Below are 56,801 nucleotides of genomic sequence, written 5' to 3'. Positions count from 1 at the left end.
AATTAAACCGGAATATGTAGATTCTTACGAAGCCAGTTATGTGCAATTCTGGAAATCCGGTTCACTTACCAATACCGTGTTTTTCCGCAACGTTCATAATTTAATTCAGCAGGTGCGTTACGTAGATACTACGCAGGAGTTGGTGGCTTACAACACGTATGTAAACCTGGACGATGCCAAATCTTACGGGCTGGAAATAAGTGGTTCGCAAAGCCTGGCGAAATGGTGGAAACTGAGCGGCAACGTTTCGGCTTTTAATTATAAGGTTTCGGGCAAGCCGCTGGGCGTGGAAGCGAACAGCGATAAATTCAGTTGGCTGGCGCGGCTTAATTCTAATTTTGTGTTGCCAAAAAATCTTTCGATGCAGATTTCGGTAAATTACCGCAGTCCGCAGGCCTTGGCGCAGGGAACCCGTGATGCTATTTACAACACAGATATTGCGCTGAAAAAAGAAATACTGAAGAAGAAAGGTTCGGTTACGTTGCGCGTAAGCGATGTGTTCAATACGCTACGCTATAATACCAGCGTTACCAGCCAGGATTTTACTTACGACCTTTTTGCGAAACGCCAGAGCCGGATCGCTTTCCTTGGGTTTGCTTACCGCTTCGGAAATGAACAAAATAAACAGCGCCGCCAGGATACCAGCGGCATGGAAGGCATGTTCTAAAAGCTGATTTCTGAACGCAAAAAACGCTATACTTTCTGACCTGAAAAGTATAGCGTTTTTTTTTATGATCGAAGGTTTATTATGCAGCGTATCAGATAATAATATCAGCTAAATATGGAATAGTTTACAGACAGGCGATTCGTACTTTTTGCTGTTAAAAACATAGCGTTTTATTTTCTGGCATTACGTTTGAAATAGAGGTTTCCGGAAGCGTTGAAAAAATGTTTTTGTTGGTTTTAAACCTTTTAAAACACTTTGTATCAAAGCTTCAGTTTTCGAAAACAACAGTATTACTAACAAACAGCATTAAAAAGAAACAAGCATATGAAAAAGGTAGCATTAGCCCTGGTATTTGGAATATTATCTGTGGCAGCAGTTTCTGCTCAAACCACGCAGAACACGAAAGTAAAAACTGAAAACGGCCGTAGCGCCAAACAGAAATACGAATTTAAAAAAGACGGTAAAAAAGACCATCAGAAACGGACGCCGGAGCAACGCGCTGAGATGCAGGCCAAACGTTTGCAAACGCAGTTTAACTTAACCGATGCGCAGGCCGCTAAGATCCGGGAATTGAGCCTGGACAAAGCCACCCAGATGCAAGCCATTAAAGTTAAATATGCCGAAGACCGCAAAGCAATGGGTGCAGAAATGAAAAACGTACGAAACAACTGGGATCATCAGTTAAAAAGTGTGCTGACACCGGCCCAATATGCGCAGTTTGAGAAAGAGCGCGCCGAAAAAATGGCTAAGCGAAAAGAGAATCACGGCAAACACAAAGGCCAGATGGGTGAGCACAAAGGCAAAATGAAAGGTAAGAACCTAGAAAACTAGGGTCGTGAAAAGAAGAAAACAGAAGTGAACGATTAAGTTCTTTTTGAGTAAAATGTTGTAGTAAAAAACCGGTCCCGTAAGACCGGTTTTTTTGTTTTTAATTTCGGCCAACTATTTCTTTTTGGTATTCCGTTTGGTTTTGGCTTTCTGTTTGGTGGTTTTGTTTTTCTTCGCTGTTTTCTGGGAAGCTTTTTTAATGTTATCGGTCAGCAGGCCTGAAATAATGCCGGATACCACGCCAAGGGCAATTTCCGAACCGTGTTTTTTTACAATTCTGCTAATTTGTTTGGTTAATTTCTTCCGGGTTTTTGGTTTTACTTTGGCCATGGTTTTAGGTGGTTAGTTCGGCTTTATTATACCCGATTGCGGGAAAAACGTTGAAGTGTTTAACCCGGGTTTTCAGGCCTGAAAGCATAGCGTTTTTTTTTTCATTCGTCCGAATTCCCTAATTTTGAGCTAATGTACACAAGAGAAGAAGCATCGCAACTGCGGCAGAAATTCTGGACCACTTTTGGCCAATATATGGCGCCGGTGCTTTCGGCGGAAGGCTGGCGGGTCAACTGGATCAATTACAACACCCGGCTGAAACACGTCTATTTCCGGATGCAGGCCGATAAAAAAGAAGCTTCTATTTCCATAGAAATTACCCACCCGGATCCGGAGCTGCAGGAATTATTCTTTGAGCAGTTCCTGATGCTGAAAACACTTTTGCACGAAACTCTTGGTGAAACCTGGGAATGGGAACTGCACGCTACCGATGAACTTGGTAAAACCATATCACGCATCTACAAAACGCTCCAGCCGGTAAATGTATTTAATAAAGAAGACTGGCCGCAACTCATTTCATTTTTAAAACCCCGGATCATTGCTTTAGATGCTTTCTGGAACGATGCGCAATATAGTTTCGATGAATTGCGATAGGCTGACAATCAACGTTTTAAAATAGTTTGTTTTGTGCAATATTTTCGGGGAATAACCCGGGTATTGCGTTTCGATTTGTTTGGATATTGTTAAATAATATCCGAACTTTGCATTCCTGTATTTTAGTTTTTTTTCCTGAATAGTGGAAACCCTTTTAAATCCGGCAACCCTGTTTACTTACAAAGTAAGGGGCGAGGTAATTCTGGCCAGCTGGCACAACGACCTTCGTGCAGAATCTGTAGAATTTTTCGATTCTATTAAGCACCTTATTCAATTTGCTACCGAACACAACCTGAAGAAAATCTTTATAGATTCGGGGAAACCGGCAGGAGGGATCCTGACGGAAGATGTGATGCTTTTGGTACAGAAATCGATCGTAAAGATCGAAGTGGATAAAATTGCGTTGCTTGAATCCAGCGATTTCCACTGGGATAATAATCTTTTCCAGTTCCTGCAATATCTTAAATCTTACCTGCAATTATATTTCGAAGTGCGGTTGTTTAACAGCAAAGATGCCGCATTGCAATGGCTTGGGGCAATTTAATTTAGTTTTTTCGCCCAAAAGTATAGCGTTTTACCAGGTCTGGTCTTCGTTATTTTCTGTGTGAGCGCCTGTGCCAAAACCAGTTCTTGAATTATAAGGAGTGCCGCGGCCTTCGAGGTGGTTTTGCATATCCTGGTAAAATTTAGCCTCATCAAGCCGCATAAATTCCAGCCATAATTCCTGGTCACGTTCCGTCATGCGGTCGGTGATCTGGCTGAGTTGTAAACCTTTGCGTTCCGAGATCAGGTCTTGTAGATACGGGTCCGATTCGAGCATAAGTTTTATCCTGATCCGGAAATATTCATTCAACTCGCGGTACCTGTCGGCGTTCCATTCCCAAAATTCCGGCTTCATCTTCATTTTCCTGCAGCTTTAAAGGTATTACGTTAAAACTGCCGGTTTGCGTTATGGGTCCCGGATTTTAATGGTTCCAGCAGGTAAGTGAGGCCATTCAGTTTTATTTCGTAGATCGTAGCCAGCTGCATGCCCAGTTTGCCCTCCGGAAAACCTTTCCTCCCAAACCATTCCAGGTAAGAAACCGGCAGATCGCATAGCAGCACATCTTTATATTTCCCGAAAGGCATGCGGTTTTTAACGAGTTGGAGCAAAATGTCAGATTCGGGTTGCAAGGCAGGAAAGGTAAAGTAGGTTCAGGAGCCGAAGATATTACGTACAGGCCGTTTTTCCTATTAATAAAGCCCGTTTTTACCCAAAATGCGGCTATTATTCTAGCGGTTTTTTCAGGCATAAAAAAAGGCAAACCGTTTTCAGATCTGCCCTTTTTATTGCTGGGTTGGGAAAATTAAGCTTCTATGCATGTTTGTTGGAACGTTTGATTCTGGAGGGCCAATTGGTAAAAGTCAGCTTTTTCGGAGTTGTAAAAAGCCTGGTATTCTTCTTCGGTTAGTTCTTCGCGCAGGGCAATGTGGAATTTTGCCAGTTCCGGGAAAAGATTGTTGCGTTCCAGGCGCTCCTGCAGGCTGCTAAGGTTAAACTCGTAGAAATTCTTTTGTACATTCATAAAGCATAAATGGGTTAAAGGTGAATACTAACGGGAAGGTAACATACTTATTTAAAGTGAATTAAGTTGTTTTGCTCACTAAATAAATAAGCCCCTTTTTCGAAATGCGGCTTAACACAATAGTTGTGCCGGAAAATAAATTTCCCTGAAATATAGCATTTGCCCTATGCATGTTACAATCCAGGGAGTTTAAACCATTTTGGCCGCTTTTCGTTTTTGCAACGTTAGCAGGCTTTTAAACGGTGGCCATTACCGAATATTGTTTTGCTTGTTTAAAAATTGTTGATATCCAGTCGTTTATCTTACCCTGAATACGCACCAGTTTCAATCTTTTCACTAACTATTCAAAACTATGATCCGGAATTTTAACTTCAAGACCACCTTGTTTGCCGGGGCTTTCGTCCTGATCTTTGCAGCTTGCGACCGGGCTCCGAAAGGCGATAATGCTACTATTTCTGAAGAAAAAACTACTGCAGAAGCTACCGGCCAGACTTTTGTAGTAGATACTGCCGATTCTCACGTACGTTTTACCGGCCACGGTGTGGGTAAAAACCATCCCGGCAAATTCCGGCTTTCTTCCGGCTCCGTGGCAGTGGCCAATAATCAGGTAACCGGCGGCGAATTCACGATCAATATTCATTCTATGGACCTGGAACAGGAAGGGGAGATGTTCGAAAAAAAGCTGCGTCCGCATTTAATGAGCGGCGATTTTTTTGATGCCGATAAATTCCGGACCGCTAAATTCGAGATAACCAAGGTAGAACCTTATAAGCCAAACGATAAAGATAAGTCGCTGGTGGAAGGGGCAAACTTTAACGTGAGTGGAAACCTTACTTTAAAGAACGAAACCAAAAATATTACCTTTCCGGCTCATATAGAGCTTGACGATAACAAAATAGAAGCCAAAGCCAACTTCGATATCGACCGCCGCCAGTGGCAGATGAATTACGGCAACGATAAAACCCTCGGCGACAAATTCATTTCTGAAACGGTAAATATTGAACTGGATCTGAAAGCGAAGAAATCATAAGTCCGAAATTTATATTTTAGGCTTCGAAGCTCCATTTTAGATTTCTGCATTAGTAGTTTTTAGCCTGAAAAGCCTACCGTTTTATTCAGCTTTCCGGGTTTATGAATTCAAGAAAAAAGCCACCTCATTGCAGGTGGCTTTTTGTTAGAAATCAAATGAAAACGCTATGGTTTGGAGCTTAAAAACTGGTTAGTTCTGCAGCATGTTGTACTTCATTCCAGAACAGAAAATGTTTATGCTTAGGCCTTTAGTTTGGCTTGTTTCGGATTCGGGTTTTTAGGGTTCAAACCATAGCGTTTTAAAAAGCTTTCCTTGAAAAAATAATGCTGTAACTGAATTGCTATAAAAACGGTAAGGGAATAAAAATTACGGCAATGCAATATTGTGGTGAAATGAACTACAAATGCTTTGTTTCTGAAGCTTAAACAAAACTGAAAATGCAGGAAAAAGAAAGAATGACCTCGATGGTGAACGTGCTGGAAAGCGTAAAAGCGAACGGCTACGTGGTTGATTTCCGGGTAACGGAGCAAGGTGAGCTGCGCGCCCTCGACCACTCTGAAACGTTTTTGCCAGCCGACGTGCAGATCGTGGATTTTTACCGGTTCGAACATGATACCAACCCCGGCGATATGGCAATTTTATACGTGCTTGAAACCAGCAATGGCTTAAAAGGCACTATTTCCGATGCGTACGGCACTTATTCCGATTCCATAACCGAAGATTTTATGAAGCAGGTGGAAGACCTGGGTAAGAATTTAGATAAACACACCCGGGATTAAAGCGCTGCAGCAGTTGGTTAAACGGTGAAATGCTTTGGGTTATTAAACGTATCTTTGCCGGGCGTAAGCACTTTTTATCTTCCAAACCCTACCGTTTTTCGCATGAATTTTTCTTTGCTTGGTTTAGCTGCTCCTTTACTGAAAGCTATTAAAGAACAAGGTTACGATCAGCCATTTCCGATCCAGGAACAGGCTATTCCGGCCATTTTAGCGGGTAACGACGTGCTGGGAATTGCACAAACCGGTTCGGGGAAAACCGCAGGATTTGCGTTGCCTATTTTGCAGCAATTGCAGTTCAAACAGGAAGCAAAGAATCGCTATATCCGGGTTTTGGTTTTGGTGCCTACGCGCGAACTGGCTTTGCAGGTGGCTAACGTTTTCCGGGGTTTCAGTATGTATCTAACGCGTCGGGTAAAAACGCTGGCGGTGTTTGGCGGCGTAAGCATTAACCCGCAAATGATGGCTATGAGCGGCACCGAAATTCTGGTTGCTACGCCCGGCCGTTTGCTCGATCTGCTGGAAAGCAATGCGCTGCATCTTTCGGAACTGAATACGCTGGTGCTGGACGAAGCCGATAAAATGCTTAGCCTTGGTTTTAAAGATGAGATGGAGCGCATTTTTGCTTTATTGCCGGCTAAACGCCAGAACCTGCTTTTCTCCGCCACTCTCGCCGACGATGTACAGACTATTAAAGCCAAAATGCTGCGTGATCCGTTGGTTATTTCGGCGGAAGAAAAAGAGGAGGAAGGCGATAAGCTGGAATTAATTAAACAGGTAGCCTACCGCGTAAGTCAGGAGCGGAAGGGGCCGTTTTTGCGCTACCTGATCAGGCACGAAAAGATGCAGCAGGTTTTGATTTTTGTGTCGAGCACGCGCAACGCCGATAACCTGGGGGTAAAGCTGAGAAAGAATGATATTGAGGCGATGGCTATGCACGGTGATAAAAGTCAGGGCGCTCGGGTAGAAGCATTGCGCCGGTTTAAAACGGGCCAGTTACAGGTTTTAGTAGCTACCGATCTGGCTTCGCGCGGCATCGATATTCAGTTTCTGCCTTTCGTGATCAATTACGATCTGCCGCGTTCACCTAAAGATTATGTGCACCGCATTGGCCGTACAGGCCGGGCTGGTGCTACCGGCGAAGCCATTTCCTTAATTACGCCGGAAGACGAACATCACTTCAAGATCATTCAGAAGAAAATGGGAAAAACCGTTGAAATGCGCGAGACCGGCGAAGTGAACCTTCACGGTTTTTAGTCCTCAAAGCATAGCGTTTTTGTTCGTTGTTCGTTGTTCGTTGTTCGTTGTTCGTTGTTCGTTGTTCGTTGTTCGTTGTTCGTTGTTCGTTGTTCGTTGTTCGTTGTTCGTTCAATTTTTAGCCGTACAAGTTACAGCACAATTTCCAACTATTCACTAATCATTATTCACTAATCACTATCTATAGACGGACCAGCATTTTAATTGCCAGGCCTACAAAAATGGAAAGGGCAATGCTGAGCAATGTTCCGAAGAGGAAATATTCTGACTTCTTTTTGTCGGATTCTTTGAAGCGGATAATGGTTTTTCCGGCGATCAGTAAACCAATGGCATCGTAGTGGTCGAAGAGCACGAAGGTTACAATCAGTAATCGCTCGATCATCCCAATCCAGCGGCCGGCTTCCTGCAGATCGTTCCATTCTGCGTCGGTAATCGTTTCATTTGAGTTGTGCTCAGAGTTCAGTAAACCGGTTGGTTTTCGCCAGCGTTGGGTGCAGACTTTTATTAAAATTCCGAACGGATAGGTTACCATAAAATAGCCCGTTAGTAAAACCATAACCGGATAATTATTCAACAGGATATTTGCATTGAGGCGACCATCAACAAAAAACAACCACGCAAACCCGATAATGGCCAGGTGCAGCAACTGATCGATCAGGAAATTGCTGGTAGTTGGTTTGGCGTAAGCTTTGCTGAGGTCGATGAGCAAATGGGTGATGAAAATTAGGGCCGTTAAATACCAGCTTTGCGTGAGCGTCTGCACTACCAAACCGGTTACAATAGCGTGGATGTACAAATATTTGGAGCGGTATTTTTTCTCGCTGCGTTCCACTACCCACGAGGCTGGCTGCAAAGCAAAATCTGAAATGCAATGCGCCAGCACCAGTTTCACGAGCAAAAGCAATTCTGTATTTTCGAATCCGGACATTTATAAAGCGGCGGTTTTTGTTTCGAACAAAGCTATGGTTTTTTCAATGGCCGGCCAGTGAGCCGTTTTAGCGCGCTGATTTACCGATGCCTGGCTGATGTTTAACTTATTGCCAATGGCGGTCTGGGTCTGGTTGTTCAGCAGTTCATAAATAACTTCCGATTGCTGCACCGACCAGTTACTGATCAGAATATCGAGCAAGGTAAAAGTAACTTCCAGAAAATCGTTTAGCTCCGGCGAAGGTGTGTCAATAATGATGCGCGAATTTCTGTGTTTCAGATCATCCAAAGCCCGGCCCGATAACCTGAACGCTTCGCCATCGGAAGTTCTGATCTGTTTGCTCTGGTAGCTTACCGAGCCAATGCCAATGGCTAATCTGGCATCTATTATTCCTCTTTTAGAAGAAGCCGTTTTATTATTTTTCGCGCTGGAAATTTGTTGTTTCCGAAGCCAGCAGCGAATCTGAATGGCTTTCTTTAAAGCTGTTTCCGGCTCCTGAAGCAAGATCTGGAAACTATCGCCGCGGAAAATTTCGAAATTGTTTTCACCGGCAACTTCTGTCAGGCCCAGGTGCAAAAGCTCGTCTAACTTTTTCCGTTCCGCAACTGCCAGTTTGGTAGAATCTATCACATCGCCGGTTATTACTGCTACTTTTTTCATTTTCAGAAGCGTAGAAATTAAAGTTTGAAAACCTTATAAGTTTATGGTATAGGTTTAAAAGCTTATAAATGTATATTATAAGGTTTTAAGCCTATAATGTTCTGCATTTAAAACCAGAATAGCAACCAGCAACGGTGAAAATACTTTTTTATCCGGAAACCATAGCATTCTAATTTCGGAAAAAGGATGAGCAGATTCGTTGTACCTTTACGCTAAAACGAAAATCCAACTTAATAAAAGCCCGCGGTTATGACTAGACAAGCAAAGATCATTTTATTAACCTTAGTAGCAGCTTTGCTGGTTTGGTTTACCTGGGATGCTTTTAACCAGCCGGGCGTAAACGATCTGCAGGGCGGTTTTAAGGAAGTAGCAACGTACCGGAACGAAAATAATACCGGCCCGGTAATTCGGGTGTATGCCGTAACGGTAGCCGATCCGGATAAGGCTGAAATGGAAGCGTACGGAAATTACATGCCGCACACCAAATACGGAAATACGAAGGTCTTCTTCTTTTCAAAAGATAAACTTTTTCCCAAAGCAGTATTTCCCGGCGAAGAAAATTTTCCGGCGGAATTTCAGCAAAAAGTAATTGGCCGCTACGAAAAAGATGCCATGGGCCAAGTTAGCTTCAAAAAGTTCTGAGCAGATGCATAAGTATTTTAAGAAAAGGGAAAGAAATAAACATACTTTTGGGAGCAAAAATCAAAGCGTTTTTCCGCGCAAAACTAAAAAGCCAGCCTGAAATTTCAGGTTGGCTTTTTTAGTTTTTAACAGGAATTCCGGTAAAAGTTACTGGAAAAACAACTACTTTTTGAGGTGAAAACGGTACCGTTTTAGGGTGAAAAAGTCAGCGATTTATTTTTGTTTCAGACCGTCTTTTTCCAGTTTCACTTTTTCTTTTTCCTGCTTTTTGAAATAGCCCCGGAACAGGAAATTACTTTGCAGGGCTTTCATGTTTTCATCCAAGGTAGCAGAGCTTTTATCGAGGTTGCTCATGGTGCTTTTAAGCTGTGAAGCAAATTCCGGATCGTTTATCAGAACCCCTAAAGCATTGTCTTTCTGTTCCAGTTTTTCGCTGGCCTGCTGCAGGTTCTTTGCCATTTCGGTAGCGGCCGCAGTAGTCTGGTTAAGTTGCAATGACGAAGCTTTTATGCGGTTGAATACGATGGTGTCGGTCAGTAATTTGTTGGCCAGGCCATCTTTGCGGTTCAGTTTGTTGCTGAATTGGGCAATTGCCTGGGACGCTTGGGTACTGGTTTCCGAAACTTTGTGCAGGTTATTTACAATGGCGTTGAATTTTTCGGCCATTAAAGAATCGCTTAATAATTTGCCGGCCGGGCCTTTGCCTTCCACCATCTGCCGGCTTAGGGTTTTAAAGTCGGAAGTAATGCTGAGCAGGTTCTGATTATTTTCCTGCAGCGTGGCCATAATGGCATCGGTATCGGTGGTGCTTTCTACCTGCAACTGGTCGTTGTTTTCTATGGCCGGAGCCTGCGCGGTGCCGCCAATTACTTCAATGATCTTGTTACCGATGAGGCTTTCGGAACCCAGGCGAACTTTGGCATCTTTCCGGATAAACTGTTGCGAAGCTTCTTCGATGTTCATGGTAACGCGCACCTGCTTGTTGCCGGTAAGTTGTATGTCTTTCACTGTACCGATCTTTACACCGGAAAACCAGATGTTATTACCCACTTTCAGCCCGGAAACATCTTTGAAAACGGCAACTGCCTGCACACTATCTACAAAGCGTTTCTGTTGCCCGCCCAGCATAAAAATACCCGCAATCAGTATAGCAATGGCCAGGGTTATAAAAATGCTGACGAGTACAAAACGTTTACTTTCTTCGGTTTTCATTTAATCAATAAAGTTGTAGTTATAAAAAGCCTGCACGCGCTCATCATCCGTACTGAAAACTTCGTCAAAAGTTCCCTGCCGCTGAAATTGTCCGTCGAGCAGCATTACCAAACGGTCGCCGACTTCGCGGGCGCAGGTAAGGTCATGGGTAATAATGATGGATGACGTGTTGAAGCGCTGTTGCACAGCATTTATCAAGTTGTTTATTTCCTGGCTGGTAATGGGGTCGAGGCCGGCAGTAGGTTCATCGTAGAGCATAATATCCGGCTTCAGAATTAAGGTGCGCGCAATGCCAATACGTTTACGCTGCCCGCCCGAAAGTTCTGAAGGCATCTGATCTGCGGTATGCGCCAGGCCTACGGCTTCGAGCACAATGCCTGTAAAGTTATTTATCTGTTTCTGGGTAAGGGTTGGTTCATGGCGTTTCAACGGGAATTCCAGGTTTTCCTGCACCGTCATGCTATCGTAAAGGGCGCTGTTCTGAAACGAAAACCCAACTTTTAACCGCAAGGCATTCATTTCTTTGCGGTTTATTTTATCAACTTCTTTTCCCAGCACATTTACGATACCGGCATCGGGTTTGAGCAAGCCTGAAATGATCTTGATGAGCACGGATTTTCCCGTTCCGGATTTACCTAAAACCACGAGATTTTCGCCCCGGTAAAGATCCAGATCCACGCCTTTCAGCACTTCAAAATCATCAAAAGCTTTGTATAAGCCCCGGATGGAAATTACTTTATCCTGATAATCTATTGCAAATCGTTCTTTCCGCATCGTTCTTCCCGCTTACATGTTCCGCAAAGCCCCAATGATCTGCAACGAGATCAACTCTTCCAGGAAAACCAAAATAATGGCCGTAACTACCGATGAGTTAGCAGCTTTGCCAACGCCTTCCGTGCCTTTGGAAGAATAATAGCCTTTGTAGCAACTGATCATACCAATGGTATAACCAAAAACCACCGATTTTATAATGGAAGAAAACAGATCGAGAAAAGAGATGGCGTCGAAAACCTTCACCATAAACGTAATAAAGCTGGTTTGTTCGTTCGCATTCACGTTCATATAAGAGCCCAGCAAACCAACCAGCACCGTATAAAGCATGAGCAGTGGCACCATAAGCGTAGTAGCCAGCACCCGCGTTACCACCAGGTATTTGAACGGGTTAATTGCCGAAACTTCCATGGCATCGATCTGTTCGGTTACTCGCATAGAGCCAAGTTCCGCGCCAATATTGGAACCCACGCGCGCCGCAGTAATAATAGAAGTTACCAAAGGCGCCAAGGCTCTTACAATTGCAATGGAAATAAGCGAAGGCAGCCAGGAAGTTGCGCCAAAAGTTGCCAGCGAAGGCCGCGATTGGTTGGTGAATACTACCCCGATTATAAAGCCGGTTAAGGTAATAAGTGGCAGCGAACGGACTCCGACCTCATAGAATTGGTTTAGCACTTCCCGGAATTCGAAAGGGCGCGAAAACATCTCCCGAAAAATGGAGGCGTTGAACATGTACACTTTATGAAGATCCAGGAAAACCTTGTCAGTTTTTCTGGAAATAAGGAATTTCCGGCGGGCCGGTTCGTTTGTTTGGTCCATGAACGGGTTTGTAAATTCAGGCCTGTATTTGCTGGCAGGTCAGGAAAATCTGGGAGCACTTTAAATGCCCTTTTGCCTACCGTTTTACCTGCCGGGTAAACAATGAAATGTAACGTTGACCTGTAACCTTACGGAATATTCGGGTTTAATGATACACGCAAAAATCGTTTGCTATCTTTCATTTTTCCAAATCTTGCCGGCACATTTTTCAAACGCCTGTATTTTGAATGCTGCTAGTTATGCATACAAAATTAAAGGCGCAAAGATATATAAAATATTTTTGGTTCTCTATTTGCAGAACTAAAAGAACCTTTCTAATTTTGCCCCGCCTTTACACAAAAGTAATAGTTCTTACTCTTAAAACTTTAACAAAATGTTAACCAATACCTTAGCACTCAGAAAGGAGATTGCCCACCTGATAAGCGCTAAAAAGAAAGTAAAAATATCGAAATTAAATCACAGTACCTTTAGTGCATTAGGTTTCGATGAATTGGATGTGGTTGAAATGATACTGGAAGTAGAAAAGAAGTATCACCTGGTAATTCCGGACGAACTGCCGCTAAAAACCATCGACGATTTTGTGCAGTTCGTAGGTTCGCCGGAATTAAAACAAGCCAGCTAATACTACCCTCCATTAGTTCTTGAAGCCAAAAGCATAGCGTTTTTCATTGGTTATACCGTTGGTTTTTTGTTAATATTTCTTAAAATTACAAATGCAATTCTGGAGGAAATAAACTTGGTTCTCTAAATTATGAACTAAAGAAACTAAATAGGGATTTGCTACGTTAAAGCTTCATAAAAGAAATAAAATGGTACTCAGAGAGAAACAAAAAATGCTGATCGAGAAGATTGGAGTGGCAACGGAAAAAGAAGGCATGCAGCCTGCCGCAGCCCGGATCATCGGCTTGCTTTACGTTTCGGATAAAACCGACCTTACTTTTGAAGAGATTCTGCAAGCACTGCGGGTCAGCAAAAGTGCCGCCAGTAATGCCCTGAACCTGCTTTTACAAACCAACCGGATAGAGTATACCACCTTTACCGGCGACCGCAAACGCTATTTCAGGATCAAGGTGGCCAACTGGCGCGAAGGTTTTACCAAAAAAATGGAAGACATGACCAGCTTCAGCCAGCTTTTAAAAGAAGTATTACATGAACGCACGCCTGAAACCAAAGAATTTAACCGTAGTCTGGAAGAACTGGCCGATTTTATGACCTTTATAAATAGCCAGTTACCAGGGTTGCTCGATAAATGGGAAAAAAGCCGGGAAAATTAATACGGCTTTTTTATTTCGATAATTGGTTCTTTTAATTCAGAACTGTGTGTTATGATACAAACAAAATAGTTAGATACAAACTTAAAACAATAGATCTTTCGTGAAAAAGAAATCTTTATTACTGGGCCTGATGCTCGCTTTTGTCAGTCCGGCATTTTCGCAAAGTCAGCCTTCTACCAGCCCGCTAACCCTGGAAGAATCGGTGAAATACGCATTGCAAAACAACGAAGCCGTTAAAAAAGCTTACCTCGACGAGAAAAGTGCAGCATATAGAATAAAAGAAGTAACCGGCTCAGGCTTGCCGCAATTAACCGGAACCGGAACGCTGACCATGAACCCGGCTCTGGCTACCCAGCTTTTGCCAGGCGAACTTGCCGGTGCTCCGGGTACTATGATTCCCGTACAATTCGGTACCAAATACGTGGCTTCAGCGGGCATTTCCTTGCAGCAGCTTATTTTCAATAAATCTTTTTTTGTAGGGCTGGAAGCCGCTAAAACCACCAAAGATCTGTACCGCCTGCGCACGCAGATGAGCGAGGAAGAGGTGATCTACAACGTGAGTTCGGCCTATCTGCAACTGTTGCAAACCAAAGAGCAGTTCAATACCATAGATGCCAACTTTAAAAGGTTAGAGCAGCTCGAGAAAATTGTAGACCTGCAGTATCGCAACGATATAGCTACCAAAGTAACGCTGAACCGGGTAACAGTAAATAAAACCAACCTCGAAAATCAGCGCCAAACACTGGAAGCGAATTATTTGCGCCAGCTGAATGCCCTTAAATTCTTTATGGGTATGCCGGTAGAGCAGGAAATTTCCATTGCCGAAGCTACCCCAAATCTGAACGTTGCAGTTTTAGCGAAAGATGATGCCAGCACCGTTTTGCATAACCGCGTAGATTACCAGTTGCTGAACAAACAAAAGCAATTGCTGAGCCTGAACGTAAAAAACTTCCAGGCTCGTTACTATCCATCGCTTTCAGGTTTCGGGAACGTGGGTGCTTCAGCCCAGCGCAATGAATTTAATTTTCTGGATACAAACCAGCCTTGGTTCAACAACGTGGCCATTGGCCTGCAGCTGAATGTACCGATTTTCGATGGTTTCCAACGCCGTAACCAGGTAAAACAAGCCAGAATTGAAGTTGAAAAAGTAGAGCAGGACATAGCGCAGGTAACCAACGCAACCAATCTGGCGCTTGAAAATGCTGCAACCCAGATGCAATCGAGCTTAAGTGCAGTGCAGGCCCAGGAACGCAACGTAACGTTGGCGCAGGAAGTGTACCGCAACACAAACGAACTTTACAAAGAAGGCCTGGCGCCGCTTACCGATCTGTTAGATACCGAGGTAAGCCTTCGCGAAGCCCAGACCAACCTGAATAACGAACGCCTGAAATACCAGCTTTCGCAGTTAACCTACATCCAGGCCAAAGGCGAACTAAAATCACTTGTTCAATAAAAACGCTATCAAAAACCGCATAAAAAGTAACGCAAATTTCAAAATGAAAAAACTGATCTATATTCTTCTAGCCGTTATCGTAGCCGGAGGCATTTATTATAAACTTACCACGAACAAGAAAGAGCTGGCTGCCAAAGCAGCGGTGTCAGAAATTAAAAGTACTGCCATTTCGGTAGCCATTACAGAACCAAAAGTGGGCCGTCTCGATAAATCGTTTACCGCGCAGGGAAATTTTGCGCCGCAGAACTCGCTTACCTTATTATCTGAAACCAGCGGCCAGGTGCTAAAAGTGTTGAAACGCAAAGGCGATAAAGTGCGCGCCGGCGAATTGCTGGTTCAGGTTGAAGCTAACACCATGTCTGCTGATCTGGCAACTGCCCAGGCCAACTTTGAAAAAGCCAAGCGCGATCTGGGCCGTTTCGAAAACCTGGCTTCCGGCGAAGCTATTACCAAACGCCAGCTGGAAGATGCCCGCCTGAACGTGAAAGTAACCGAAGCACAATTGGTAGCAGCCCGTCAGCGCCTGAACAAAACCCGCATTACCGCGCCAATTTCCGGCGAAATAAACGAGATCTATATTGAAGTTGGTTCGTTCCTGAACATGGGCACCAAGCTTTACGACATCGTGAACGTGGACAAACTGAAACTGAAAATTCAGGTGGATGAAAGCCAGGTTTTATTGATAAACGAAGGCCAGAAAGTAACCGTGAAAGCCGACGTTGACGCCACTAAAAACTACGAAGGTACCGTAACCGCCATTGCCGCGCAAGCCACCAACGCTCTGAAATACGACGTGGAAATTGAAGTGAAAAATCCGGAGAAAAACAGTCTGCGCGCCGGTATGTACGGCACCGCTAACTTCCAGATCGCCGAGCAACGCGATGCGCTTTTAATTCCGCGCGAAGCCATTGTAGGTGGTATTCAGGATCCGGCGGTTTTCGTGGTTGAGAACGGCGTTGCAAAACTTAAAAAAGTAAAAGCCGGCACCGTAACTCAGGACCAGGTGGAAATTGTGGAAGGTGTAAAACCCGGCGAGAAGATTGTACGCAGCGGGCAGATTAATTTAGTAGACGGCGCCAAAGTACAGGCCATCTAATTCCTGCGTTTTAATTCCATGACTTTCAAGGCCTGAAACCCTAGCGTTTTCAGATTAGGAAGCCGGAGGGAAAGTCTCCCTTTGGAGGGGGTAGGGGGAGGATTTTCAAATTATCTGATACTCTCCCCTTGAGGGGAGCCAGAGGGGTGTGATCGCATTTAGAAAAACACCCCTCTAACTCCCCTCAAGGGGAGAATCCTCCGCAGGAAAATCCTCAGAAATAAATCCTCTCTTTCAAAAGGACAAAAAAAAATAAGGTCAAAAATAAGACTACAATAAAATGAACATAACCAAAATATCCATCCAGCGGTCTACAATTGTAGTGGTGGTATTTACGGTGCTCACTTTGCTGGGTATTGTAAGCTACAACAGCCTGAATTACGAGTTGTTACCAAAGTTCAGCCCGCCGGTTCTTACCATTACCACGCTGTATCCGGGCGCTTCGCCTTCGGAAGTGGAGAACTCGGTAACGAAAGAAATTGAAGATGCGGTTTCTTCGCTGGAGAACGTAAAGAACATTAAAAGTACCTCGCAGGAAAGCTTTTCGATCATTGTAATTGAGCTGAACCAAGGCACCGATGTGGACCTGAGTTTGCAGGATGCGCAACGGAAAGTGAACGCCATTTTATCGCGTTTGCCCGATGATGCCGATCCACCTTCTTTGGGTAAATTCGACTTCGACGACCTGCCGATCATGAAAATGGGGGCCACCGCAAACATGCCGGCTACCGAATTCTACGATCTGATCGATAAGCAGATCAAACCGCAACTTTCGCGCGCTCAAGGGGTGGCTCAGATCAAAATTCTGGGTGGTCAGGAACGCGAAGTAAAAGTGAACATCGATGCGAACAAACTGGAAGCTTACGGCATTTCTATTTTGCAGGTAATGCAAACCATTCGCAGCTCGAACTTAGACTTTCCGACCGGCGAAATTAAAGACGCCGAAGGCCAGACCCAGATCCGTTTAGCCGGTAAATTCGTTTCCCTGGATCAGTTACGCGCTTTGGTAATCCGCGACGATGCCAGAGGAACCGTACGCTTAAGTGACCTTGCCGAAGTGCAGGATTCGCAGAAAGATACCGATGTGTTGAGCCGCATCAATTCCAAACCTTCCGTGGGTATTACCATCCAGAAACAGTCGGATGCGAACGCCGTGGAAGTGAGTGATCAAACCAAATTAACGCTCGCGCAACTCGAAAAAACCTACGCCGACATCGGTCTGAAATTCAATATCGCCAACGATACTTCGGTGTTTACCCTTGAAGCTGCTGATTCGGTAATTCACGATTTGGCTTTGGCGGTAATTCTGGTAGCGGTGGTAATGCTGTTATTCTTACACTCCCTGCGGAACGCGATCATTGTAATGATCTCCATTCCGGCCTCGTTGGTAGCTACTTTCATTGCTATGTACCTGTTCGGGTATTCGCTAAACTTAATGAGTTTGATGGCGATCTCGCTGGTAGTTGGTATTCTGGTGGATGATGCCATTGTGGTAATTGAAAACATTTACCGCCATATGGAAATGGGCAAAAAACCGGCGCAGGCTGCATATGATGGTATCCGGGAAATTGCTGCTACGGTAACTTCCATTACACTCGTAATTGTAGTGGTGTTCGTGCCGCTGGCGCTTTCTACCGGTTTGGTTTCGGATATTCTCCGTCAGTTTGCCGTTGTAGTTGCCGTTGCGACCATGATCTCTTTGTTCGTAGCCTTTACCCTGATTCCGCTTTTAGCCAGCCGTTTCTCGAAGTTAGAGCACCTCTCGGATAAGAATATTTTCGGTCGCTTTATCCTGGCTTTCGAACGATTCCTGGATCGCGTGATTGATGGTTTTACGAGCGTATTGCGCTGGGCTTTCGGTCATAAACTGATCGTGTTGGGCTTAACGTTAGCGGCCTTTATTGGGGCAGTTTCGTTGGTGCCGGGTGGTTTTATCGGGAGCGAATTTATTGGTGCCGGCGATAGAGGTGAAGTGAACTTCCAGCTGGAATTACCGAAAAATGCAACCGTAGAACAAACAAACCAGGCTACGGCCAAAGTTGAAAACTACCTGCAAAAGTACCCGGAAATTACCCGCGTGTTCACTACCGTAGGCGCCACTTCCGCTTCCCAGCAGGGACAAGGCGCGGCGTATGAATCGGAAATATTTGTGGCACTGGTTGATGTACGGAAACGTGATTTCAGTACCGATAAATTCAGCCGCATGGTGAAAGCCGAAGTGGAAGAACTGATTCCGGGTGTGAAAATTACGCCTGTTCCGGTGGGTATGGTGGGTAGCTCGCAAGCGCCGATCCAGATCCTGCTTTCTGGTCCGAACCTCGATACGCTCATGCATTTCTCGCAAAAAGTGATGGGCGAAGTGGTGCAGGTGCAGGGAACTTCTGATGTGGAAACTTCTGTAGAAGGCGGTAACCCGGAAATTAATGTGCAGGTAGATCGTACCAAAATGGCGAGCTTAGGTTTGACTTTAGAAAGCGTGGGTGCCGGTATGCAGGTGGCTTTCAGTGGCAACACTGATGCTGAATACCGCGATGGCAATAACAACTACGACATCAACATTCGCCTCGATGAATTTGACCGCAAAAACGTAACCGACATTGCCAACCTTTCCTTCGTGAACAACCAGGGGCAAGTGGTGCGACTAGGTCAGTTCGCGGATATTAAACAATCTTCCGGACCTTCTAAACTGGAGCGTACAAATCGGGTAACTTCCGTGAACGTGAACTCGCAGGTTGTTGGTCGCCCGACCGGTACCGTAGGTGCTGAAATTCAGGAACGTATGGCGAAAGTGAACGTGCCGAAAGGCGTAACCGTGAGCTACGAAGGTAACCTGAAAAACCAGAGCGAAGGTTTTGGTACCCTGGGAATTGCCTTGCTTTCTTCCATCATTTTCATGTACCTGATCATGGTGGCGCTTTACGATTCGTACGTGTATCCGTTCGTAGTACTGTTCTCCATTCCGCTGGCGATCATCGGAGCTTTATTAGCCTTGGCTTTGGCCGCCGAAACGCTGAGTATATTCTCGATCCTGGGTATTATCATGATGATCGGTCTGGTTGCGAAAAACGCCATTATGGTGGTCGATTTCACAAACAGCTTGAAAGCGGAAGGCGTGCCGGTAAAAGATGCCTTGGTTGAAGCGATCCGGATCCGTTTCCGTCCGATTTTGATGACCACTTTAGCAATGGTGATAGGTATGTTGCCGATCGCGTTGGCCGGTGGTGCGGTAGCTGCTTCCAAAAACGGTCTGGCATGGGCGCTGATCGGAGGTCTGACTTCCTCGATGTTCTTAACCCTGATAGTGGTACCAATTATCTACTACATCTTCGACCGGATTCTGGCGAAGTTTGGCCTGGACAAGTCTACGAAAATAGAGCTGGAAGATACCCCGTTGGAAAAACTGGAGCACGAAGATCATGTACACGGCGAGAAAAACCTGGCGCATGTACACTAAGAAAACAGCTCTTACATTTTGATGATGATGATAGCAAGCGGCAGGTTTCCTTTTGAGATCTGCCTCTTTTTTTGTCTGTATAGGAAGCTAAAGTATGACCTGTGATTTTTGGGATTATTAGGATTTATGTGATTTTGTCTGAACTGTGATTTGTAGGATTGATATGATTTCTGGTGAAGGCAAAACGCTATGCCTAAAGGCTCTGAAAGTCACGACAAGGAGAGCAGCAGGTCCCCTGTAAGATAGATGGGGTAGGGTGGTAGATTTACGCATATCTGATTTTGCAATTATCCTTTCACGATATAGCCAGCGCAGCGTTTCCTGAAACGCTACTATAGATAAAAAGCCTGCTACAAAGAGAAACGAAGCCGCCCGGCTCGAGGGAGAAAATTGCCTATAAAAATCGAAAGCTCGAAGTTTAGCAGAGAAGGGGTTTCAATAACACTAGGGTATAAGGCGAAAAACTCTGTAGCCAAATTTACTACCAACCCGATGAGATCTCAACTGACGTCGAGATGACGGGAAAAACGCTAGTGGGATAGGACGAAAAACTCTCAAATGCGGCTTTATAAGTCCCCTCAACTTCGTTCGGGATGTCGAAAAAATAAAAACGCTATACCCTTTAGCAAAAAAAACTGCTTGCCGCCGACAAGATCCTTCGCTAGCGCTCAGGATGACAGAATTTGAAAATCAAACCGCTAGGGGTATAAGCCGAAAAACTCAAATACAAAACCTCAGAAACTTGGAAATCATCCAAAAGAGGAAGTTAAAAAAATGAAAGAAAAGATATTAAATACCGCTTTTAACCTGTACTGCCGCTACGGCATAAAAAGCATTTCCATGGATACGGTGGCGCAGGAAATCGGGGCTTCTAAAAAAACGATTTACCAGTGGTTCGAGAATAAAGACCAATTGGTGGAAGCGGCGCTGAATGAATTTCTGGAGGAAGTAAAAATCAAACCGGAAGAGGAGGAAGAAAACAGCGTGCTTGACCTGGTAAAAACGCTACGGTTACACAACCAAAAAGTGGCCGGAATCAATGTTTCTTTTTTCTTCGATCTGCAGAAATACCACACCAAAGCCAACCAGCAACTCGAAGCTTACCTGAATAATGAGCTACGGCCGTACTTTATTAATAACCTGAAACGCGGCAAGGCGCAGGGCTTTTATTGGAAAGATATTAACCCGGAAATTGTGGCGAACCTGTGCATTGCCACTTTTTCGGTGGTGGTAGATCAGGAAGTTTTTCCCGTGCCGAAATACCAGCAAGCTGAAGTGCGGTATCAGGTTTTCCGGCTGTTTTTGCTGGGTATTTTAACCCCGGCCGGGAAAGCGTTTTTAACCCTGAATTCCGAAGAAAAAATAGCTGTAAATTAAACGATTTAGGGCCCGGTTTTTGTTATTCGTGTACGTACATGAATTGCCGGCCGGCTGCCAGAAAACCTGACAAAAGCGGCAGGCTTTAACATTATAAAATTATGAAAAAGATCGTAATTATTGGGGGTGGTTTTGCGGGCGTAAACCTGGCAAATAACCTGTCCGGCAACGCTGATTTTAAGGTGACGCTGGTCGATAAGAACAACTATAATTTCTTTCCGCCGCTGCTGTATCAGGTAGCTACCGGTTTCCTGGAGGTTTCCAATATTTCGTATCCGTTCCGGAAGTTGCTGCAGGGCAAAGAGAACGTAAATTTCCGCCTGGGCGAATTGCTGAAATTGGTTCCGGGCGAAAACAAAATTGTGCTGAATAACGGCGAACTAAGCTACGATTATCTGGTAATGGCCACCGGTACCGAAACGAATTATTTCGGCATCGAAAACATCCGGAAGAACGCGCAGCCCATGAAAACCCTGCACGACGCTATTAACCTGCGCAATTTCATGCTGCAAAAGTCCGAAGAAGCCACTCTTACCACAAACGAAGACGAAAGACGCAAACTGACTACCATTGTGGTAGCCGGTGGCGGTCCGACGGGCGTGGAAGTGGCCGGTATGTTAGCGGAAATGCGCAAAAATATTGGCCTGAAAGATTACCCGGAACTAACGGGCCTGGAAAGCAAAATCTATCTGGTAGATGGTGGACCGAGCGTGTTGGCACCCATGAGTAAAGCTTCTCAAAGATACACCCACGATTCTTTGGTAGAACTGGGCGTGGACGTGAAATACAACAAGCAGGTAATTAACTACGAAAACGACCTCGTAACTTTTGCCGACGGCGAAACCATTGAAACCAAAATTCTGATCTGGGCAGCGGGCGTTACCGGCAAAATGACGGATGGCATTCCGCTGGAAAGTTACGGTCGTGGTCGAAGACTTTTGGTAAATGCATTTAATAAAGTGGAAGGCACCGAAAACATTTTCGCCATCGGCGATATTGCCTTGCAGACTTCCGATCAGAATTTTCCGAACGGCCATCCGCAGGTGGCGCAGGTTGCTATTCAGCACGGAAAATTACTGGCGCAGAACTTAAAAGCAATGCAGAAAAACAAACCTTTGAAGCCTTTTGCTTACCACGATAAAGGTTCCATGGCAATCATCGGTCGGAAAAAAGCCGTAGCCGATCTGCCTAAACCGAAGCTGCATTTCAGCGGATTTATTGCCTGGTTTATGTGGCTGTTCGTGCATTTAGTTTCGTTAATTACCGTTCCGAACCGCGTAAAAACGCTGTATAACTGGATGATCGCCTACTTCACCAAAGACCAGGCCATGCGCATGATCATCAGGCCAACAGAAAACGCTAGGGTAGAAGCCGTTAAAACTCCTGAAGAACCGAAACTGATGAAAGTTGCTTAAAGGCATTCGTTTCATACTTTTCTAAAGCAATAAGCCTCCTTCTTGTGGAGGCTTATTGCTTTCAGCAGGTTTCAAACTGTTTCTATGCACTACGATGTAAAGGCAAATGACAATGCATTTAGCGATAGATAATCCATAAGCAACGCGGAAGATTTACTTTTGCTAAACATGAACCTGCAGAATTGAATTGCGTTCTTCACGCAAGAATCCTTACTGGAGAACGTTTCTCTTCCAGCAATTCAGTTCAGCCATATTTATTGTACTTTTGAACTCCGGTACCGGTTTGCCGCTAGTCTGGCTGCGAACTGGAATGGTGAAATTTTAAAGAAGCTTCTTGATGCGTCGATTTATAATGCTTTTTGGGGTTATAGCCCTCCTTTTCGATTTTTACGTTTACCAGGGAATTAAAAGAATTTCGGCCGGTTGGAAATCTGCAAAACTGCAGAAATCGGTGCGCTGGGGTTACTGGATCTTCTTCCTCGCTTTCAATATTTGTTTCACCATAGTTGTTTACCAGCGCTTTTCTACCGGCGAAGCCAGCGTTTTTATGAAATGGGTGATGAACCTGTTCCTGGCTTTTTTTGTAACCAAGCTGGTTTTTATACTGGTGCTTTTTGGCGAAGATTTGGTACGTACCGGCATAGCACTTTTCCGGTTAATTAAGCAATTGTTCAGCGAAACTGAATCGGAAGAAAAACTCATGCCGAGCCGCCGGAAATTTGTGAGCCAGTCTGCCTTGATCCTGGCTTCTATTCCGTTTGCTTCCTTTTTATATGGAATGGTGAAAGGCAAATATCAGTACACGGTGCACCGGCACACGCTTTTTTTCGAAGACCTGCCTGCCGCTTTCGATGGCTTTAAGATTACGCAGCTTTCCGATATTCACGCTGGTAGTTTTGATGATCCGGAAGCTGTGCAACGCGGCGTAGACCTGGCGAAAGCGCAAAATTCTGACCTTTTTGTATTTACCGGCGACCTAGTGAACGATCATGCGCCGGAAGTAGTACCTTATATCAATCATTTCAAACAATTAAAAGCGCCATTCGGACAGTTTTCAGTGTTGGGAAACCACGATTATGGTATGTATGTGCAATGGCCCAGCGAGGAAGCGAAAGCAAAGAATCTGCAGGAACTGAAGAACCATCACGCCGATATAGGTTATAAATTGCTGCTGGACGAAGCCGTTACAATTGAAAAAGGTGGTGATAAATTATCGCTGATCGGGGTGGAAAATTGGGGCAAAGGCTTTATTCAGATCGGTGATCTGGACGAAGCGCTGGCAAATGTAGCTCCGGATGCTTTTAAAATTCTGTTAAGCCACGACCCAACGCATTGGGAGGAAGTGGTAAAACACCATGACAAACACGTGCATTTAACCTTGAGCGGCCACACCCACGGCATGCAGTTTGGGGTTGAAACGCCGCTGTTTAAATGGAGTCCGGCACAGTTTCGCTATAAAACCTGGGCCGGGCTAACTGAAGAAGCCGGTAAAATGCTGTACGTGAACCGTGGTTTTGGTTTTATTGGTTTTTCAGGAAGAGTAGGAATATGGCCGGAAATTACCGTGCTGGAATTACGCAAAGGCAAAGCATCGTAAGAAACACTGTTCACATTTTTTATGACTTTTTAACCCGGAAATCCTACCGTTTTTTGGGGAATTATATCCGGAAAGTGCTGGAATTACTGGCTTAAATTCAGAAAATAAGCCGCAATATTAAATACGCCGGAAGGTAAATTCCGAGCGTAAAACCAAGTAATACGAAGAGCAAATAAAGTTTCGGATTCAGTTTGGTTTGCGGTTTTGCTCCGGACCCGAATACCATATTGATGTTTTCGGCGGGATCAGTGAACAAATACGTGATGAGTAAAACGGTCCAGCCAAACAAAACCTGGTACCAGAAAGCATTTTCGTGGAAACCCGTTTTCCAGATCATCCAGATAATAAGCGGCGGCAAGATCACGTGAAATAACGACAAAGCACGCAGGAAAAGTGATTTTGAGCTGTCGAACATATAATCGGTGAGACTTAAAATTCTTATGCCGGTCAAAAGCCGTACAAAATAACTTACATTCCAGACAATTTCCGGAATTAAAACGGCTACGCCCATCATACTGGCCAGCAAACTGCTTTCGAGCCAGACGGCAGCCAGCATTACAAACAAAGCCACATCCGAGAACCAAAGGAAATTTGCGACGCCCCATTTCTTCCAGTAAACCGGCACCAGAACCGCTACAAACAACGTGTAAGTAACTTTAAGCCAAAGCGGAATTTCGCTTGTTTCCACTTCTGTGAAATATGGCTGCAAAAACAGAAAAGCAATTCCGAAAACGGTAGGAAAAATGGCTCCTAAACTCATAGGTCATTAACTACTTTTAGCAACCGGTCAGGGAAATTGGTGATGATGCCGTAAGGTTCTGCTTTTAAGGCGAGCGTAATTTCCTGTTCCAGGTTTACTGTGTAAAAAAGAAGTTTGCGGTTTTGGGCTTTTACGGTTTCAACCAGATAAGAATTATGCGTTTCAATGGCCGTAACTACGTAATCTGGGTTTACTGTTTGCAGGTAATCTTCCAGAAAGGCCGGTACGCATTCGAACATGATCGCAGTTTGTAATTCCGGGTTTTGCCTTTTCAATTCCATGATCTGCTGGTGGTAAAAAGAGCCGATCATAAAGTCAGAATATGGCAGTTTCGATTCAAGGATTTCGAGCGTTTTTGCGAAAGCATTTTCGGCTTTTACTTCTACCAGCAATGGAATTTTATAAGGTTTTACCAGTTCAATTACAGCTTGTAGCGTTGGTATTTCAGCCCCGTTTTTCAAGGGTATGCTTTTCAGTTTTGCATAACTTAATTCTGAAATAAAGCCACTTGCATGGGTTAGCCGATCGAGGTAAGCATCATGAAAAACCACGATCTCGTGATCGGTGGTTTGCCAGACGTCAATTTCGATGGCAGCTACGCCCAAATCTATGGCTTTTTTTATGCTCGCAAGGGTATTTTCAAATTCCAGACCTGCTGCGCCGCGGTGCCCAAATATCTTCGGTTGGTCGTGTTTTTTTTGCATTTCAACTTCAGGAAAAAGGCTCAAATTGTATTTTCCAACTAAAAACAAACTACTATAAACGGTTAATGTTTAAGCGTAACATTTGGGAATAATGTATTCGCTTACAACGCACTTTTTACTGCTAAAACCATAGCGTTTTTCGCTTTGAAATGTGGTACTAAAACCAAACTTACTCAAAACCAAAGTTCAAATTTTTGCTTTGCGGGTGCGTTTTTGAAGTTGCTGGATCTTGTGTTCGAATTGCTGCCGAAGCTCATGGACAAAAGCAAGCGGCTCCGGATAGGTATGCAGTACATGGTAAAGCTCCGATGATTTTAATTCCTGTAAAGCTTTGAAAAGTTCTTCCTGTTTTTTGCGGAGGTAAATAAGTAAAGCTGCCGGATCGGTAATTGTTTCGGGTTGGTAAGGAACGTGCGACATAGCGTTCCCGCTGATAATATACTCGTAAAAGCCTTTCAGTTCTTCCAGATCGCCGCTTTCGTAATAATCATTCAGCTGCATGGTTATTTCCGTGGCGCGTTCGGTTTTGGAAGTGTCTTCGCCGGCAAATTTATCGGGGTGCACATGCCGGATCGCTTCTTTATACAACTTTTTCAATTCCTGTTGATCAGCGGGCTGCGGTTTCGAAGTTTGAGCAACGTTTTGATTCGTTTGTTTTAAACTAATGGGCTCTTTGTAATTTTTGCCTTTCTTTTTTTGCTCCAGGCGTTTGGCTTTTTTATCGGCTTTCAGTTTTTTGTAAATGGCCGTTAGTTCCTGAATACGCATTATTTGCGGAAGCAATTGCGAGCGAAGTTGCGCGGAGAAAATATTCAGTTCCGTTTCTGCTGTCGCCAGTTCTTTCTCCAGCTGAGCAATTTCCTTTTCCAGATTTTCGATCTGGCTTTGGTTCGGATCAGCGGCTTTTTGTAAAAAATCTGACATAAGAGAAACTTTTGGTAAAACACTTTTCCAAGCCAAAACCATAGCGTTTTTTAGACGTTTTTATAAAAAAGAAAAACCGCAGAAATCTCAGTTAAACCTGAATTTCTGCGGTTTGAATGTATGAACTACTTAGCAATTGCTGCCATCAATATCGCAGGCGTTTGCATTCGGATCGCCTTGAATAGGAGTGGGTTTCGGTTTTTCAGTTTCGTCCCAGGTGCGCTCTAAGGTTTGCAGGAAAAGTTCGGTTGGCTGCGCGCCGGAAATGGCATAGCGGTTATTGAACACGAAAAACGGCACGCCGCGGGCGCCAACCTGTTGCGCTTCGTAATTATCCTGCAACACCGCATCATTATACTGATCGGTTTGGAGCATGGCTTTTACTTTTTCCCCGTCTAAGCCTACCGTTTCTGCAATCTGCGCCAGCGATTCGGCATCGCCAATGCTTTTGCCTTCGGTATAATAAGCGGCAAACAATTTTTCTTTCAGCTCATTTTGTTTGCCGTATTCTTTGGCGAAATGTAAAACGCGGTGCGCATCCAGGGTATTGGCAATTTTCGCGTTGTTGAAATCGTAATTTAAACCAACTTCCTTCGCCATACCGGCCATGTAATCGTTCATGCGTTTGCCTTCTTCCACGCTCACGCCTTTGCGTTTCGCCAGATATTCGTGCACGCTGGTGCCCGGAGTCGGTTTACAATCCGGATCGAGCTGGAAACTGCGCCACTCAATTTCTACTTCATCTTTATGCGGAAAATCTTCTAAAGCCGCTTCGAATTTGCGTTTCCCGATATAACAAAACGGACAAACCACATCTGACCAGATCTCTACTTTCATTGTTGATATTTTAATTTTTAAAGGAATAACCGGCAACGTTTTTTTTAGCATTTCTGCAAACAAGCCTTGGTTATTTTGGTTAAAGATAGAACAATTTACTCAACGAATTCGTTTGCAGCCCGGCTGAGAATTTTAGCTGAATCTTATGAACAAGCTTTATTATTTATGGAGCATCTTCATTTTTACCTTGTTTTTGGGGCGAATAGGGTATGCGCAAACAAATTCGGAGAGCGAAGTGGATGGCGTATATATGTTGCAGGGCGTAATGGAAACTGCTGCCGGTTTCGAATTTAAAGCGGATAAAACGTTTGAATACATGTTCACGTACGGCGCTGCCGATAAATGGGGAAAAGGCACTTGGAAAACAGATGGTACCAGAATTTTGTTAAGCAGCCACCATTCGCAACCGCGCTCTGATTTTATTTTGATACAAAGCGATGCCCGGAATAGCCAGGGAATAAAGATCAAGATCAGTGATGCAGAAAACCGACCTTATGCTTACGTTACCTGCCGTTTGGGCAAAGAAAAAGTAACCACGAACGCGCAAGGCGAAGCTTATTTCAGAAGTATAGGCTCTGGTAATCTGGAATTATTTCACCCGATTTACAGCCTGCGCATTACGCAATTGCAGCTAAACAAAAAGCACAACAATTTCCTGATCTTTCCCGCTGCCGATCTTTCGGAAGTTTATTTTAAGGACTTTGAAATGGAAATTGGAGCCGAAGAAATAACTGCGAATCAATTACCGGGCATGCCGCCGGAAGATGCAGCAGGTAAGTTAAAACGCTATGTTTTTAAGCAGCAAAAGTAAAAGCCTTTACCAACGCAATAGCCGCAAATTATTTTATCGTCTGGTTCCTTTTCGCAGGTTTTTGCCGCCTACATTTATAATAATACCCAGGCTAGAAACAGAATTACCGGCCGTTAAATAATCGCGGTTCTTCAACCCAAAATTCCAGCCGCTGTTGTGTTGCAGTTGTACGGCGGGTGTAAGCAACACGCGGGTGAAGAAGATCGGCTCCAGGAAAATGTTGTCTTCGGTGGTTTGCTTCACGTCGTTGCGGATAAATTCGCCCATGTTCACGTAGCTGGCGCGCAAAGCGGTACCATAATTAAGCGGAAAAGTGCGGCCGAATAACCGAAACGATTCCGTTTTTTTCTTGCTGAAATTTACCTGCACAAAAACTTTATTCAGCGTAATTTCCTGGCGGTCGTAAGATTGGTAACCGGTTTCTGTTTTTTTGCGGTACGTTATATCGCTGTTGCCCCGGCCCAGACCGCCGTAAATTTCCAGCACGCGGTTGTTCTTTTCGCCGAAAGTGGTAAAATAGCCGCCGCCGGCCTCGAGAATATTGTGCCGGAAAGCCTTTTTATCGCGGTTCTGGTTCATGAAAGAGCCGTTAGCCATGATCCCGATATGTTCGGAAACGGCATATGCCGAAGTAAAACTGGCGTTGCCTTTCAGGTTGATATGTCCGCCGCTGTAAAGTTCGCCTTTGGCGCTTAGCATGGGCGTATTGGGCGTATTGGGCATGTAAACGGAAGAACAACTGCTTGCCAGAAAAAGGATACCCAGCATCAGGAACCTGAAATTTTTTTTCATAGGAAATCGCACAATAAATGAGAAATAGCGCTTCGGAATCCTCTGAATTGATGCTGGAAAAAGAGTGAGTTCAGTCTGAAAAAAACAGAAAATCCGAAGCAGTTTTAGCGTTTTCCTTTTCAGCAAAAAACAGACCACGAAGAAGTCTTCAAAAAACAGGCGAAATGTGTTTGATTGTAAAGTTCAGGAAACCAGTGCGCTATAGAAACTTATTTTTCTGGAATCAGTAGGAGTGCAGATCGATAAAATGCAAAAGCGGGCTCGAAATTTAAACCTGACCTCGTACCGGAAATTATTTTTGAATCTTTTCTGATTTATATATGTATATACATTAAATGTATGTACATTTGTATTGTCATTTCAACATTTGAGATTTCATAAATTAAAGAATCAATTCATTTAAACTTAAAAAATCAGATCATGGCAAACGTAAAATGGGTTTCCGACCCGATGCACAGCGAAATTCAGTTTAAAGTAAAACATCTGATGATTACCACGGTAACCGGGTATTTTCAGAAATTCAACATCGAAGCGGAGACCGAAGACGATGCGTTTAAAAGCGCGAAAAGTGTGGTGTTTACTGCCGATGTAGATTCGATCAGCACGAACAACGAGCAACGCGATACGCACTTGAAATCCGGCGATTTCTTCGACGCAGAAAAGCACGGCGAAGTGCGCTTCGTTTCCAGCAAATACGAAAACGTGGGCGGCAACGATTACAAACTGCACGGCGACCTGACCATAAAAGGCATCACCAAACCAGTAACTGTAGATGTGGAATTTGGCGGCATTGTGGTAGATCCGTATGGCCAGACCAAAGCCGGTTTTACCGTAACGGGTAAGATCAGTCGTAAAGAATTCGGGTTAACCTGGAACGCAGTAACCGAAGCTGGCAGCGTGGTGGTAAGCGATGAAATTAAATTGCAGGCCGAAGTGCAATTGATAAAACAAGGTTAAATTTAACCTGAAAAAAATGAGTAACGGCCGGCATATTTTAGTGCGCGGCTGTTACTCATTTTTATTTAAAACGGTATTGATTTAGCATTAAAAACTAACTACACATGGAAACGCGAATCTTAGGCCTGCATCACATGACGGCAATAGCCGGAATGGCCAAAAAGAATTTAGATTTTTATACCAAGGTCTTGGGTTTACGCCTGCTTAAAAAGACCGTGAATTTCGATGACCCGGGCACCTATCATTTTTATTACGGCGACGAAACCGGCAGTGCAGGCACTATTCTTACCTTTTTTCCCTGGGAAGGAATCCGGCAAGGAAGAAAAGGAACCGGTATGGCTACCGAAATTGGCTATGCCGTGCCCGAAGGAAGCTTTGATTTCTGGCTGAAACGCTTTGAGCAGTATAATGTAATTTATAATAAACCGTCTGAAAAATTCGGTGAGAAATACCTGACTTTTCTCGATCCGGATGGTTTAAAACTGGAATTAGTCATTCCGAAAACGGACGATCTGCGCAAACCATGGGAAACCAGTGAGGTAAAAGCAGATGTTGCCTTACGCGGTTTTCATAATATAACCCTAACGCTGAAAGATGTAAAACCAACGGCCGAGATCATGACAGAAATTTTCGGTTACAAACTGCTGGAGCAAAGCGGAAACCGCTACCGTTATGCCACCGATGCTGTAGAAAGCGCCAATCTTATTGATCTGGTAGAATTGCCGAACGAAGATAGGGGTAACGGGGCTGGCGGCACGGTGCATCACGTTGCGTTTCGGGTGAAAGATGAAGATACGCTCATGAAATTCCATGATAAAATTGCGAGCCGCGGCCTGAACATCACCAATAAAATAGACCGGAATTATTTCTATTCGTTGTATTTTCGGGAACCGGGCGGCGTACTTTTCGAGATCGCAACCGATAATCCGGGTTTTATGGTAGATGAAAAGTTAGAAGAATTAGGCACAAATTTAATGCTGCCACCGCAATACGAACCGCGCCGTTCCGAAATTGAAAACGTGTTGCCAAAATTGAATTAAGTTTCTTCAAACGTTAATATCCTAACTTTAACTACGCATGTACACGCACGCAAAAAATATTAAAATGCAGGGAAAGCCGCTTTCTGAAACGGGCAAAGCGCTTATTATGGTGCATGGGAGGGGAGCAACGGCAGCCAGTATTTTTTCGCTGGCTGCAGAACTGGACGTGGCAGATTTTACGCTTTACGCACCGCAGGCTACGCAAAACAGCTGGTATCCGTACAGTTTTATGGCGCCTTCCGAACATAACCAGCCGGCCCTGAATTCTGCTTTAGAGTTGCTATCAGAAACGGTAGAAAATATTAAAAGCCAGGGAATTGGCAGCGAGCATATTTATCTGTTAGGTTTTTCGCAGGGGGCCTGTTTAACGGCTGAATTTGCCACTAGAAATGCGCAGCGTTTTGGCGGACTTTGTATCTTAACCGGCGGATTGATCGGGCAGCAAATAGATTTAAGTAATTATCAGGGAAATTTTGTAGGCACGCCCGTTTTAATAACCACCGGCAATCCGGATCCGCATGTGCCGGTAAGCCGGGTAGAAGAAACGGTAGCCATTCTGACTGAAAAAGGCGCGCATGTTACTAAAAAGATCTACGTGGGACGACAGCATACCATCAGTTCAGAAGAAATAGCTCTGGCGAAGAAAATCCTGAAAGGCGAATTATAAAATTTCTGTTTTGCAGTTTTTTACGCTGAAACCATAGCGTTTTTACTTTCATTTTTGAAAGCGACAGCGGCCTCATAATGCTTCTGAAATTCCGTTTCCTGCTTTTCAATTTCGTCATTTCCCAGGTTTAGAATTTTTTGGAAGGCTGCTTTTACGGTTGGCAGAATGGCGGCAATAGTTTCACGCTCAAAGTACAGTTTGCCGGTTCTTCTTATCAGGAAATCACTCAGGTTGGTCACGCCTTCGTTTTGAATGGTGTAGCAGATTTCCGCCTGCAGTAAACGGTTTTCAGGTGCCAGGTTTTCAGCTTTCAAGCGGCAGGCTTCTTTTAAAATCGCTTTGGTATTGATGCCGTAAGTGCGCACCAGATAAGCCATGGTTTCCGGTACATATTTGTGTATATGTGCGATCTCCTGGCAGCTTTTTAAAAACGCTTTCACCGCATCTGCATTTTCAAAATCGCCGCCGGCTAATTTTATTTTTGCTGTTCTGGAAGTTTGCCGGTTTTCCGGGAAATGCATTTCCAACGTTTTATTTACTACCTGTTCAGCCAGTTTACGGTAACCAGTAAGTTTGCCGCCGGCCACCGTGATCAGGCCCGAAGCAGACGTGAAAATTTCATCTTTGCGGGAAATTTCGGATGGTTTTTTATTGGCTTCATAAAGTAAAACCCGCACTCCGGCCCAACTCGAAACCACATCGCTTGCTTTTAAATTTACTCCCGAAAACATGTTGTTTATTTCTGCCAGCAAATAGGTAACGTCTTCTTTTTCCACCGTCGGGTTTTCCAGATTTCCAGTAAAAGGCGTATCGGTAGTTCCTAAATAAGTGACGTCGTAGCGCGGAATAGCAAACAACATCCGGCCACCCGGAATATCGAAATAAACCGATTGCTTTAAAGGAAATTTCTGGAACGGCACAACCAGATGCACGCCTTTGGTATGTATCAATTCTGAAATCCTTTTCTGGTCATCTTGTTGCATGAGTTTCGCACTCCAGGGACCGGTTGCATTGATCACGCATTGCGCTTTTACCAGGTAATTATTGCCGGTAAGTTTATCCTGTAGTTCGGCTCCATTTAGCTGCTTTTCTTCGTCGTAGGTAAAACAATTCAGCTCGCAATAATTCAGACAGACAGCACCAGAATTCCGGGCGGTTTTGAGCACTTCCATCGTTAATCTGCCGTCGTCGGTACGGAATTCAACAAAGCAGCCGGCACCTTGTAGTTTTTCCGGATTTAGTAAAGGTTCTTGGTTCACGGTTGCTTTTTTATCAAGCATCCGGTGGCGTTCCGGGGCTTCCACGTTGCCCAGAAAATCGTAAAGAGTTAGCCCGGCTTTTGTGGCCCAGTAACCGTACGAAGCATTTTTCAGGATCGGAATCAGCATCGGTTCCGGCAAAACCAGGTGCGGTGCATTGCGGTGCAGCACTTTTCTTTCGCTGGCAACGGTTCGTACCAATCCAATTTCGAAATTCTTTAAATACCGCAAACCGCCGTGAATTAATTTGGTAGAACGGCTGCTGGTACCGGCCGCAAAATCCTGCTTTTCTACCAGCAAAACCTTTAGTCCGCGCGTGGCTGCATCAAGTGCAATTCCGGCGCCCATTATGCCGCCGCCAATTACCAATACATCGAAAGTTGTAGTCGTTACTGCTGAAAAATACTTATCCCGATCTAACGTCGAGATGCCGGCTAGAGCGTTCATAAAATTGGGTGAGATGAAGAGCTGAATATAAGAATTTTATGCGAACTTATTCTTGCCAACGCAAATCAATTCTTAAAGTTTCTCAATCAAAAAACGCTATGGTTTCCGGCCCAAAAAGTAACGCATTATTTTAGAAGGAACATTTCAAAATGTAGCATTAATCACCCAACCTGTTCGTTATAAAAACGCTATGCTTTAGCACTGAAAAACCGCTGCAGGTAAACCGCCGTTTTGCTGTCTTTCGCTTTGGCAACTTCCGCCGGCGTACCTTCGGCTACAATTTTACCGCCATCTGCACCAGCCCCCGGACCAATATCAATTACCCAATCGGAGTTAGCTACCACGCGCATATCGTGCTCTACCACAATTACGGTGTTGCCGGCTTCAACCAAATTATCGAGTTGTGCCATCAGTTTTTCTACGTCGGAAGGGTGCAGGCCGGTAGTTGGTTCATCCAGAATATACAGGGAATTTCCGCGTTGCTGCCGTTGCAGTTCCGTGGCCAGCTTTATGCGCTGTGCTTCGCCTCCGGAAAGCTCCGTAGCCGATTGACCCAAACGTAAATAACCCAGACCTACTTCGCGCAAAACAGTTAAAGCCCTTTGGATCTGCGGTACTTCGTCGAAAAATTCCCAGGCTTCATCTACGGTCATGTGCAGCACTTCGGCAATGTTTTTATCGCGGTAGTTTATTTCCAGGGTTTTGGCATTGTAGCGGGTTCCATGGCAGGTGGGGCAGGGCGAATAAACACTCGGCAGAAAAAGCAATTCCACCATTACAAAACCTTCTCCGAGACAATGTTCGCAGCGGCCTTTGGCAACGTTAAAAGAAAATCTTCCGGCATCGTAACGGCGCTTTTTGGCTTCTTTGGTTTCGGCGAAGATCTTGCGTACATGGTCGAAAAGGCCGGTATAGGTAGCCATATTCGAGCGCGGCGTGCGTCCGATCGGTTTCTGATCTACGCGCACCAGACGTTTTATATTTTCCATGCCACCGGTAATTTGTCCGCCGGTTTCCGGTAAAACGCTGCGTTCCAGTTCTTCGCCTTCTTCTTCCTCTACCAGTATTACATGGCCCAGATGTTCCGCCACCAATTCCACTAAAACCTGGCTAACCAAACTCGATTTTCCGGAACCTGAAACACCCGTAACCGTGGTAAAAACGCCCAAAGGAAACTGTACTTTCAGCTTGTGTATATTATTGCGCGAAACGTCTTTTAAAGTCAGCCAGCTGGTTGGTTCGCGTGGCGTTTCTTTCAGGTTGTTTTCGGTGCTGAAAAGGTATTTGCGTGTCTGCGAATGCTGAATATGCTTCAGGCCTTCAGTTGGTCCGCTATACAGAATTTCGCCGCCGTTCTCGCCGGCCGCCGGACCAACATCTACCAGCCAGTCGGCGTGGCGGATCACATCCAGATCATGCTCTACTATGAACAGCGAATTGCCGGAATTTTTCAAAACACCCAAAGCCGAAATTAACGCTTCCTTATCTGCAGGGTGCAACCCGGCAGATGGCTCATCGAGCACGTAAACCACTCCGAAAAGATTGGAATGCAATTGGGTTGCTAATCGTAAGCGCTGCAGTTCGCCGGGCGAAAGGGTAGGGGTGCTGCGTTCCAGATTCAGATAACCCAAACCCAGATCGAGCAACACTTCCAGGCGGCTGGCTAAGTCTTCTGCAATGAGTTTGGTAACCGTAGCTTTTTCAGGATGTTCCTTTTCCAGATTTTTCATGGCTTTGGCAGTGCCGGTGGCATAAGGTTGCAGAATTTCAGCTAAGCGTTTCAGCGGCAGCCGCGAAAATTCGGTAATATCCAGACTGGCAAATTTTACGGAAAGCGATTCGCGGCGCAGTCTTTTTCCTTCGCAAACCGGACATTCGGTACTGAGCATAAACTGTGCAACCCGCTTTTTCATGAGTGCGCTTTGCGTATGCGTAAACGTATGAAAAACGTGCCGCCGGGCGCTGGTAAACGTACCCATGTAGCTCGGTTCCATTTTCCGTTTCAGGGCGCGTTGCGTTTCTTCGGGCGTAAAACCGGCGTAAACCGGAACTACAGGCTGCTCTTCGGTAAACAGGATCCAGTCGCGGTCTATTTGCGGTAAATCGCGCCAGGGAATATCTACGTTGAAGCCCAGGGTAACCAGAATATCGCGTTGGTTTTGTCCGCCCCAGGCAGTTGGCCAGGCAGCAATGGCACGTTCCCGGATGGTTAAAGAATCATCCGGCACCATGGATCTTTCTGTTACATCATAGATCTTCCCCAAACCGTGGCATTTCGGGCAGGCGCCTTCGGGCGTATTCGGCGAAAAAGCTTCGGCATAAATTATGGACTGGTTAGAAGGATAATCGCCGGCACGGGAATAAAGCATGCGCAGCAAATTAGACAAAGTAGTAACGCTGCCCACTGAAGATCGGGTGGTTGGCGCGCCACGTTGTTGCTGTAATGCTACGGCCGGTGGCAAACCATCAATTTTATCTACTTCCGGCACGGCCATCTGGTTAAACAAACGGCGCGCATACGGCGAAACCGATTCCAGATACCGGCGTTGTGCTTCGGCGTAAAGCGTGCCAAAAGCCAGCGAAGATTTGCCCGAACCTGAAACGCCCGTAAAAACTACTAATGCATCGCGCGGAATATCGAGGTTTACATTTTTAAGGTTATGCTCGCGGGCGCCACGCACGTGTACAAACCCGGAATTATTGGAAGCAGCAGCAGATATCTTTTTTGTCATGAAAAAGGAAAGCAGTTTTTAACTTTAAAACGATAGCGTTTTTGTGATGGGTTTACTCGATTTAAAACGCCAGGTTGCCGGCAGTTTTTAAGCTGAAATGTATAGCGTTTTCTGAGATTTCAGTTCATTGCAGTCATTTAAAAAAAAACGCTAGGGAATTTGGCTTGCAAAGTCGAGGCTTTAAGCCGGTAATTTTATAAATTCTAAATAAGTGAATGCTGAAACCAGGTCCTGATTTTCAGAGTATATCTGAGTCTTTAAACCGATGTGTAACTTTTAAAAGTATAATTATGGAAGCTACCTGCAATCACTGCGATCACTGGCACCAGGATCAGGCAAAAGCCCAGGTTCAGAACAATGCGTTTGGCCTCTGCGACGAACTGACCGGTCAGCACGGCATGGATCCGGAATACGTGTTGCCCCTTGTACACGAAGCCAGCAAAGTAGACAATACGCCTAAACAATTTGAAATGATAACCGGCTCGAATTTTGGCTGTAACCATTTCAGCGTAAAGCGCGGCTGGGTCTGATCTGAAACGTAAAAAAAAAAGCCCGCAGCTACAAAGTCTTTACGATGCAGTTGCGGGCTTTTTTTCGTGGATTACCTATTTGTTAAATTTCGAAATAGGAGCGTTAGCATTATTAGAAACTGAAATTTGAAGCTTTGAAATTCTTGCAGTTATGGTTTCAAAATCGGGCCGTAAAGTAATGTTTTCCTGCAGACACGCTTGTTTCAACGCAATCAGAACATCCAGATCTGCTTCTGTATTTTCCGTGAAATTCAGGCGTTCCAGCAGGTCTTCCAGCAGGTAACCAAATGCGCGAACTTCCAGCTTTTCTAATTTATCAGCAATTGAAGAATTCCTGTTGTAGATAGTAGCAGCGCCAAAATCACCAAATAGTACATGCGCATTTTTATTGGTTAGCATATTATGGGCGTATAAATCGCCGTGCATAATACCTTTTTTATGCAAATGTGCCGCCGCCGAAGCAATGCCACCGGCAATGTTCAGAACTGCTTTCCAAGGAAATGCAGTGCCTTCCGGATACGTGTCGCGGGTGCAGGTTTCGAAGCTGGGCGGGTTGCCTAAATTGCGAAAAGCTGGCGGAATAAGTTCCAATACCAAACCCTGTTTACCTTGCGGATGTTGGCTGAGCTTTCCCAAAACGTTTACCAAATTAGAGTGTGTACCGGCAGAAATAGTTGCCTGCATTTCATCGGCGGGCAAACCATCGCTGGTTACTTCACCTTTGAAAATTTTTACGGCAACATTTTTTGATAAATTGGAAGCTTCGTTTTGAAAATGGGCTTTATAAATTTCCCCGGAAGCGCCTTCGCCTAATTGTTCTTTCAAAGCCAGAACCGGCCAGGGAATTTCGGTTAAATTTTCAGTGGAAATTTCGTTTTTACTGCAAGGGTTTCCGGCAAATGCCAGCCAGGATAAACGGGGAAGTTCAAACAGCCAGCCCGGAAGTTCCGCTATTTCATTGGCTGGAATACGCAGCAGTTCCAGGTTTCTGCAGGCAGCCATTTCCGAAGGTAAATTTCGCAGTTTGTTTCCGGCCAGCATCAGTTTCTGCATGCTTGTGCAATTCCCGATAGATTTTGGTAATTCAATGATCTGGTTATTTGTCAGAATCAGCCAACGCAGATTTTTAGCCAGCGAATTTTCCGGTACAGTAACGATTTTATTTGCTTTAAAACCCAGCATTTCCAATTGCGGCAAAGTGCCTAAAACTTCCGGTAATTCGGTAAAAAGGTTATCGGAAAAGAACGCGATCTTAAGTTTTTTTAACTGCGAAAATTCAGCCGGTAGAGTGCTTAATTTGTTGCCCGAAAGATCCAGGTATTCCAGCGTATCGGCAAGCTCCAGAATTTCAGTTGGAAACTCCGTTAAACCGCAGGATAATTTAATTTTGGTAGCTCCGGCCAGTTCTCCCGAACGAAGTTGTTGCAATGTTTGCATAAATAAATGAAAAGTCCTGCACGGATCCAGCGCCGGGAAAAGATGAGAAAATGCTATGCTTTTGGATCAGAAAAGTGTCTTTGGCTGCTATCGTTTTTTACCTTTTCGGTTTTTAAAGGCAGTTGTTTTTTCGTACTCTTTTTTAAACGCTTCAAATTCTTTCGGCGGCAACATTTCAGCGTAATAAACCGAACTCAGAATCAGCAGATCTTCCTCCATGTCGTGGGCAACAATAATTTCCAGTTCCAGGTTCTTATTCAGCACATATGCATCGCCCACTTTATCATACACATCAAAAAGTATTTCACCTTCTTCAGATGGTTTTATGTTTTTCTTTGCCAGCCGGTCGCCGGTAATAATTAACGGTTTTTCCAGCTCCACTTCCAGATCGAAAGCCTGAAAATAATTGCCGTCTTTTTTGTTTGTAATGTATTCAATGCGGTTTATCTGCAGGGAAATATCCTGGAATTTGTCGTCGCGTTTGGTACCTATCTTGCGGATGTCGCCGGTTAATTTCATAATGTTGTTCTCAAAAAAATACGCAAAAAACGGTAGGGTAATTGGCCCCAAAACCGCCTGCAGCACGAATTTACGTTAATCTGCCCGCACTGCCAAGTAACCCGGAAAACTGCCTGCTTTTCCTGCTCAAGATCCTAGCCAGAAAAAGCAGCCTTATACCTCTCCGAAATTTGCTCGTATGCATAATTCTTCAACCATAATTTTTGCATGTGCATACTCTGGAATTACCTTAAACCTTACCGTTCGCTTGTATTTCTTTCCTTGATGCTGGCGGCCATCAGCCAGATCCTGGCCCTTTACGACCCGGTTATCTTCGGAAAGATCATCGATAAATATGCTACTCCTCCGTTTATTTTATCTTCGGAAGAGCGGGTAAAAGGGGCGTTGGGATTGATGTTGCTGGCCGTGATTATTGCTTTAATTTCTAGATTGGCCAAAGCCTTCCAGGAATATCTCACCAATATGGTGGTGCAAAAATTCGGGGTCCAGATCTTCAACGACGGCCTCAAGCAAACGCTCCGCCTATCTTACCAGGAATACGCCGACCAGAACAGCGGCGAAACGCTTTCTATTTTGCAACGCGTACGCCGCGATACCGAACGTTTTATCACGGCCTTCATCAACATTCTTTTCTCTTCTATTGTAGGTATTGGTTTTCTGGTTTGGTATGCCATTACCAAGCATTGGGCGCTGGTGCCGGTTTTCCTGGTGGGTATGGTGGTTTTAGGCGGCCTTACCAGTTTGCTGAGTGCCAAGATCAAAACAATGCAACGCTCCATCAACCGCGCTACCAATAAAATGTCCGGGGTAATAACCGAATCGCTGCGGAATATTGAACTGGTTAAAAGCCTGGGCTTAACTTACCAGGAAGTGCGGCGTTTGCGCGAACATACCGAACAGATCTTTGAACTGGAAATGGAGAAGGTTAAACGGGTGCGCACCTTGTCTTTTTTGCAGGGCACGGCCCTAAACCTACTCAAGCAATCCATCCTGTTTACACTGCTCTGGCTTATTTTTAGAAACGTGCTCACCACCGGCGAACTGATCTCCATGCAGTTTATTTCAGTCAGTATTTTCGGGCCGTTGCAGGATATGGGCACCATAATTCTGGCTTACCGCGAAGCCGAAGCATCGCTGAGCAATTTCAACGAACTCATGCTGAAACCCATTGAAAAGCGGCCGGAATCGGCAATTGATATTGGTCCGTTGCATCAGTTGCGCTTCGAAGATGTTTATTTCCGCCATAAAGATGCCCCGCAAAACGCGCTCGATGGTATTTCTTTTGAAGCCAATACCGGCGATACCATTGCTTTTGTCGGGCCTTCCGGTTCCGGAAAATCTACCCTTGTAAAGCTGCTGGTGGGTTTGTATGTGCCGGTTAGCGGCGAAGTTTTGTATAATAATTATTCGGCCAAAGAGATATGGTTGAACGAAGCCCGCCGGCAACTGGGTTTTGTAACCCAGGAAACCAATTTGTTTTCTGGAACCATAAAAGAAAACCTGCTATTCGTAAAACCGGATGCTACCGATGAAGAAATAATTGCGGCCATGCATAAAGCCTCCTGCACCAGATTGCTGGCACGTTCAAAGCATGGTATCGATACGCAGATAGGCGAGGGCGGCCTGAAAATGTCAGGTGGCGAAAAGCAGCGTTTGTCCATTGCCCGGGCCTTGCTCCGTAATCCTCGCCTGCTTATTTTCGACGAAGCCACTTCCGCCCTCGATTCGCTCACGGAAGAAGAAATTACCGCCACCGTGCGTCAGATCTCAGCGCTTCGCGAACAGATCACCATCCTGATTGCCCACCGCCTTTCTACCATTATGCACGCCGATACCATTTATGTACTGGAAAAAGGCAAGATCAACGAACAAGGAAATCACGAACAATTACTGGCGCAAAAAGGATTGTATTACGCCATGTGGCGCCAGCAGATCGGCGAACGGAAAGTGGAACTGATAAGATAATAGAAGCCTGTTTATATGCAGCTTGCTTTTCTTATTTCGAACAAAAAACGCTATTGTTTTTTGCTCGAAAACCATAGCGTTTAAAAGGTGAAAAACGGTAGCCAAAATGGCTGAAAAAGTATTAATTATACCGGCCCCGGCGTTGCGGGTCTTCCAGGAATATCTGCAGGAATATTTTCTGGTCGGTAATAGTAGCTTGCTGGTTGGCGAAATCCTGGAGTTTGCGGTTGGTAGAATACCCGAAATGTTCGTAGCCCAGGCTCAGGTTTTTAAAAAGGTTTAAGGTAATGCGCGGACGAATAATACCGATGGAATTGGTACCTTCCAGACCTTCAAACGTGCGCAGCCAGAAATGATTGTAAACCAAAGCCGCCGTCGCGTATTTTCCTAAACTAAGAGTAGTTTCTATTTTTCCGGAAATACCGTTTGCAAAAACATAATCGCGCAGACCTACTGAATCCGGAGCGAAACGAGTGCTGTTACCGGCCAGCGGAATTATACCTAAATGCGCGTTGGTGTAAAGATTTATCTGTTTACTAAGCGGTAATTTTGTTAATACGCCACCACCAAAACTCAAGGCACCCAAATCAAAATTGCGCGTGTTCCAGTAATTGTAATACTGGAAAATACCGGTTTGAACAGCCAACTTTCCGATTTGATTATTCCGGCCGAACAAAATGCCGTAGCCGGTAATGTTGTTGATCGTGCCGCCAATGGTATCGTTTCCGCCATAACTCAATTCTGCGCGCAACCGGAACAGGTCGAACGGTTTGCGTTTACGATCTTCGAAAGGGTTACCATAATCGAGTTGCGCGTTCAACATGGCTTTGTTGCCGCCTTCCCCGAAAACGTCGTTCTGTTGTTCATTTAAGCGGTGTACCCCGGCAAAGAAAGTCAGGTTGAGTGGTTCTTTCTGGTAAATTTCTTTATTGGTTACGCGACGGGTATGTCCGGAGAGCAAGCGGTTCAGGCCGCGCACCGGGTTTATCAGGCCTGCCGAAATTTCCCGGATGGTGCGTTCGGTGCCGCGCGTGCGATCGTCCAGAATGTTAGAGCTTACGCGGTACAGAATTTCCCCAAGTGCAATGCCATTCAGCGGGGTGTAGATCATATCGTTGTAGGAGGGAAGCGTGTTTTCGCCAAAATATTCCCAGCTCAGGCTTCCGGCTACCGCAAACGGCGCCGACTGCCAGAAATTATAGCCCTGCGTGCGCGCCGCATTGTAATACAACGTTCCCTGGTACGGGTGCCCGATAAAGTTAATTCCGAATTCGTCGGTGTCCCATTCCGGCCCGGTTTTCAGGTTGTGCTTCCAGGTATCGAAGGTCACGTAGCCATAATCGGCTTTCGCCACGTAACGGTTGAAAGCCATGAAAAGCGCATTTACTCCAACCACTTCTACAGCTGGTTTCCAGAGTGGCTGGCGCTTATTGTATTCCGGATCGTCGTGCAGCAGGTCGCCGTATTTATTGAACTTAGTAGAATCGAGCCATACCGCATTGGCCGGTTCATTTCCGAGCGAATCGGAGAATAGTTTTTCTTTGCGGCTTTCAATTTTTTTGAGTTGTTGTTCCCGGTTGCCTTTCTGAGGGTTAATAGTATCGGGAGCCGTAATTACCTGTGCCGACAATTGTGCTACCGACAAAAGGCACAATAAAATAGTGAAAATTGGTTTCATGCGTTGTGTAAGCTACTGCAAATGAAGCGGATTTTTCTGCCCGAACGGCCCGCTTAAAGGTTTACATTGCAGTACAAATTGCGCATACGGAAATTTTAAGAAAATGGTATTATTTTTTGCCTGTTCTTTAAACAACTTCCGGAATTTCTGAGATCACTAAAGCAGTTTTTAGCCCCGATATCCTACCGTTTTAAAAAAATGTTAGTTGCTGAAATGGTATTGTTTTCAGGTTAAAAACTGACGGATCTTCAGAAAAATAGTTTAAGCTCTGTAACTGAAAATTAAGGTTTATGGCTTAACCGTTGCAGGTTTCCAGAGCGTATCGATACTCCATATTCCTGAACCTTTGGAAGCAATGTAGAGGAACAGAAAACAATACAATACTGCCAGTTCACCCTGATTTAAAATTGGCAAGGAACCCTGCGGCGCATGAACCATAAAATACGCAAAAGCCATCTGACCGCTGGCAATAAAAGCAGCATAACCGGCTAAAAAACCGAAAGCGATCATCAATCCTCCAACCAGTTCCACTATTCCGGCAAAACCCATCAGCGAAGCTAATTCAACTGCTGGTTTATCTCCGGGCCAGGCCAGCAATTTCTGACTGCCATGCATGGCAAACATTAAACCCGAAACCAGGCGCAGAATAGCATAAAGATAAGGCGAGAATTTTCCGAGAAACCGTTCCATAGGAAATTTAAGTTTTTGATTCTGAAATTTTCTGACTTTACAAACCAAAATTCCGGTTTCGGAAATTAACGGATTAAATGCGGCAGGGTTAAATTTATAGCAGTTCCTTTAACTTATTCTGCTGCCATTTCTGCGAAAGTTTTCTACTTAAAAATTTACCGGAACCAGTCCGATACGCAGATTTCTGAATGCGTATAAATGCCTCATGAAATGAAAATGTAAATATGTAATGTAACAATAAAAGTATATATCAGTATTTATTCAACTGCTTTTCAACAAATAATTCCATGTTCGGATTATTCCGAAATATTGAATAGCAGGATGTATGTATCATTTTAACCAGTGAGGATCTTTGTATGTTAGCAACCAATTACCGCGGAATCCGCCGGATACGTGTGAGTGACAAACCAATGCCGGAAATTAAACACCCGGAAGATGCTATTGTGCGGGTAACGCGTTCCTGCATTTGCGGTTCAGACCTGCATTTATACAACGGCAACGTACCCGATACCCGTGTAGGCATGACTTTTGGCCACGAATTTATTGGCGAAGTAGTAGAGATCGGTTCGGAAGTTACCAAGTTGAAAACCGGCGATATGGTTCTTGTGCCGTTCAATATTGCCTGCGGCCGCTGCCATTTCTGTAAACAGGGCTTGTTCGGGAATTGCCACGAATCGAACCCGGAAGCAACCGCGGTAGGCGGTATTTTCGGGTATTCGCATACAGCCGGCGGTTACGATGGCGGGCAGGCCGAATATGTGCGCGTACCATATGCCAACGTAGGCCCAACCGTAATTCCGCCAGGCATGGACCCGGATGATGCCGTTTTGCTGACCGACGTAGTGCCAACCGGTTACCAGGCTGCCGAAATGGCCAGCATCCAGAAAGGCGATACAGTAGTGGTTTTCGGCGCCGGACCAATTGGTATTATGGCAGCACGTTGTTCCTGGCTTTTTGGAGCAGGCCGCGTAATTGTGCTCGATGAAATTGATTACCGCCTCGAATTCGTGAAAGACTACGCCCAATGCGAAGCTTATAACTTCAAAAAAGATATGGATGACCCGGTACTTTTCATCAAGAAAATTACCGATTGGATGGGTGCCGATGTAGTAATAGATGCTGTGGGCGCGGAAGCAACCGGCGATGCATTGCAAACATTTACCGGCCGCAAAACGCTTATTCAGGCTGGTTCGGCTACCGCTTTGCACTGGGCAATTAATTCCGTGAAAAAAGGCGGCGTGGTTTCCATTGTCGGGGTTTATGGGCCTACCGATAATCTGGTTCCGATCGGAAATGTGCTGAATAAAGGGTTAACCATCCGGGCCAACCAGGCATCTGTAAAACGGTTACTGCCACGCCTGATCGAGCACGTGCAAAACGGTATTCTTGAGCCAAAAAAACTTATTACCCACCGCGTGCCTTTAGAAGAAGCCGCAGATGCTTACCGCATTTTCTCCGACAAACTTGATAACTGCATTAAGCCTGTACTTATTCCACCATCAGCCAGATAAAAACAGTAAAACCATGGAAATTACACCAGAAAAATTTGCGCATATAAAAGGGTGGGGGATAGATGCCGACCCTAAAAACGACCCGACTTACCCCATGCGGGACCGGATGAACGTTGCAGAAGATCCTGAATGGGTGAGACCTACTTTGCAACCCGAAACCGTGGAAGTGTTGCACTCCAACGAACGGCCAAATTTATCAGCCGTTTTTGGTACCACTTCCCCGCCTTCCGGTTTAAGCGGCATGATAAGAAGAATGGCTTTTACCAACAGCGAAAACGAATACGGCCATTGGTTGCCGCTGGTACTGGCCGACCGGATAAATGTAGTTGAAGGCGTTATTGAAGATATTGCCCACGGTATTTTCCCAAATATTCTGGCCGAAAAAGGCTACAAAGGGAAATTCAAGCATGATAAAGCAGCAGCCATATACCGCGTAGCCATGGGTACCCTTTTAACCGTAGGCGTAATTGCGCTTTTAACCAAAGGCGGAAAAAAGAAGAAAAAGGTAAAAGGCCAAATGTTATAAACTTAACGTATTGCAACTTTTGGAAATCCACGATCAAAAAAAGTGGTGTCGGATATACGGTCCGGCACCACTTTTTTATTTTTTAAGAAATAAAACGCTATGCTTTTAGCCCTGAAAACTTATTACTAATTTTCTGTGATCTTAATTCTGGGTTTCAAGCTTAATGACTCTTAATCAGAAACAATTTCCCTTCTGATTTTTCAGATTTAATGTTGGCGATGCATAGTCCAAATGGAACATTAATAAAACTTTTTCACAGGTCGTTGGTTATAAACCTTCGCATGGTCTCCAGAAATGAAGCCTGATTTTGTATGTATGCTTTCGTAAGAAAACGCTATGGTTTCAGGCTGAAAAACTGTTTTAGCATGTAAGATCACTTTTTTAAACCGAAAATAATAAAACTATGAAAGTACTGATGGTGCTTACTTCGCACGACAAGCTGGGTGATACCGGCGAAAAAACCGGCTTCTGGATCGAAGAGTTTGCCGCACCATATTACGTTTTTAAAGATGCTGGCGCAGAGATAACGCTTGCATCTCCTGAAGGCGGACAGCCTCCAATTGACCCAAAAAGCGATGCACCCGAAAACCAGACGGAAGCTACCAAACGCTTTAAAGCCGACCCTGATCTGCAAAAATTATTAGCGCAAACAACAAGGCTTTCTGAAGTTTCGGCTACAGATTACGATGGCGTTTTCTTTCCCGGTGGTCATGGCCCGCTCTGGGATCTTGCCGGCAATAAAGATTCCCAGAAACTGATCGAAGCATTCTGGGCAAATAAAAAACCGGTAGCGGCTGTGTGTCATGCGCCCTCGGTTCTTCTGCAAGCTAAAGACGAAAATGGTGAACCGCTGGTAAAAGGCAAAAACGTAACCGGTTTCACCAATTCCGAAGAAGAAGCTGTTGGTTTAACCAAAGTTGTTCCATTTTTACTGGAAGACGAATTGAAAAATAAAGGTGGCCATTTTACCAAGAAAGATGATTGGGCCGTGAATGTAATTCAGGATGGTTTGCTCGTTACCGGCCAGAATCCGGCGTCCTCAGAAGAAGCTGCTAAAAAGTTGCTGGAATTGCTTAAGAATAAGTAATTGAAAGAATCTGTTCAGCATTATTAAAATTTAAAAAAAACTTCTGCTTTAGATAGGTGAAGGTCCTTGAATCTTTAAAAAGCTGCTTGTAAAAGCAGCTTTTTTTCTGCGAACATTTCTGTTTTCTGTTCCTATTTTAATACCAGAAAGAATAATTCAGAAATGCATTTATGTGCGAGAAAGGGCTTGTTTAATCTATATCCTTGCACTTCCGTAAAGCAAAACCGGTGCACGTTTAAAACCACAGGCTTATGCGAGTTTTTATCCGGTTTTGCATACCGTTTTTGCTACCTTTCTTTATTACACAAAACAGTTTCGCACAGGAAGAGATCGGCCTCAACCCGCCTTCCCTGAAATGGAATCAGATTTCTACACCGGCCGGCAAGGTAATTTTCCCCGAAGGGTTCGATTCAATGGCTTACCGTGCGGCCGGCATCATGGCTTATCAGCGGGTAAACGATAAAAGTTTCATCGGAACCGGGAAAACTAAACGTATTCCAACCATCATACAGAACCAGTCTTCATTACCGGCCGGTTTTGCTACGCCGGCGCCCTGGCGAAACGAATTTTACATTACGCCACCACAAAATCTCTTCACCGGTCCGGTTCCCTGGTTCGATTATTTAACCGTGCACGAATACCGCCACGCGCAGCAATTTTACATGGCAAATCAGGGTTTTACTTTGCCTTTAAAGGTTCTGATGGGGCAAACCGGCTGGCTGTTGCATGCGCTCATCAATCAGCCATTATGGTTCCGGGAAGGCGATGCGGTAACTTCGGAAACGCTGCTCACCAAAGCCGGCCGCGGTAGGCAACCGCGTTTTCACATGGAATACCGCGCCATGCGTTTAAGCAACTACCACTTCAACTACGAAAAAGCGAATTACCCGGCCTCTTTCAAAGATTTTGTGCCCAACCCGTACCGCATCGGTTATTACATGACCACCAAACTCCGGCGCGATTACGGCGATAGCATCTGGCAAAAAGTTGTTTACGATACTTACCATAAAAATCCGGTTTATGGTTTTAACCGCAGTCTGAAAAAGCACACCGGCTATTCCACCAAAACACTCTACAACCAGACCGTAAAAGAGCTCGACAGTATTTTCCAGCAAACCGAAAAAAAGCTATCCTTTTCGGCCCAAAAAGTCATCACCAAAGATCCCGGAAAAACTTACACCAATTACCGCTTTCCGCATGAGCTGCCCGATGGTTCCATGATCATTTTGAAAGATGCTTTCGATGAGATCCGGGCCTTTTATAAGATCCATCCGGACGGTTCCGAAGAGAAAATGTTCGTGCATGGCATTTACACCGACGACCACGTAATGTTTGCCGCCAATAATGAATTCATGACCTGGGCCGAATCGGGTTTCGACAAACGCTGGATCAATCGCGATTATTCCATCATCAAGACCTATAATTTCAAAACCGGTAAAACCAGAAAACTAACTTCCAAAACCCGCTATTTCGCGCCCGCACCTTCGCCCGACGGAAGCAAAATAATTGCCGTGCATTCCGATAATGCCGGCAAAAACCGCCTGGTAGTTTTAGAAGCCCAATCCGGAAAACTCCTGCGCGAATTACCTAATCCCGGAAACCCGTTCCTGGCGCAACCGCGCTGGCAACACGATAATGAAAATGTGGTAACCATAGCCGTAAACAACCAGGGCAACAGCCTGCTCCAGACCAATACCCAAACCGGCGAAACCAGAACCTTGCTGTCTTACACCACCGTGCCGGTCAGTCGTCCGTTCCCCGCCGGAAATTACGTGTACTTTTCAGCAGGCTTCACCAGCATCGATAACATTTATGCCCTGGAAACTGCCACCGGAAAGATCTACCAAATAACGTCCGTGCGGTTTGGAGCCTACGAACCAACGATATCGGAAAACGGCCAGAAACTGCTCTACAGCAATTACACCGCAAAAGGCTATGAACTTGCTGAAACTGCATTAAACCCCGCAAACTGGGAAGAACTTACTCCGGTACAAAATACCGACATAAACTTACACGAACCTTTGCTGCAGCGCCCCGGAAACCAGGATATAACCGATTCTACTTTCCGCCAAAACTATCCAGTTAAAAGATACCACTCTCTGACCGCCGGCCTTTTCAATATCTACGGCTGGTTCCCGATGTTTGGCAATAACGAATACGGCGCCGAATTTTACACCCGCAACCTGATGAGCACCATGCGCGGTACCTTGGGCATTTTCTACAACACCAATGAAAATGCGCTCGGCTCTAAAATCAACCTGACTTACGCTGCCTTTTATCCGGTTTTCGAGCTGGAATACGGCCTGCAAACCCGCCGGAAAGCCGAGATCAGAACCACCCTGGAAACAACTGTGCTGGAACAGGAGTGGACTGAAAAATACGGCCTGGCTGGTATAAAATTCCCGTTCCGGTTAACCCAGGGCAAATACCGCACAAACCTGGAAATTGGCGGCGCTTTCGGCTATTACGATATAGATTTTGTACCAAACGCAGAAACCACAGGAGAAGAAATTGCCACAAATTTTTACGCCTATAAAACCACGCTGAATTTCAGCAGACTTTTACCGCAGGCCCGTCAGCACGTAAAACCCCGCTGGGGCCAGATCGCGCAACTGCAATACCAAAGGGCTATAAACGATGCCACGGAACGCCTATTTGCGAACACAGTTTTGTATTTTCCCGGCCTGAAGAAAACGCATTCATTCCACCTGGAAGGCCGCTGGAAGAAGGAAGAAGTGCAGGAAACCTATCGTTTTTCAGATAACTTCATCATGCCGCGCGGCTACAAATCTGATCCGTTCAGCAAGATCTGGGTAGCTTCTGCCAACTACGAATTCCCAATTTGGTATCCCGATCTTGCTTTAGGCCGCATCCTGTTCCTGCAACGTTTCCGCACCAACCTGTTCTACGATCGTTCCAAAGTCGAACTTCTTACCACTAAAGAAAACCTCAACTCCACCGGCGCTGAACTCTTCACCGACCTCCGCGTACTCCGCCTTTTCTCCATGACCATGGGCTTCCGCTATAATTACATTCTGAGCGATACCTCCACCGAAACAACACCATTCCAGTTTGTAGTTACCAGATTCGAGCTGGCGAATTAACACCTGAAAAGAAAGTCTCGAATTTCCCTTTACCAGAATACAAATTCTGCTCTTCCTGATTTATAATCTGGAACCACCGAGCTGCGGATTTGTAATCTGCCATTAACCACCAAAAAAACGATATCCAATTCCACCAATAAACTCACTCCCCACAGCAATCAAAAAAGCCCCATCTGTACAAGACGGGGCAGAAGCATCAAAAGCTATAAAGCTTACTTCTTTCCAAGCATACCCTTCACTAACCGCACAATTTTATCAATAAAGAAGCCCAACACCACGCCGCCCAGCGCCAGGATCAACACCCGAAGCAACCAACCAACTACCGGAATACTTCCCAAAGCATGATCGAAGGATTCCATGGGGTGATGCATGAACGTCAGGCCATGCACAATGATCTCAAAACCAACCCAAAGCATGGCAGCGGTACCTAAATACCCGAGCCAGGTCAAGAAGTGCGGCATAAATTTCACGATGCCGCGGCCGAAGCCTTTCATTGCAGCTGTCCGGCTTTTTTTAGCCAGAAATAACCCGAAATCGTCAGCTTTTACAATAAGGCCCACGAATCCGTAAACGGCAACGGTAATAAAAATGGCTACGGCAATGAGTACGGCAATTTGCGTGACCAGCGGTTTTTCGGCCACGGTTGCAAAAGCAATAGCCATGATCTCAGCCGACAAGATAAAATCGGTGCGGGTGGCGCTGCGTACGCGATCTTTTTCCAGTTCCTCCGGCGTAGTTTCTTCCATTTCATCCAGAGGTGTATTCTCGGTTGTATGGTGCTTACCGAACATGCTGTGAACCTTTTCATAGCCTTCATAGCATAGATAAGCCCCACCTACCATCAGCACATATGGAATAACTTTAGGCGCAAAGAAACCCAACAGCAAGGCCGCCGGCCCTAAAAAGAGCAGTTTATTGATCAGTGATTTTTTAGTGATTTGCCAGATAATGGCCAGTTCCCTTTTCGGGTCCAGACCAACAACATATTTTGGCGTAACGGCCGTATCGTCTATCACAATGCCGGAAACTTTGCCGGTAGTTTTGGCAACTTGGGTAGGCACATCGTCCAGGCTGGCGGCGCTTACCTTTACCAAAGCAGCCACATCATCCAATAAAGCAAGTAATCCGGTAGCCATTAATTCTGTTGTATTTTAAGTTTGTTGTTCATTTTCATTTCCTTCAGCCGCAAAAGACTTGCAGAATCCAGTTCTATTTTTGAAAGTGTCAAGAAAGGTTTTAAATTTTTTGATCGAAAATGCTGCTCAGATACTTCTCCAGACTTCCCGGATCTTCTCCTGAAAGCTATCCAAAACCCATTAGTATTCATTATGAAACCGTAGCAGTATTTCTAAAGGCAAATATGGGATAAAAATTCAGAATTGATGGTAATAATAATTCCAGCTTTCTAAGTTGAAATTGTGTTGAAATTAAATTAGAGGTCAGCCATAAAAAAGCACCAGCTTCAGATCGAAACGGGTGCTTTCTTTAATAAATGTGCTTACTTTATTTTACCATATCCTTGGTTCGCTTGGCCATATCCAGGTGCATTCTTAAAGTCGGCAAGTGCCGGGCAGCAAAGGCTTTTAATTCCGGATCAGTTTGGTGCTTGGCTGCAGATTCGAAAAGCTCAACGGCTTTTGTGTGCGCGGTAACCTGCATATCCATATATTCTTTATCGAACTCATCCATGTCTTTTTCATTAGACAGTTTGCTGAGCATGCGCTGGTGGAAAGCCAATGGGGTAGGGGGTAATTTAAAGTTACGCTTCGTTGCGATCTGTTTTAATTCGTCGCTGGTTTTAGAATGGTCGGTTATCATTTGCTCAGCAAATTTTTTCACTTCTGCATTGCGGGCTTTGGCTTTGGCCTGCACGCTGGATAACACTTCAAACATATCGCTGCTGGCAGCCATTGCCTGGAAGCTGGTGGTATCTGAAAAAGCGGCTACCGAATCGCTTCCTTTGGGATATGGAATATTAGCGATCACTTCCGCAGGAGGTGTGGCTGTGGTTCTGTCGGTGGCAACTTCTTCGGTGGTGTTGGTAGTGGTGGTTTCGGTGTTGGTGGAGCTGCAGCTGCCCAAACTCAGGAGCAAAGTGCTGGCTGCCACACAGGTTGCGGTAAATTTTTTCATAGTTTTTATCAGCTTTAGGTTAAATAATTGCATTACGAGGCCGGTAATACAGGGTTGCTAATGGCTGGTCCTAAAACGGTTACCTGTACTACTTTCTTCAGAAGATAAATGGATGCCCGATCAAAGTCCCCCTTCGGAGGGGGTAGGGGGAGGGCTGTTACATGAGAAGAATTACACTTTGTAGATAGCAGCGAAATAGCCTTAGAGTTAGTTTCGCTGCATTCCGCCGACGAGGTCCTTCTCTATCGCTCAGGATGACAGTTGTATTTAGTTAATAGTTATATTTAAGAAATAGCCTAAAATCAAACCCCAACCTTCATCACCACCTTCAACGCTTTCACCAATTCCCCAACCAACTGCTCCCATACTTCCGGCTCCTCCGATAAAAAGAATTTCTGGTTTATTTCCAGCTCAAAACCCGCGTAATGTTCCTTATCGAAAAGCTGCCGCAAATAGGTCGGGAAACCATCGTCGGTGCCGGGATAGGGAGCATTGTATTGTACTTTGCGTTGCGGGTTTTGGGTTAGCAGGTTGGTTCGCAGCTTTTGGGCAAATGCTTTTTCCAGCGGCCGTTTCGGGTCGAACAAGATACCGATATCCGCTTTCCGGATCTCGCTGTACAGCACCAGGGTGAAAATATGCAGTGCCAGGTGCACCACCCGTTTGCCCGCGCTCACCGCCGGCGCAATTTCCTCCTCCACGGCGTGCCGATGCGGATAATAATACTGCTCCAGCACCTGCTTCTTTTCCGCTTCCGTTAACTTTTGGCTGAATTCCGAAAAAAGCGCCTCGTTGCCTACCGACCGGTTGGCTTCTACCAGCAACCGCGAAATGCGCGTGTAATTCAAAGGCAAACCAAGTTCAGAAGCTACTTTTTTGCCAGCCACAGCGCCCCGAAATCAATTGCTTTGTGCGTGAGCAGCGCTTCTTCCTGGCTTTTAAAAAGGTGCGCATACGCAGCCGGAATTTCGTTGCCAGCATGTTCGCAGGAAAGGAGGTAAGTAACCGGAGTATGCATAAATAAGCAGCCAAATTTAGTTTAAGGTACTCTACGTGCTTCTTTGCTGAAATGCCGGAAGAAACCTGCGACAGCCTCTTTCCGTGGCCTGTGCCCTCAAAGACCGCCTTGTTAGTGACAGGAGAATACTATTGATAACTATAATTATAAATAAAAAAAGAGGCTGCCTTAAAAAAGCAGCCTCTAAATAATTGTAATTAAATAATTATTGAATTAAGCGTACATTTTTAATGATTCCATTAGTACCAACTTTATCCGGAGAAGATCCTCCATCCTCAGCCGTAAAGGAAAAAGTACCGTTAATTCTTTTTGTAGTAGGGTTGAAAGAAGTTACAATTAAGGTAGCAGTTCCCATTGCATTATTTACCGTCCAGAAATTATTCATATTAGCCACGGCTATTTCCAGATCTTCTCCGGTTGGTTGATGGGTGGCCGAAGAATATGTACCAACGCCCGTAATTATTGGCAAAGTTAACCGGATCTGGTGCCCGCCTGCGTAATTATTAGGCCAACCATTTCCACTCCAAACCATAGGGTATTCGTTGCCGAAAAAATAGGATGGGGTCCCGGAATAAGTTACGCCACTAATTTCAACAGAAATAAATCCATTAGCAGGTAATGCTGTAAATGTAACTACTGGTACATTTGTAGTCTGGCCTTTTTTTACTTCGATGGTCGAAGGGGCTGGAGAATCAAAGTTGTCTGCGGCTTTAAAAGCCAGGGAATAAGAACCAGCTTTCACTTCTTTTAACTCATAAGTACCAGCTGCTGTAGGAGTACCTTTAATCGTATCGGTGGCGGTAATCAGGTAAACTTTGGTGGCACTGTGGGCTGGAGAAATAGTCCCTGAAACAGTTCCGGATTCTGGAGTTGCATCGTTGTCGTCGCTGCAACCAGAAAATACGCTGGCAAAAGCTGCAAAAAGAATAAGTGTTAAACGTGTTTTCATTAAAGTTTAGTTGGTTGTAATTTGTTAGGGCGGCAAACTTAACTAATGTTTTTGTAAAGCCAAATAAATTATGTTAAAGAATACTTTTTATTTAATGTAGTTACTGGCCTTGTGGTCTATCACGATGCCTGAAACCTTGCCCGTGGTTTTGGCCACCTGCGTAGGCACATCGTTCAGGCTGGCAGCGCTCGGTTTAACAGGGCAGCTCCATCATAAATAAGAGTAAATACCTGCCCCGATTTGGATCAAAGAATGGCAGCACAAAACCTTATTAATTGCTGTTGATTTATTTCGTAGCCTGCTCCACTATTTTCCAGTAAGAATCCTTGCGGGTAACTTTACCATCCCGAAATTCCCAATGGTCAGAACCGCGCACTTTTATAGGAATACCGGCCGTGGTAGTTCCGGTAAGGGTCCATTCTGAAATGCCCTTGTTGCCATCGGCGGAGATCCAGTGGCGGTCGTCGCCGTAGTGCACATCCGGAATGCCTTTGAAGCGGCTGGCCAGGGCCTCCCGCACCCGGGCTTTTCCCTCGAAGCGTTGCCCGAAATACTCCGGCCCCCTTGGAAAATCAAAGGAACAATCCTCGACAAAGTAGGCCATGATCGCATCCAGATCATGCCGGTTGAAGGCCTCCAGTATTTGCTTTAAGGTTTCTGCTGTGATCTGCATCTTGAGAATTGTTTTTCTTAGCAAGGACGTAACAGCCGTTTCAGGGTTTCAGGTTTAGAGATCGAAGCTTGATTGCCATGCTAATTTGTGGGATTTAGCGGGTATGCGTTTGGGCTAGGCGCTTTTTAGGACGCACGAATTACGAATTCAAAGAGGGGATAAATTTTGAAAAGGAAATCGGCTAAAAAGGGTAGTGTTTTGAGTGGAAAAAGTATGGATGCCCTAAACTGTTTCCTTTTCCAGCATTTCTGCTTCGGAAGGATAAAACTTGACCAATTCGGCAATCCCTAAGATCTCCATTACATTAATAATTTTAAGATCTGAATTACAGAAAATTATCCTGCCACCTTTATCCTCGATGCGTTGCATGTGCGAAATGGAGACAGAATAAGCTAAATCTGAAAAATACAGAACGCCCTTAAAAGAGAAAATTATGAAGTAAAGCTGGTTGGCTTCAAGTGCTGTAAAGATATTATCCAAAGGCGTTACCATTCGTTCTAAATCTACGCCTTCTCCAAAATCAATTATTTCAAGAAACACAAAGTCTTTTCTATTTAATTGGTAGGGTTTAAGTGTGAAAAGTATGGATGGCTTCTTATCTGAGCGTATTACTTTAATTTCATTCTCAGAAAATTCCAGCGTATAGCCATCAGAATCCTTATAGAAATATTCCTCAGCGGTTATCACTTGATTTTCTTTGGTATCTGCTACATCAATATATCTTGCGCTCTTTCTATTATTTATTTTTATTACCGCAATAATTATTCTTATGATTATTACTGCCAGAATAATAAACAGGGAATCAGGAATCTCTGGCATATTAGTTAAATAGGAGGTAACAATTTCCAGATTTGGTTTTGTAATTTAAATCCCAATAATTTATTGTCGTTATCCATAATTAACTTATTTCCATTTACAGAAATTAAATTTGCATCTTGAAAACTTAAATAATTTTCTATTTTTTCTGAGGTAATATTATTGAGGTAATAATAATTGGATAAAGCATTTCTTTCATTTTCATTTGTTGGTAAAGAAATCGAAGCATTGAATAGTTCTTGTCCTTCTTTAGTAATAATATAATTAATAAAGTCAATATCATACATTCCATTCACAAACGATTTACTTTCTATCTTAATAATTATTGAAAAGGGATTTTCCCTCTTTTCTTCTAAAAATATTAAATTATAAATTTGATGTTTTTTATAAAATTTAGCTATTCCAAAACCAAGGCATCCAGGATCAGTTTCAACCAAATTTTCATTCTCTGAGAATTCGGCACTTACTAAATTAAAACATACTATACCTTGTTCATTTTGAAATTTTAAGATTTCCTCATAATAATCAGGAATTTTGGAATAAGTTGAGCTCTTAATTTTGACAAGCCCCCAATTTACTTTCGGATTAAACAACCCATTAATTGCATTTACAGAAAATATTAATAGGAATACGATAATTAAACTTAAGGAAAGATAACTTATTAATTTAGTTATAACTTTATTTTTAAAATCTAGATTCTCATATATTGACCAGCTTTCTGGGAAGAGGAGCAAAACAAATACAATTCCTAAAATGATTACTGTATATATTTGTTTTTCATAGTTCTTTATAAAAAGATGGAAATTAAGCTTTTTTGATTCAATATTTTCTTTTAAAATTCTTGCTCCTTCAAGAGAAAGTCTTCGTTGCCTTTTTGAAATAAAAGGATTTTCTTCTATCTTTTCGAGCACTTTATTTATTACATCATCAACTAAAACTATTTTTGGATTTATTTTTTTTGAGTATGATTTAGATCTAATTATACCTTTTATATCTTTTCTAGATATTAAATAATTGTTTGAGAGTCTTAATATTACAATTGCTGAAACTTCATCAATCAAGCTTAATGCTTTATCTAAAGTGGTCTTCCTCGTTTGTATGTAAAACAAAGGAATACTTAAAATTAATAATGTTGTTTTAATTAAATTAACAAGTCCATCAATTGCTATTTCCACAACTACTTTTTTTAGTAAAATTTATATTTTAGTTAATCTGTTATAATCTAAAATTACCTTTATTATTATTGAAAAAACATAAATGAAAATTAAAATTGAAAGAGCAGATAAAATGTAAAAGAGATAAAGTTTATTAAAATTATTAATTAAGAAGTTTTTAACTATCCAAACCAAAACATACATAATTAGTGAAATAAAAATAATGATTATTATGTGGAAATTAACTCTTTTTAACTTTTTAATAAAATTCTTAGCAGCTTGATTTTTTTGAAAAAGAGAAATGCTTTCTTCCCCCAATTTTATTCTTTCACTGTAACCTCTCAGTTCTTCTCTTTTATTTAAAATAAATGAAAATAGCACCGTAAATAATGACAGCGCGATTCCAAATATTACAAAATGAAAGTTTGCAATATCACTCAATAAATTATTAATCAAATCAATTGTCATTAGCAACCTTTAGATATTGGTGTAATATTGGAGTAAGTTTTGTAGTTATAAATTCGGGCTTGTAAAGAATTTCTTTTGAAGACTCTTCTTCCTTTATGTAACATTTTTCATTAAAAATTTCTTCAAAGGTTTCCTTTAGCTTTCCTCTTGCTTCTTCCAATTGTGATTTAGTTATTTTATATTCTCTTTTCCCCTTGATTAACTTAATAACAGCTCTGCTACATTTTTCAAGGATCGCCGAAGATTTAACCAATTCTTCAATCTTTTCGAATGGCACATCTCTAAAAAGCAATTTAGATTCCTTTCTTACTTCTCCTTTAATAAAATATTCATCTAAATTATCATCTACCTCATTTTCATTTATTGATAATGAAGTAAGCTTAATGTGAAACTCAGAAATATCACCCATTTCTTTCAGCTCCTTTAGCACTTCAGGTAGCTTTATATTTTGAATTGGTATGCATAAAATTTTATCTAAAACTAACCTTACCGTACTTAATAACTCTGCTGGTTCTTTATGTGGATCCTCATAAACTAATATAATCCAATGATGTCTGTATTTGGTATTGTCGAGTTCCACAATATTAGGGCAAAGCCATATCCAATTATTTTCACTACCTAATTTATCATTTTCTGAGATTGAAACCTTGGTGCCTTGGTCAATATAGCCATCTTTAATGTTCGTATTATGTGCTGATATTTTAATTAGTAATGTAGGGCGATCTCCAATTAAGTGATCAAAGCATTCGACATTTACAATTTCTTTCTTAATTGTTTTATGTCTTTTAAGTTTTTCTATTCCTTTAGGACTCTTCTGAAAAGCATCAATTTTTTTCTTCAAATCTTTAACTAAATTTGGATAGTTAAC

Annotated in this window: 56 protein-coding genes and 1 pseudogene (1 of these 57 running past the window's edge); 26 read left to right on the top strand and 31 right to left on the bottom strand. The window is 44.1% G+C overall.

Going from position 1 to position 56,801, the window contains the following annotated elements; all coding sequences use genetic code 11:
- Positions 1-667 carry the final stretch of a TonB-dependent receptor domain-containing protein gene (locus ACFPIB_RS16920; RefSeq protein WP_378018658.1) on the top strand. It extends 1,745 nt beyond the left edge of the window, so the window shows 667 of its 2,412 coding nt (coding positions 1,746-2,412); its start codon lies off the left edge, out of view; its stop codon occupies positions 665-667.
- Between the two features lie 324 nt (positions 668-991).
- Entirely contained in the window at positions 992-1,498 is a 507-nt protein-coding gene (locus ACFPIB_RS16915) for a hypothetical protein (protein WP_378018657.1), read from the top strand.
- Positions 1,499-1,609: 111 nt separating this feature from the next.
- On the opposite strand, the gene ACFPIB_RS16910 is transcribed toward ACFPIB_RS16915, so the two are convergent.
- Entirely contained in the window at positions 1,610-1,825 is a 216-nt protein-coding gene (locus tag ACFPIB_RS16910; protein ID WP_378018656.1) for a hypothetical protein, read from the bottom strand.
- Positions 1,826-1,957: 132 nt separating this feature from the next.
- On the opposite strand from ACFPIB_RS16910, the gene ACFPIB_RS16905 reads away from it, so the two are divergent.
- On the top strand, positions 1,958-2,419 hold the full coding sequence (locus ACFPIB_RS16905; protein WP_378018655.1) for a DUF4268 domain-containing protein: 462 nt from the start codon (positions 1,958-1,960) through the stop codon (positions 2,417-2,419).
- A 142-nt stretch (positions 2,420-2,561) separates the two neighbouring features.
- Positions 2,562-2,963 (top strand): hypothetical protein, encoded by a 402-nt coding sequence (locus tag ACFPIB_RS16900; RefSeq protein WP_378018654.1) that lies wholly within the window; start codon positions 2,562-2,564, stop codon positions 2,961-2,963.
- A gap of 30 nt (positions 2,964-2,993) precedes the next feature.
- On the opposite strand, the gene ACFPIB_RS16895 is transcribed toward ACFPIB_RS16900, so the two are convergent.
- The 3 genes from ACFPIB_RS16895 to ACFPIB_RS16885 all read right to left on the bottom strand — a co-directional run bounded on the left by ACFPIB_RS16895 (position 2,994) and on the right by ACFPIB_RS16885 (position 3,984).
- Complete coding sequence (locus ACFPIB_RS16895) at positions 2,994-3,323, bottom strand: hypothetical protein (RefSeq protein ID WP_378018653.1); 330 nt, start codon at positions 3,321-3,323, stop codon at positions 2,994-2,996.
- A 26-nt stretch (positions 3,324-3,349) separates the two neighbouring features.
- Positions 3,350-3,571: a DUF3820 family protein gene (locus ACFPIB_RS16890; RefSeq protein WP_378018652.1), complete on the bottom strand. Its 222-nt coding sequence runs from the start codon at positions 3,569-3,571 to the stop codon at positions 3,350-3,352.
- A 194-nt stretch (positions 3,572-3,765) separates the two neighbouring features.
- On the bottom strand, positions 3,766-3,984 hold the full coding sequence (locus ACFPIB_RS16885; RefSeq protein WP_378018651.1) for a hypothetical protein: 219 nt from the start codon (positions 3,982-3,984) through the stop codon (positions 3,766-3,768).
- A gap of 352 nt (positions 3,985-4,336) precedes the next feature.
- Here ACFPIB_RS16885 and ACFPIB_RS16880 point away from each other — a divergent pair, with 352 nt between their 5' ends.
- The 3 genes from ACFPIB_RS16880 to ACFPIB_RS16870 all read left to right on the top strand — a co-directional run bounded on the left by ACFPIB_RS16880 (position 4,337) and on the right by ACFPIB_RS16870 (position 7,047).
- Positions 4,337-5,014: a YceI family protein gene (locus ACFPIB_RS16880; protein ID WP_378018650.1), complete on the top strand. Its 678-nt coding sequence runs from the start codon at positions 4,337-4,339 to the stop codon at positions 5,012-5,014.
- A 437-nt stretch (positions 5,015-5,451) separates the two neighbouring features.
- Positions 5,452-5,793: a hypothetical protein gene (locus ACFPIB_RS16875; RefSeq protein WP_378018649.1), complete on the top strand. Its 342-nt coding sequence runs from the start codon at positions 5,452-5,454 to the stop codon at positions 5,791-5,793.
- A 102-nt stretch (positions 5,794-5,895) separates the two neighbouring features.
- A complete protein-coding gene (locus ACFPIB_RS16870) occupies positions 5,896-7,047 on the top strand; it encodes a DEAD/DEAH box helicase (protein ID WP_378018648.1) in 1,152 nt (383 codons plus the stop codon).
- A 181-nt stretch (positions 7,048-7,228) separates the two neighbouring features.
- Here ACFPIB_RS16870 and ACFPIB_RS16865 read toward each other — a convergent pair whose 3' ends face one another.
- A complete protein-coding gene (locus ACFPIB_RS16865) occupies positions 7,229-7,975 on the bottom strand; it encodes a DUF3307 domain-containing protein (protein WP_378018647.1) in 747 nt (248 codons plus the stop codon).
- On the bottom strand, positions 7,976-8,635 hold the full coding sequence (locus ACFPIB_RS16860; RefSeq protein WP_378018646.1) for a hypothetical protein: 660 nt from the start codon (positions 8,633-8,635) through the stop codon (positions 7,976-7,978). It lies immediately after the preceding gene.
- A gap of 249 nt (positions 8,636-8,884) precedes the next feature.
- Here ACFPIB_RS16860 and ACFPIB_RS16855 point away from each other — a divergent pair, with 249 nt between their 5' ends.
- Positions 8,885-9,277, top strand: a complete 393-nt coding sequence (locus ACFPIB_RS16855; protein WP_378018645.1) for a hypothetical protein — start codon at positions 8,885-8,887, stop codon at positions 9,275-9,277.
- Between the two features lie 213 nt (positions 9,278-9,490).
- On the opposite strand, the gene ACFPIB_RS16850 is transcribed toward ACFPIB_RS16855, so the two are convergent.
- From ACFPIB_RS16850 to ACFPIB_RS16840, 3 genes are read right to left on the bottom strand one after another with little or no spacing between them, the layout of a single operon-like run.
- Positions 9,491-10,489 carry an MlaD family protein gene (locus ACFPIB_RS16850; protein ID WP_378018644.1) on the bottom strand — a complete coding sequence of 333 codons (999 nt, stop codon included), beginning with the start codon at positions 10,487-10,489 and terminating at the stop codon, positions 9,491-9,493.
- Positions 10,490-11,263: an ABC transporter ATP-binding protein gene (locus ACFPIB_RS16845; protein ID WP_378018643.1), complete on the bottom strand. Its 774-nt coding sequence runs from the start codon at positions 11,261-11,263 to the stop codon at positions 10,490-10,492.
- Positions 11,264-11,275: 12 nt separating this feature from the next.
- Positions 11,276-12,079, bottom strand: coding sequence for an MlaE family ABC transporter permease (locus ACFPIB_RS16840; RefSeq protein ID WP_378018642.1), 804 nt, complete (start codon positions 12,077-12,079; stop codon positions 11,276-11,278).
- Between the two features lie 373 nt (positions 12,080-12,452).
- Between ACFPIB_RS16840 and ACFPIB_RS16835 the strand changes: the two genes are divergently transcribed.
- From ACFPIB_RS16835 to ACFPIB_RS16800, 8 genes are all read left to right on the top strand, one after another.
- Entirely contained in the window at positions 12,453-12,701 is a 249-nt protein-coding gene (locus tag ACFPIB_RS16835; RefSeq protein WP_378018641.1) for an acyl carrier protein, read from the top strand.
- 187 nt (positions 12,702-12,888) lie between these two features.
- Positions 12,889-13,353 carry a GbsR/MarR family transcriptional regulator gene (locus ACFPIB_RS16830; protein ID WP_378018640.1) on the top strand — a complete coding sequence of 155 codons (465 nt, stop codon included), beginning with the start codon at positions 12,889-12,891 and terminating at the stop codon, positions 13,351-13,353.
- A 100-nt stretch (positions 13,354-13,453) separates the two neighbouring features.
- On the top strand, positions 13,454-14,806 hold the full coding sequence (locus ACFPIB_RS16825; RefSeq protein ID WP_378018639.1) for a TolC family protein: 1,353 nt from the start codon (positions 13,454-13,456) through the stop codon (positions 14,804-14,806).
- Positions 14,807-14,849: 43 nt separating this feature from the next.
- Positions 14,850-15,902, top strand: a complete 1,053-nt coding sequence (locus ACFPIB_RS16820) for an efflux RND transporter periplasmic adaptor subunit (RefSeq protein WP_378018638.1) — start codon at positions 14,850-14,852, stop codon at positions 15,900-15,902.
- Positions 15,903-16,182: 280 nt separating this feature from the next.
- Positions 16,183-19,356: an efflux RND transporter permease subunit gene (locus ACFPIB_RS16815; protein ID WP_378018637.1), complete on the top strand. Its 3,174-nt coding sequence runs from the start codon at positions 16,183-16,185 to the stop codon at positions 19,354-19,356.
- 774 nt (positions 19,357-20,130) lie between these two features.
- Positions 20,131-20,733 (top strand): TetR/AcrR family transcriptional regulator, encoded by a 603-nt coding sequence (locus tag ACFPIB_RS16810; RefSeq protein ID WP_378018636.1) that lies wholly within the window; start codon positions 20,131-20,133, stop codon positions 20,731-20,733.
- Between the two features lie 101 nt (positions 20,734-20,834).
- Entirely contained in the window at positions 20,835-22,148 is a 1,314-nt protein-coding gene (locus ACFPIB_RS16805; protein WP_378018635.1) for an NAD(P)/FAD-dependent oxidoreductase, read from the top strand.
- 337 nt (positions 22,149-22,485) lie between these two features.
- On the top strand, positions 22,486-23,745 hold the full coding sequence (locus tag ACFPIB_RS16800) for a metallophosphoesterase (RefSeq protein WP_378018634.1): 1,260 nt from the start codon (positions 22,486-22,488) through the stop codon (positions 23,743-23,745).
- 97 nt (positions 23,746-23,842) lie between these two features.
- Here ACFPIB_RS16800 and ACFPIB_RS16795 read toward each other — a convergent pair whose 3' ends face one another.
- From ACFPIB_RS16795 to ACFPIB_RS16780, 4 genes are all read right to left on the bottom strand, one after another.
- A complete protein-coding gene (locus tag ACFPIB_RS16795; RefSeq protein WP_378018633.1) occupies positions 23,843-24,505 on the bottom strand; it encodes a membrane-associated protein in 663 nt (220 codons plus the stop codon).
- Entirely contained in the window at positions 24,502-25,209 is a 708-nt protein-coding gene (locus ACFPIB_RS16790; protein ID WP_378018632.1) for a glycerophosphodiester phosphodiesterase, read from the bottom strand. The genes ACFPIB_RS16795 and ACFPIB_RS16790 overlap by 4 nt, the downstream gene beginning before the upstream one ends.
- Before the next feature lie 186 nt (positions 25,210-25,395).
- Positions 25,396-26,133 carry a hypothetical protein gene (locus tag ACFPIB_RS16785; protein WP_378018631.1) on the bottom strand — a complete coding sequence of 246 codons (738 nt, stop codon included), beginning with the start codon at positions 26,131-26,133 and terminating at the stop codon, positions 25,396-25,398.
- Between the two features lie 129 nt (positions 26,134-26,262).
- The gene (locus ACFPIB_RS16780) at positions 26,263-26,970 is read right to left on the bottom strand and encodes a DsbA family oxidoreductase (RefSeq protein WP_378018630.1); all 708 of its coding nucleotides are present in this window, start codon (positions 26,968-26,970) and stop codon (positions 26,263-26,265) included.
- Between the two features lie 145 nt (positions 26,971-27,115).
- Between ACFPIB_RS16780 and ACFPIB_RS16775 the strand changes: the two genes are divergently transcribed.
- Positions 27,116-27,781 carry a hypothetical protein gene (locus ACFPIB_RS16775; RefSeq protein WP_378018629.1) on the top strand — a complete coding sequence of 222 codons (666 nt, stop codon included), beginning with the start codon at positions 27,116-27,118 and terminating at the stop codon, positions 27,779-27,781.
- Between the two features lie 33 nt (positions 27,782-27,814).
- Here ACFPIB_RS16775 and ACFPIB_RS16770 read toward each other — a convergent pair whose 3' ends face one another.
- Complete coding sequence (locus tag ACFPIB_RS16770) at positions 27,815-28,573, bottom strand: hypothetical protein (RefSeq protein WP_378018628.1); 759 nt, start codon at positions 28,571-28,573, stop codon at positions 27,815-27,817.
- A gap of 420 nt (positions 28,574-28,993) precedes the next feature.
- Here ACFPIB_RS16770 and ACFPIB_RS16765 point away from each other — a divergent pair, with 420 nt between their 5' ends.
- The 3 genes from ACFPIB_RS16765 (at position 28,994) to ACFPIB_RS16755 (ending at position 31,237) form a co-directional block, all read left to right on the top strand.
- Positions 28,994-29,530, top strand: a complete 537-nt coding sequence (locus ACFPIB_RS16765) for a YceI family protein (protein WP_378018627.1) — start codon at positions 28,994-28,996, stop codon at positions 29,528-29,530.
- A 104-nt stretch (positions 29,531-29,634) separates the two neighbouring features.
- Positions 29,635-30,570, top strand: coding sequence for a ring-cleaving dioxygenase (locus ACFPIB_RS16760; protein WP_378018626.1), 936 nt, complete (start codon positions 29,635-29,637; stop codon positions 30,568-30,570).
- A gap of 37 nt (positions 30,571-30,607) precedes the next feature.
- A complete protein-coding gene (locus tag ACFPIB_RS16755) occupies positions 30,608-31,237 on the top strand; it encodes an alpha/beta hydrolase (RefSeq protein WP_378018625.1) in 630 nt (209 codons plus the stop codon).
- Positions 31,238-31,257: 20 nt separating this feature from the next.
- Here the strand turns inward: ACFPIB_RS16755 and ACFPIB_RS16750 are convergent, their stop codons facing one another.
- Both ACFPIB_RS16750 and uvrA read right to left on the bottom strand, forming a co-directional pair.
- Complete coding sequence (locus ACFPIB_RS16750) at positions 31,258-32,943, bottom strand: glycerol-3-phosphate dehydrogenase/oxidase (RefSeq protein ID WP_378018624.1); 1,686 nt, start codon at positions 32,941-32,943, stop codon at positions 31,258-31,260.
- Between the two features lie 188 nt (positions 32,944-33,131).
- Complete coding sequence (gene uvrA, locus ACFPIB_RS16745) at positions 33,132-35,675, bottom strand: excinuclease ABC subunit UvrA (RefSeq protein WP_378018623.1); 2,544 nt, start codon at positions 35,673-35,675, stop codon at positions 33,132-33,134.
- A gap of 290 nt (positions 35,676-35,965) precedes the next feature.
- Between uvrA and ACFPIB_RS16740 the strand changes: the two genes are divergently transcribed.
- Positions 35,966-36,205 (top strand): hypothetical protein, encoded by a 240-nt coding sequence (locus tag ACFPIB_RS16740; protein ID WP_378018622.1) that lies wholly within the window; start codon positions 35,966-35,968, stop codon positions 36,203-36,205.
- Between the two features lie 75 nt (positions 36,206-36,280).
- Here ACFPIB_RS16740 and ACFPIB_RS16735 read toward each other — a convergent pair whose 3' ends face one another.
- Both ACFPIB_RS16735 and ACFPIB_RS16730 read right to left on the bottom strand, forming a co-directional pair.
- The gene (locus ACFPIB_RS16735) at positions 36,281-37,642 is read right to left on the bottom strand and encodes a leucine-rich repeat-containing protein kinase family protein (protein ID WP_378018621.1); all 1,362 of its coding nucleotides are present in this window, start codon (positions 37,640-37,642) and stop codon (positions 36,281-36,283) included.
- An 87-nt stretch (positions 37,643-37,729) separates the two neighbouring features.
- Positions 37,730-38,161: a hypothetical protein gene (locus ACFPIB_RS16730; RefSeq protein ID WP_378018620.1), complete on the bottom strand. Its 432-nt coding sequence runs from the start codon at positions 38,159-38,161 to the stop codon at positions 37,730-37,732.
- A 207-nt stretch (positions 38,162-38,368) separates the two neighbouring features.
- Between ACFPIB_RS16730 and ACFPIB_RS16725 the strand changes: the two genes are divergently transcribed.
- Positions 38,369-40,126 carry an ABC transporter ATP-binding protein gene (locus ACFPIB_RS16725; RefSeq protein ID WP_378018619.1) on the top strand — a complete coding sequence of 586 codons (1,758 nt, stop codon included), beginning with the start codon at positions 38,369-38,371 and terminating at the stop codon, positions 40,124-40,126.
- Positions 40,127-40,247: 121 nt separating this feature from the next.
- On the opposite strand, the gene ACFPIB_RS16720 is transcribed toward ACFPIB_RS16725, so the two are convergent.
- Positions 40,248-41,804, bottom strand: a complete 1,557-nt coding sequence (locus tag ACFPIB_RS16720; RefSeq protein ID WP_378018618.1) for a DUF3943 domain-containing protein — start codon at positions 41,802-41,804, stop codon at positions 40,248-40,250.
- A 288-nt stretch (positions 41,805-42,092) separates the two neighbouring features.
- A complete protein-coding gene (locus ACFPIB_RS16715) occupies positions 42,093-42,494 on the bottom strand; it encodes a DoxX family protein (protein WP_378018617.1) in 402 nt (133 codons plus the stop codon).
- 356 nt (positions 42,495-42,850) lie between these two features.
- Between ACFPIB_RS16715 and ACFPIB_RS16710 the strand changes: the two genes are divergently transcribed.
- The 4 genes from ACFPIB_RS16710 to ACFPIB_RS16695 all read left to right on the top strand — a co-directional run bounded on the left by ACFPIB_RS16710 (position 42,851) and on the right by ACFPIB_RS16695 (position 48,722).
- On the top strand, positions 42,851-44,005 hold the full coding sequence (locus ACFPIB_RS16710; protein ID WP_378018616.1) for a zinc-dependent alcohol dehydrogenase: 1,155 nt from the start codon (positions 42,851-42,853) through the stop codon (positions 44,003-44,005).
- Positions 44,006-44,018: 13 nt separating this feature from the next.
- Positions 44,019-44,531 (top strand): hypothetical protein, encoded by a 513-nt coding sequence (locus ACFPIB_RS16705; RefSeq protein ID WP_378018615.1) that lies wholly within the window; start codon positions 44,019-44,021, stop codon positions 44,529-44,531.
- A 403-nt stretch (positions 44,532-44,934) separates the two neighbouring features.
- Entirely contained in the window at positions 44,935-45,618 is a 684-nt protein-coding gene (locus ACFPIB_RS16700) for a type 1 glutamine amidotransferase domain-containing protein (protein ID WP_378018614.1), read from the top strand.
- 251 nt (positions 45,619-45,869) lie between these two features.
- Complete coding sequence (locus ACFPIB_RS16695; RefSeq protein ID WP_378018613.1) at positions 45,870-48,722, top strand: hypothetical protein; 2,853 nt, start codon at positions 45,870-45,872, stop codon at positions 48,720-48,722.
- A gap of 212 nt (positions 48,723-48,934) precedes the next feature.
- On the opposite strand, the gene ACFPIB_RS16690 is transcribed toward ACFPIB_RS16695, so the two are convergent.
- From ACFPIB_RS16690 to ACFPIB_RS16640, 11 genes and pseudogenes are all read right to left on the bottom strand, one after another.
- Positions 48,935-49,858, bottom strand: coding sequence for a DUF808 domain-containing protein (locus ACFPIB_RS16690; RefSeq protein ID WP_378018612.1), 924 nt, complete (start codon positions 49,856-49,858; stop codon positions 48,935-48,937).
- Between the two features lie 367 nt (positions 49,859-50,225).
- Positions 50,226-50,855, bottom strand: coding sequence for a DUF4142 domain-containing protein (locus ACFPIB_RS16685; protein WP_378018611.1), 630 nt, complete (start codon positions 50,853-50,855; stop codon positions 50,226-50,228).
- 302 nt (positions 50,856-51,157) lie between these two features.
- On the bottom strand, positions 51,158-51,742 hold the full coding sequence (locus ACFPIB_RS16680; RefSeq protein WP_378018610.1) for an N-formylglutamate amidohydrolase: 585 nt from the start codon (positions 51,740-51,742) through the stop codon (positions 51,158-51,160).
- The gene (locus ACFPIB_RS16675; RefSeq protein WP_378018609.1) at positions 51,724-51,873 is read right to left on the bottom strand and encodes a hypothetical protein; all 150 of its coding nucleotides are present in this window, start codon (positions 51,871-51,873) and stop codon (positions 51,724-51,726) included. Before ACFPIB_RS16675 ends, ACFPIB_RS16680 begins: the two co-directional genes overlap by 19 nt.
- 205 nt (positions 51,874-52,078) lie before the next feature.
- Positions 52,079-52,822: a hypothetical protein gene (locus tag ACFPIB_RS16670; protein WP_378018608.1), complete on the bottom strand. Its 744-nt coding sequence runs from the start codon at positions 52,820-52,822 to the stop codon at positions 52,079-52,081.
- A gap of 105 nt (positions 52,823-52,927) precedes the next feature.
- Positions 52,928-53,029: pseudogene (locus ACFPIB_RS16665) on the bottom strand (DUF808 domain-containing protein); the annotation flags it as partial.
- A 79-nt stretch (positions 53,030-53,108) separates the two neighbouring features.
- A complete protein-coding gene (locus ACFPIB_RS16660) occupies positions 53,109-53,495 on the bottom strand; it encodes a nuclear transport factor 2 family protein (protein ID WP_378018607.1) in 387 nt (128 codons plus the stop codon).
- Positions 53,496-53,717: 222 nt separating this feature from the next.
- Entirely contained in the window at positions 53,718-54,314 is a 597-nt protein-coding gene (locus ACFPIB_RS16655) for an STAS domain-containing protein (protein WP_378018606.1), read from the bottom strand.
- A gap of 5 nt (positions 54,315-54,319) precedes the next feature.
- Positions 54,320-55,486, bottom strand: coding sequence for a hypothetical protein (locus ACFPIB_RS16650; protein WP_378018605.1), 1,167 nt, complete (start codon positions 55,484-55,486; stop codon positions 54,320-54,322).
- 21 nt (positions 55,487-55,507) lie between these two features.
- Positions 55,508-55,933 carry a hypothetical protein gene (locus ACFPIB_RS16645; protein WP_378018604.1) on the bottom strand — a complete coding sequence of 142 codons (426 nt, stop codon included), beginning with the start codon at positions 55,931-55,933 and terminating at the stop codon, positions 55,508-55,510.
- Positions 55,923-56,801: hypothetical protein (locus ACFPIB_RS16640; protein ID WP_378018603.1), on the bottom strand; the 879-nt coding region annotated here is incomplete at its 5' end. The genes ACFPIB_RS16645 and ACFPIB_RS16640, both read right to left, overlap by 11 nt.

This window comes from Adhaeribacter terreus, assembly GCF_042657365.1.
Lineage (GTDB): Bacteria > Bacteroidota > Bacteroidia > Cytophagales > Hymenobacteraceae > Adhaeribacter_A > Adhaeribacter_A terreus.
Note: the sequence above shows the minus strand (reverse complement) of the source record. Positions and strands in the feature narration are given on the sequence as shown.

What these genes read in the sequence shown, in the direction of transcription:
- ACFPIB_RS16800 (WP_378018634.1), top strand. Translation starts at nt 22,486, where the DNA reads ATGCGTCGATTTATAATGCTTTTTGGGGTTATAGCCCTCCTTTTCGAT.
- ACFPIB_RS16845 (WP_378018643.1), bottom strand. Translation starts at nt 11,263, where the DNA reads ATGCGGAAAGAACGATTTGCAATAGATTATCAGGATAAAGTAATTTCC.
- ACFPIB_RS16765 (WP_378018627.1), top strand. Translation starts at nt 28,994, where the DNA reads ATGGCAAACGTAAAATGGGTTTCCGACCCGATGCACAGCGAAATTCAG.
- ACFPIB_RS16750 (WP_378018624.1), bottom strand. Translation starts at nt 32,943, where the DNA reads ATGAACGCTCTAGCCGGCATCTCGACGTTAGATCGGGATAAGTATTTT.
- ACFPIB_RS16860 (WP_378018646.1), bottom strand. Translation starts at nt 8,635, where the DNA reads ATGAAAAAAGTAGCAGTAATAACCGGCGATGTGATAGATTCTACCAAA.
- ACFPIB_RS16740 (WP_378018622.1), top strand. Translation starts at nt 35,966, where the DNA reads ATGGAAGCTACCTGCAATCACTGCGATCACTGGCACCAGGATCAGGCA.
- ACFPIB_RS16770 (WP_378018628.1), bottom strand. Translation starts at nt 28,573, where the DNA reads ATGAAAAAAAATTTCAGGTTCCTGATGCTGGGTATCCTTTTTCTGGCA.
- ACFPIB_RS16645 (WP_378018604.1), bottom strand. Translation starts at nt 55,933, where the DNA reads ATGACAATTGATTTGATTAATAATTTATTGAGTGATATTGCAAACTTT.
- ACFPIB_RS16700 (WP_378018614.1), top strand. Translation starts at nt 44,935, where the DNA reads ATGAAAGTACTGATGGTGCTTACTTCGCACGACAAGCTGGGTGATACC.
- ACFPIB_RS16895 (WP_378018653.1), bottom strand. Translation starts at nt 3,323, where the DNA reads ATGAAGATGAAGCCGGAATTTTGGGAATGGAACGCCGACAGGTACCGC.
- ACFPIB_RS16850 (WP_378018644.1), bottom strand. Translation starts at nt 10,489, where the DNA reads ATGAAAACCGAAGAAAGTAAACGTTTTGTACTCGTCAGCATTTTTATA.
- ACFPIB_RS16660 (WP_378018607.1), bottom strand. Translation starts at nt 53,495, where the DNA reads ATGCAGATCACAGCAGAAACCTTAAAGCAAATACTGGAGGCCTTCAAC.
- ACFPIB_RS16880 (WP_378018650.1), top strand. Translation starts at nt 4,337, where the DNA reads ATGATCCGGAATTTTAACTTCAAGACCACCTTGTTTGCCGGGGCTTTC.
- ACFPIB_RS16810 (WP_378018636.1), top strand. Translation starts at nt 20,131, where the DNA reads ATGAAAGAAAAGATATTAAATACCGCTTTTAACCTGTACTGCCGCTAC.
- ACFPIB_RS16710 (WP_378018616.1), top strand. Translation starts at nt 42,851, where the DNA reads ATGTTAGCAACCAATTACCGCGGAATCCGCCGGATACGTGTGAGTGAC.
- ACFPIB_RS16875 (WP_378018649.1), top strand. Translation starts at nt 5,452, where the DNA reads ATGCAGGAAAAAGAAAGAATGACCTCGATGGTGAACGTGCTGGAAAGC.
- ACFPIB_RS16905 (WP_378018655.1), top strand. Translation starts at nt 1,958, where the DNA reads ATGTACACAAGAGAAGAAGCATCGCAACTGCGGCAGAAATTCTGGACC.
- ACFPIB_RS16830 (WP_378018640.1), top strand. Translation starts at nt 12,889, where the DNA reads ATGGTACTCAGAGAGAAACAAAAAATGCTGATCGAGAAGATTGGAGTG.
- ACFPIB_RS16655 (WP_378018606.1), bottom strand. Translation starts at nt 54,314, where the DNA reads ATGCCAGAGATTCCTGATTCCCTGTTTATTATTCTGGCAGTAATAATC.
- ACFPIB_RS16755 (WP_378018625.1), top strand. Translation starts at nt 30,608, where the DNA reads ATGTACACGCACGCAAAAAATATTAAAATGCAGGGAAAGCCGCTTTCT.
- ACFPIB_RS16910 (WP_378018656.1), bottom strand. Translation starts at nt 1,825, where the DNA reads ATGGCCAAAGTAAAACCAAAAACCCGGAAGAAATTAACCAAACAAATT.
- ACFPIB_RS16775 (WP_378018629.1), top strand. Translation starts at nt 27,116, where the DNA reads ATGAACAAGCTTTATTATTTATGGAGCATCTTCATTTTTACCTTGTTT.
- ACFPIB_RS16760 (WP_378018626.1), top strand. Translation starts at nt 29,635, where the DNA reads ATGGAAACGCGAATCTTAGGCCTGCATCACATGACGGCAATAGCCGGA.
- uvrA (WP_378018623.1), bottom strand. Translation starts at nt 35,675, where the DNA reads ATGACAAAAAAGATATCTGCTGCTGCTTCCAATAATTCCGGGTTTGTA.
- ACFPIB_RS16835 (WP_378018641.1), top strand. Translation starts at nt 12,453, where the DNA reads ATGTTAACCAATACCTTAGCACTCAGAAAGGAGATTGCCCACCTGATA.
- ACFPIB_RS16840 (WP_378018642.1), bottom strand. Translation starts at nt 12,079, where the DNA reads ATGGACCAAACAAACGAACCGGCCCGCCGGAAATTCCTTATTTCCAGA.
- ACFPIB_RS16785 (WP_378018631.1), bottom strand. Translation starts at nt 26,133, where the DNA reads ATGTCAGATTTTTTACAAAAAGCCGCTGATCCGAACCAAAGCCAGATC.
- ACFPIB_RS16675 (WP_378018609.1), bottom strand. Translation starts at nt 51,873, where the DNA reads ATGCATACTCCGGTTACTTACCTCCTTTCCTGCGAACATGCTGGCAAC.
- ACFPIB_RS16915 (WP_378018657.1), top strand. Translation starts at nt 992, where the DNA reads ATGAAAAAGGTAGCATTAGCCCTGGTATTTGGAATATTATCTGTGGCA.
- ACFPIB_RS16735 (WP_378018621.1), bottom strand. Translation starts at nt 37,642, where the DNA reads ATGCAAACATTGCAACAACTTCGTTCGGGAGAACTGGCCGGAGCTACC.
- ACFPIB_RS16685 (WP_378018611.1), bottom strand. Translation starts at nt 50,855, where the DNA reads ATGAAAAAATTTACCGCAACCTGTGTGGCAGCCAGCACTTTGCTCCTG.
- ACFPIB_RS16805 (WP_378018635.1), top strand. Translation starts at nt 20,835, where the DNA reads ATGAAAAAGATCGTAATTATTGGGGGTGGTTTTGCGGGCGTAAACCTG.
- ACFPIB_RS16725 (WP_378018619.1), top strand. Translation starts at nt 38,369, where the DNA reads ATGTGCATACTCTGGAATTACCTTAAACCTTACCGTTCGCTTGTATTT.
- ACFPIB_RS16720 (WP_378018618.1), bottom strand. Translation starts at nt 41,804, where the DNA reads ATGAAACCAATTTTCACTATTTTATTGTGCCTTTTGTCGGTAGCACAA.
- ACFPIB_RS16780 (WP_378018630.1), bottom strand. Translation starts at nt 26,970, where the DNA reads ATGAAAGTAGAGATCTGGTCAGATGTGGTTTGTCCGTTTTGTTATATC.
- ACFPIB_RS16885 (WP_378018651.1), bottom strand. Translation starts at nt 3,984, where the DNA reads ATGAATGTACAAAAGAATTTCTACGAGTTTAACCTTAGCAGCCTGCAG.
- ACFPIB_RS16670 (WP_378018608.1), bottom strand. Translation starts at nt 52,822, where the DNA reads ATGAAAACACGTTTAACACTTATTCTTTTTGCAGCTTTTGCCAGCGTA.
- ACFPIB_RS16690 (WP_378018612.1), bottom strand. Translation starts at nt 49,858, where the DNA reads ATGGCTACCGGATTACTTGCTTTATTGGATGATGTGGCTGCTTTGGTA.
- ACFPIB_RS16705 (WP_378018615.1), top strand. Translation starts at nt 44,019, where the DNA reads ATGGAAATTACACCAGAAAAATTTGCGCATATAAAAGGGTGGGGGATA.
- ACFPIB_RS16695 (WP_378018613.1), top strand. Translation starts at nt 45,870, where the DNA reads ATGCGAGTTTTTATCCGGTTTTGCATACCGTTTTTGCTACCTTTCTTT.
- ACFPIB_RS16855 (WP_378018645.1), top strand. Translation starts at nt 8,885, where the DNA reads ATGACTAGACAAGCAAAGATCATTTTATTAACCTTAGTAGCAGCTTTG.
- ACFPIB_RS16715 (WP_378018617.1), bottom strand. Translation starts at nt 42,494, where the DNA reads ATGGAACGGTTTCTCGGAAAATTCTCGCCTTATCTTTATGCTATTCTG.
- ACFPIB_RS16730 (WP_378018620.1), bottom strand. Translation starts at nt 38,161, where the DNA reads ATGAAATTAACCGGCGACATCCGCAAGATAGGTACCAAACGCGACGAC.
- ACFPIB_RS16795 (WP_378018633.1), bottom strand. Translation starts at nt 24,505, where the DNA reads ATGAGTTTAGGAGCCATTTTTCCTACCGTTTTCGGAATTGCTTTTCTG.
- ACFPIB_RS16815 (WP_378018637.1), top strand. Translation starts at nt 16,183, where the DNA reads ATGAACATAACCAAAATATCCATCCAGCGGTCTACAATTGTAGTGGTG.
- ACFPIB_RS16870 (WP_378018648.1), top strand. Translation starts at nt 5,896, where the DNA reads ATGAATTTTTCTTTGCTTGGTTTAGCTGCTCCTTTACTGAAAGCTATT.
- ACFPIB_RS16865 (WP_378018647.1), bottom strand. Translation starts at nt 7,975, where the DNA reads ATGTCCGGATTCGAAAATACAGAATTGCTTTTGCTCGTGAAACTGGTG.
- ACFPIB_RS16820 (WP_378018638.1), top strand. Translation starts at nt 14,850, where the DNA reads ATGAAAAAACTGATCTATATTCTTCTAGCCGTTATCGTAGCCGGAGGC.
- ACFPIB_RS16790 (WP_378018632.1), bottom strand. Translation starts at nt 25,209, where the DNA reads ATGCAAAAAAAACACGACCAACCGAAGATATTTGGGCACCGCGGCGCA.